This is a genomic window from Luteimonas sp. RC10, from assembly GCF_014192745.1.
Lineage (GTDB): Bacteria > Pseudomonadota > Gammaproteobacteria > Xanthomonadales > Xanthomonadaceae > Luteimonas.
This window is the reverse complement of record NZ_JACHYJ010000011.1, coordinates 1-56,081: the sequence shown is the minus strand read 5'-3', so window position 1 is coordinate 56,081 and position 56,081 is coordinate 1. Positions and strand designations below refer to the sequence as shown.

Sequence of the window (56,081 nt, the reverse complement as noted above, 5' to 3'; positions counted from 1 at the left end):
ACCGCTGGACGCTCGCAATCGCGCCGTACGTCGATCCTGACCTGCCGCCCGCCGCGCCGCTCGCGCAGGGCGGCCCGCAGGTGTACGAACTGACGCTGGCGATGGACTGGGGCGAGGCCGGCCCGCGCGAGCGCTTGCAGGTACGTACACTGCGGCTGCATACGTCCGACCCGGCCGGCACGGGGGTGCCATGAGCCGTCCGGTTCGCGGCTTCACGCTGATCGAAGTGCTGGTGGCGACCGCGTTGCTGGCCGCCGGCCTCGCGCTCGCGCTGACCACGCTGCGCGCGGCCACCGCGACCGTCGAACGCGGCGAGACGCTGGCACAGCGCAGCGAGCGCATGCGCGCAGTCGAAGGCTTCCTGCGCCGCCGGATCGCGTCGGCGTTGCCGATCGGCTTCGAGGTCGACGAGACCACCGGCGAGCCTGTGCGCTTTGTCGGCGAGTCGCAGCGGCTGCGCTTCGTCGCCGACCTGCCGGACTACCTGGGGCAGGGCGGGCCGCATCTGCATGACCTCGCGGTCGATGACGACGGCAAGCCGCAGCGCCTGACCGCGGCGTTCGCGATGGTGCTGGGTGGACGCACGATCGAAGAGGCCGCGCCGCGCCCGCCCGAACCGTTGATCGACGACCTGACCGCACTGCGCCTGCGCTATCGCGGGTTCGATGCGACCGGTGCGCTTGGCGAATGGGGCGAGCGCTGGGGGCCGGCGACCCTGCCGTTGCAGGTCGAGATCGCAATCGAGACCGAACGCGATGGCGCCTGGCCGCTGCTGGTCGTCACTTTGCCGCAGGGCAGCGGGCAACCTGCACAGGAAGCCTTGCCATGAGCCGAAGCCGGGGCGCGGCGCTGCTGTTGGTGCTGTGGCTGATCGTGCTGCTGTCGGCGCTGGTCGGCGCCTTCGCACTCACCGCACGCATCGAGAACCAGCAGGGGCGCGTGCTGGCACGCGGCACCGTGGGCGATGCCGCCGCGCGTGCCGGGCTCGAATACGCGCTGATGCGGCTCGCGTTGCCGGACCCGGCGCTGCGCTGGCAGCCCGACGGGCGACCCTACGCCTGGCAGTTCCACGACATGGCGGTGGAGATCCGGATCGTCGACGAGACCGGCAAGGTCGATCTCAACGTGGCCGGCAGCGACTTGCTGACTGCGCTGCTGCACGCGGTGGGCGCCGACCCTGACGTGGCAGCCCAGGTGGCTGGGGCGATCGTCGACTGGCGCGACGAGGACGACCTGGTGCAGCCGGTGGGCGGCGCCGAACGCGCCGAGTACGCGGCGCAGGGACGCGCCTATGGCGCCAAGAACGCGCCGTTCGAGACCGTGGCCGAGGTCCAGCAGGTGCTCGGGATGACGCCGGCGCTGTTCGAGGCGGTGGCGCCGCACCTGACCATCTACGGCCGTCTGCCGTCGCCCGATCCGCAATTCGCCGATGCGGTGGTGCTGCAGGCGATGGGCGTCGATGCCGATCCGATTCTGGCCGCGCGCGCGGCCACCGGTGCACTGCTTGCCGAGGCGGTGCTGGGCGGCGGCAGCGGCACGTATAGTATCGACAGCCGTGCGCGGCTCGAAGGGGGGCGGAGCGCGCGGTTGCGGGCAGTGGTCAGGACCGGCGCTGGCGCCGTACCGGGCACGGCATACAGCGTGCTGCGTTGGGAGGAGGGAGCTTCACCGCGATGATGTCCGCAACACCCGCATCACCGGGCGCGTCCGCGCTGCCGCGCCGCGGCTGGCGCCCGGACGGGCGAACCTGGGCCCGCGTCCGCAGCGCCTTGGCGTGGTGGCGCACCGCGCTCGCGGCCTGGTTGCCGCCGCGCGTGCGCGAACTGTTCGGACTGTCCGGCCGCCGCCTCCTGCTGCAGCCGCAGGGCGAGAGCCTGCGACTGGTCCTGCATGAAGCGCGCGACACGCGTGAGCTGGCGCAGGTGCCGCTTGCCGAACTGGCAGGGCGCGCTGGCGATCCGCTGGCGACATTGCTGGGCGATCGCCTGGCCGGAACGCCGCGCTGGCTGCTGCTGCCGGCCCAGGCAGGATTGCGCAGACGCATGCTGTTGCCCGAAGCCGCCGCCGATCGCCTGCACGACGTGCTGGGCTTCGAGATCGACCGGCAGACGCCGTTCGCCGCCGGTGACGTGCGGCATGGGCATCGTCTTCTGGGGCGTCGAGGCGACGGCCAACTCGAGGTCGAACTGGTGGTGGTGCCGCGGGCGACGATCGAAGCCGAGCTCGCGGCGCTCGGCAGCTTGGCGCCGACGCTCGCCGGCATCGACCTGGCCGAGGGCGACCGCCCGCTCGGGGTCGACCTGATCGACGCAGAACGCCGACGTCGACGCGAAGATCCTCAGCGCCGGCTGCAATGGCTGCTCGCTGCGATCGCCGTGCTGCTGACGGTGGCCGGCCTGTGGCAGATGCGCGAGAACCGCGCCGCCGCGGCCGATGCCTTGCAGGAGAAGGTCGAAGCCGAGGCGATCCGCGCGCGCGCTGCGTCCGCGCAGCGCCAGCAACTGGCCGACCTGCGCGAGGGCATGGCGTTTCTGCAGGCCCAGCGCGCTGCGCGGCCCACCACGGTCGCGGTCCTCGACGAACTGAGCCGGCGGCTGCCCGACAGCACCTCGCTGGAGAAGGCGGCGATCGAGGGCAACCGGATTCTGCTGATCGGCCTGAGCACCGAGGCCTCGGCGCTGGTCGGGCAACTGGAGGGGTCACCGCTGTGGCATTCACCGGCGCTCGCCGGGGCGTTGCAGAACGACCCGCGGACGCGCTCGGACCGCTTCACGCTGACCGCCGAACTCGCACCACCGCCCGCGCCCACCGCGCCGCCACCGCAGGAGGCCGCCCGTGCCGACGATGCCCGATAGTCCGGTGCCCGCGCGCGACCGCTGGCTGGCGCTGGGTCTGCTGCTGGGCGCGCTGCTGCTCGCTTACCTGGTGCTGCTGCACCCTTGGTGGACGCAGCCGATGCAGGACCTGGGCGCGCGCATCGACGCGCTGCAGGAGCGCGAACTGCGCATCCGCCGCGAACTCGAGCAGGCGCCGCAGGTCCGCGCCGAACTCGAGCGCGCGCGCGAGGCGATGGCCGCGGCGCCCGGCTTCATGCCGCAGTCGAGCGTGGAGCTGGCGACGGCGGCCCTGGTGCAGCGGCTCGAGAATGCGGTGCTCGAAGCCAGTCCCGGCAACCGCAGTTGCGCGATCAGCAACCGTTCGCCGTTGGCTGGCGGCCGCAACGACCGCTACCCGCGTGCGACCGTGCAGGTGCGGCTGCGCTGCGGCATGCCGGAGCTTGCCGCGGTGCTGCATTCGCTCGAAGCGGGCACGCCCCGGCTGTTCGTCGACAACCTCAACATTCTCAGCCAGCGGCACACGCTGGCCGCGGGCGCCGCCAGCGGCGGCGTCGACGTGAGCTTCGATCTGTCGGGCTATGTGTTGCCGGGTCCATCCGCACCTGCGGCGGCGCCCAGCGCGGAGGCGGCGACCGATGCGGGTTGATCGGCTCAATCCCCGGACCTGGCTGATCGGCGCCGTCGCGGCGTGGGCGCTGCTGTTCCTGGTGCTGACCTTGGCCGGGCTGGGCGGGCGCATCGGCCAGCGCGAGGACGAGGGCGACCCGTCGGCGGTGACCGCGCCGGCGATGCCGGATGTCGCGCCCCAGCCACCGCTGTCGCAGTACGGGGAGATCGCGGCGCGGCCGCTGTTCTCGGCCGATCGCAAACCGCATCCCTTCTTCATCGACCCGCAGGACGAAGGCGGCGAGGCCGCGCCGGGCTTCGACTTCGTGTTGACCAGCGTGCTGCTGACGCCCGATTTCGCGATGGCGATCCTGCAGCCCAGCGGGGGCGGCGAGTCGATCCGCCTGCGCATCGGCGAGGCGCCGCCGACCACGCCCGGCTGGGTGCTTGGCAGCGTGGACGCGCGCAGCGTCGTGTTCAACGGCCCCGAGGGTCCGCGCACGCTGGAACTGCGCGTGTTCGACGGCACCGGCGGCCAGCCGCCGACCCCGATGACGACGCCGGTCGCGCAGGACCGCGCTGTGCAGATGCCGCTGCGCCGGCCGCCGCCCGCGACCGATCCGCCGCCGCCCGACATTCCGCAGGCCGGCGATGCCGGGCGCGCCCAGGCCCGGAACGCTGCGCGCAACCGCGCACCATCAGGCGGTGCGCAGACGGCCGGCAACGACGTCGCCGCGACGGCGGAGGCGCAGGTCGAGGCGATCCGTCGCCGGATCGAGGAGCGGCGCGCGCGCCTGCGCCAGGAACAGCAACAACAGCAACAGCAGCCAGCTCGGCCGTCGCCCGCGCCGCAGCCGTCGCCCACCCCCGTCCAGGATCCGTAGACTCCAGTCGATGAAGCCTCTTTCGATGACTCCCGCCCTTCCGTCCAGGACGCTCGCGATCGGCATCTGCATCGCGCTGCTCGCCGGCTGCGCCACGGCGCCGCCGCCGACCGTTCGGCGCGATGCCGATCTGCGCCAAGGGGTGGAGGCCGATGCCACGGGCGTCGCCGACGGGCCACGCGTGCAGTCGCTGGTCGACGATGACGACCGCCCGCGTCCGCAGATCCGTCGCGGCAGCGGCACGGTGATCAATCGCGGCGCTGCGGCCGCGCCGCCGCCGACGCTCGGCAGTGGCACCACCGGGCAGGCGTCGTTCAATTTCGAGGGCGAATCGGTGCATGCGGTCGCCAAGGCGATCCTCGGCGACATGCTCGGCCAGAACTACGTCATCGCGCCGGAAGTGCAAGGCACGGTCACGTTGGCCACGCCCAAGCCGGTGAGCGCGGCGCAGGCGCTGAGCCTGCTGGAAATGGTGCTGGGCTGGAACAACGCCCGGATGATCTACAGCGACGGCCGCTACAACATCGTGCCGGCCGACACCGCGCTCGCCACCGGCACGGTCGCGCCGCGCACCGGCGGCACCGGGGCCGCGCGCGGCTTCGAAGTGCGCACGGTGCCGCTGCGCTACATCTCCGCGACCGAGATGGAAAAGGTGCTCGAGCCTTACGCGCGCCCGAACGCGATCGTCGGCGCCGACAACGCACGCAATGTCATCACGATCTCGGGCAGCCGCTCCGAACTCGACAACTACCTGCGCACGATCGAGATCTTCGACGTCGATTGGCTGTCGGGCATGTCGGTCGGCGTGTTCCCGCTGCAGTCGGGCAAGGCCACGCAGGTAGTCGCCGATCTAGAGAAGGTGTTCGGCCAGGACAGCGAATCGCCGGTCGCAGGCATGTTCCGCTTCATGCCCCTTGAAGGTGCGAACGCAGTGCTGGTGATCACGCCGCAGGCCGATTACCTGGGCGAGATCCAGCAGTGGCTCGAGCGCATCGACAACGCCGGCCAGGAGCCGCGGTTGTTCTCGCTCGAACTGAAATTCATCAAGGCGCGCGAGCTCGCGCAGCGACTGTCGGAAGTCTTCGGCGGCAGTGGTGGCAGCAGCGGTCAGGACAGCGCCTCGTTGATGCCGGGCCTGAGCGGCAACACGCTGCGCAGCGGTGGCGTGGATGGGAGCTCATCGGGCGGCCGTGGTGGGCTCGATTCAAGCGCCGGTGGCCTGGGCAGCAACTCAGGCATGGGCGGCGGCCGCGGCGGCATGCGTGGTGGCGGTGGCAGTGGCGGCGACATCGGCCAGATGCAGCTCGACGAGCGTCAGGACGGACCCAGCAGCGTGACCCTGGAGGTCGGCGGCGATCGCGTCGGCGTGTCTGCAGTCGACGAGACCAACACGCTGCTCGTGCGCACGACGCCGGCGGCGTGGCGATCGATCCGCGATGTCGTCGAACGGCTCGACGTGATGCCGGCGCAGGTGCATATCGAGGCGCAGGTGGTGGAGGTGACGCTGAGCGGTGATCTGCGCTACGGAGTCAATTGGTACATCGAGAATGCAGCCTCTTTGGCTGGCCTACCGAGCCTTTCGTTGCGCGACAATCCCGCCCTCCCACGCAAGTGGAGCACCCTGGGTGGAGCAATCGACATCCGTGGCGACAACCCTAATGTTTCGTGGACGTTGTTCAAGAATGACGCCGCCGCTGTCATCAGTGCGCTGGACGAAGTGACCGATGTCCAGATCCTGCAGTCACCGTCGGTGTTCGTACGCAACAACGCGATGGCGGAGTTCAACGTCGGTGCGAGCATTCCGATCTCCACGACCAGCGTCAATCCGATTCTCGGCGACAACAGCTATACCAACGTGCAGTACCTGGAGACCGGCACGATCCTGAAGGTCCGCCCTCGCGTGACCCGCGATGGCATGGTGTTCCTCGATATCGTGCAAGAAGTCAGTTCGCCCGGGCCGCAAAGCACCGCGGATGCACAGGGCAATGTGCGCATCGATACACGACGACTGAAGACCGAAGCCGCTGTGCAGGCCGGTGACACCGTCATGCTTGCCGGGCTGATTCGAGACGAGGTTGGTAAATCTTCGACCGGACTGCCGGGCCTGAGTCGTATTCCTGTCATCGGAGGACTCTTCGGGCAGCAGCGGTCTGGCACGAGCCGCAGCGAGGTCATCGTGCTGCTGACGCCGACGATCGTGCGCAATCCGCAGGAAGCGCGGGAGCTGACCGACGAGTACGGCCGCCGCTTCCGCGCGTTGCAGCCGCTGCAGCCGCGCAACTGACATGACGGGGGACGCGCGCCGATGACGGCGTTGCCGGTGGTGTTGCTGCCGGTCGGGCACGACGACGATGCGCTCGACGCCTGCCTGGCCGCGCTCGACGCCGGCACGCCTGCCGGCACGCAGGTGTGGCTGGCCGACGATGCGCGCATCGGGCCGCGCGGCGCGCAGATCGTGCAGCGCTGGCTGGCCAGCACCCCGTTGCAGGCCGACTACACCTGCCGTCAGCGCGGGGTCGGCGAGGTCGCGCACCTGGACGACGTGCTGCGCGCCTGCGGCGATGCCGATGTCGTCGTGCTCGCGCCCGATGCCGTGCCGCTGCCCGGCTGGCTGGTCGAGTTGGCTGCGTGCTTCGCGCGCGATGCCTCGATCGCGACCGCGACGCCCTGGTGCAATGCTGGCGAGGCCGCTTCATGGCCCCGCATCGGCGAGATCGCGCCGGTGCCGGACGATCCGCTGCGCCTCGCACGTGCCTGCCAGCAGTTGCCGCCGTTGCATCCCGAACTGCCGGCCGCGATCGACCACGCGGTGCTGCTGCGCGGCAACGCCCGGCGCAAGGCCGGCGGGCTGGATACCGCGAGTTACGGCTCCTGGTACGCCGCGCTGATCGACCTGTCGCTGCGCATGGCCGGTTTAGGCTGGCGCAACGCGCTGTGCGAGACGGCGTTCGTCGCACGCGGCGGCGAGGGCGGCCCGCGCGAGGGCGACATGGATGCGCTCGCGGCCCGCTGGCCCGCCTGGCATGCGCGGCTGGCGACCTATCTGATGAATGACCCGCTGCACGTCTGTCGCGCGCAGCTGCAGCGCCACTATGCGGCGCTCGAAAACGCACCGACCCAGCAGGGATTGTTCGCCGCGCACGATCTCGCTGTCATGGGCGATGGGCCTGCAGGCGATGACGTGACTTCAGCCCAACTTGCTGCGTCCGGAGATCCGGTCGACACGCCGTTGCCCGGTGACGCATCGGTCACGCAAACCGAGCACGGCGCCCCCTCACGATGACTGCATCGTCGCCCCTTGCGCCTGCGGCCGATGTGGTCGCGGTCGTCGTCACCCACCAGAGCGCGAGCACCATCGACGCCTGCCTGCGTCGTCTGCGCGAGGCCGATGGCGTGGCGCAGATCCGCGTCGTCGACAACGGCTCGATCGACGAGACCTTGGCGATCGTGCAGCGGCACGCCTCGCTCGATCCACGCGTGCACTTCATCGGCAACCCCGACAATCCCGGCTTCGCGGTCGCGTGCAACCAGGGCGCGCGCGATGCCGACGCGCCATGGATTGCCTTCGTCAATCCGGATTGCCTGGTCGAGGTGGACACGCTGACGCGGCTCCGCGCGCATGCGGACGCGCTCGATGGTGAGTGTCTGCTGGGCAGCGAACTGCTCGGCGAGGACGGCGTGGCCGATCCAGCCGCCCGGCGGCGGGATCCCGATTTCGTCGCGATGCTGCGAACCGCTTCTGCTCGCGATCTCTCGCTGCCGCGCGAGCCGCAGCCGCTGCAGCGCGTGGCCGCGGTGTCGGGCGCGCTGATGCTGCTGCCGCGCACGCTGTTCGACCGCATCGATGGCTTCGACACCGGCTACCGGCTGCATGCCGAAGATCTCGACCTGTGCCGTCGTGCCCGCGAGGCGGGCGCCACGGTCGCGGTGGCCAATGATGTCGCGGTGCTGCACGTGCGCGGCGTGTCCAGTCGCGCGCGGCCGCTGTTCGTCGAGTGGCACAAGCACCGGGGCCTGTGGCGCTACTTCCGCCGCTTCGAGGCGCCGCGCCGGCGTCTCGTGCAGCGGGTCGGCGTGTGGCTGGCGATCTGGCTGCGCTTCCCGCTGGCCGTGCTGCGCCGGCTGTAGCCGCTGGGTCGAAGCGTTCTGCCACAGGTGACCGGTGCAGGCGCTTTCGCCACGGCCCACGCGCTAGGCTAGCCGGGCTCTTTTCGCGGACCTCCCCATGCCGATCATCCAGTCCCTGCTCGACACCGACCTGTACAAGTTCACGATGATGCAGGCGGTGCTGCACCAGCACCCCGGTGCGCACGTCGAGTATCGGTTCAAGTGCAGGACGCCGGGCATCGACCTGGCGCGCTATCTGGACCAGATCGAGCAGGAGATCGACGCGCTGTGCGCGCTGCGCTTCACCGATGACGAACTGGCCTATGTGCGCGGGCTGCGCTTCATCAAGCCCGACTTCGCCGACTTCCTCGGGCTGTTCCGGCTCGACCGCAAGTACATCGAGTTGCGGCCGTCGGCATCGGTGCCGGGCGAGATCGAACTCGACATCCGTGGCCCCTGGCTGCACACGATCCTGTTCGAAGTGCCGCTGCTGGCGATCGTCAACGAGGTCTGGTTTCGCAACACCTCGGCGCCGGATTTCGCCGAGGGCGAGCGCCGGTTGCAGGCGAAGGCTGCGCTGTTGCGCGATACGCCCGGCTTCGACGATTGCAAGGTCGCCGACTACGGCACGCGGCGCCGCTACTCGCGGCAGTGGCACGGCCACATGCTGCCGTTGTTGCGCGACGCACTGGGTGCGCAGTTCGTCGGCACCAGCAACGTCGATTTCGCGCGCCGCTACGGCATGACGCCGCTGGGCACGATGGCGCACGAGTACCTGCAGGCGTTCCAGGCGCTCGGGCCGCGGCTGCGCGACTCGCAGGTCGCGGCGCTCGAGGCCTGGGCGCACGAGTATCGCGGCGACCTGGGCATCGCGCTGTCGGACGTGGTCGGTCTGGACGCGTTCCTGCGCGATTTCGACATGTACTTCTGCAAGCTTTTCGACGGCGTGCGCCACGATTCGGGCGACCCGTTCGTCTGGGGCGACCGCATGCTTGCGCATTTCCAGCACAACCGCGTCGATCCGGCGAGCAAGACCCTGGTCTTCAGTGACGGCCTGGATTTTGCCAAAGTGATGCGGCTCCACGACCACTTCCGCGGCCGCTGCCAGGTCGCGTTCGGGGTGGGCACGCACCTGACCAACGACCTCGGCCCGACGCCGCTGAACATCGTTATCAAGATGGTCCGCTGCAACGGCCAGCCGGTGGCCAAGCTCAGCGATTCGCCGGGCAAGAGCATGTGCGACGATCCCGGCTATCTGAGCTATCTGCGCCAGGTGTTCGGGGTGGCCAAGACGCTGGACTGACGGATCGCGCCGGTCGCATTGCCGGCCTGTCCGGATGCGATACTTCCGCGCACGCGACGCAGCGCAGGGGGATGCATGCAGCAAGCGAAGGAGGATCGGCAGCCGCAGATGCCACGATCCATGGACATGGGCGCGGTGTGTCCGCAATGCGGGAAGGTGGACGGGCAGCGCATCGACTGGCGCTTCATCGGCGACGCGCTGCGCCAGGACGTCTTCAGCCTCGAGCACGGCATCGTGCACACGCTGGTCTGGCTGCTGCTGCGGCCCGGCAGGGTGATTGGTGACTATCTGGCCGGCCGGCGCGCCGGGTACGCCAAGCCGCTGTGGCTGTTGGTGTCTACGGCCGCGCTGGTGGTGCTGCTCAACCGCCTGTTGCCGGGGACAGGCACGATGGCCGACTTCAATGCCGGCGCGCAGGCCGCCATCGGTGCCCAACCCGCCGCGCCCGACAACGCCGAACGGGCAGTGGCACTGCTGCGTGGGCTCGGCACGTGGGCGGCGGCGAATCTGAGCATCGTGACCCTGCTGCTGGTGCCGCTCGAAGCGGCCGCCTTGAAGCTGGCGTTCTGGCGTGCCGCGCGGCTGAACTATCCCGAGTGGCTGACGGTCACCGCATTCCTGACCGCACAGACATTCCTGCTTTGGTCGATCGGCATCGCGTTGCGTGGGGTGTTCCCGCACGCGGAACTGTGGGCGACGCGACTGGCGCTGGGCTGGTTCCTCTACAGCCTGATCCGCAGTTTCGACGGCCTGCCGTGGTGGAACGCGCTGTTGCGCGGTGCGGTCGGGCTTGCGCTGTATGTCGCCGGTGCGTCTGTGGCGGTCGGTCTTGTGGTCCTCGCTGTGGTCCTGGTCGTGTCGGCGGGCTGACGCCGCGCGATCAGCGGACGCTGCGGATCTGGTCGCGCAACTGACGCGCGCTCCGCGCCGCGGCCTCGGCGTAGTCGTCGCCGCTCGACGCGTAGAGGATCGCGCGCGAGGAGCTGACCATCAGCCCGGTGCCGTCGGCGGTCCTGGCGTGGGTCACGACCGCCTCGACATCGCCGCCCTGTGCGCCGACGCCGGGCACCAGGAACGGCAGGTCGCCGACGATCGCCCGGACCTCGCGCAATTGCGCCGGCCAGGTCGCGCCAACGACCAGGGCGCAGTTGCCATGCGCATTCCAGTCGCGCGCGATGGTCTCGGCGACGTGCTGATACAGCGGACGCGTGGCGCCGCCGTGCGCGACCGGCAGGTCCTGCAGGTCGGTGGCGCCCGGATTGGAGGTGCGGCACAGGATCACCACCCCCTTGTCTTCGCGATCGAGAAACGGCTGCACCGAGTCGCGCCCCAGATACGGATTCACCGTGACCGCATCGGCGGCGTAGCGCCCGAAGGCCTCGCCCACGTAATGCTGGGCGGTGCTGCCGATGTCGCCACGCTTGGCATCGAGGATCACCGGCACGTCCGGATGCTCGGCATGCAGATGCGCGATCAGCCGCTGCAGCGCGTCCTCGGCGCCGAGCGCGGCGAAGTGCGCGATCTGCGGTTTGAACGCGCAGGCGAACTCCGCCGTCGCATCGGCGATGTCGCGACAGAAGGCGAACACCGCGTCCGGATCGCTGGAGAACCGTGCGGGAAACTTCGTGGGTTCGGGGTCGAGCCCCACGCAGACCAGGGTCTCGGCGGTCTGCCAGCGCGCGCGCAGCGCCTGCATGAAGGAGCGGGGCATGGCGGTCCTCAGGTGACGATGATCGGGGCGTCGTGGGTGACCACGACCGTGTGCTCGAACTGCGCGCCGACGCCCTTCGGGCAGACCAGCGACCAGCCGTCGTCGAGCGCATCGGTGCGGGTGCTGTGCGTGGCCAGGAACGGCTCGACGGTGATCACCATGCCGGCGTGCAGTCGGCGGGTGTCGCGTCGGTCGTAGTAGCCCGGAATCGAGCCCGGTTCCTCGTGCAGCGCGCGTCCGACGCCGTGGCTCTGCAGGTCGCGGATGACCCGGAAGCCGCGACGCGCGGCGACCATCTCGATGGTCCGGCCGATACTGTTGATCAGTCCGCCCGCACGCAACTGGGCGATCGCCACATCGCGCGCCTCGCGGGCCGCATCGAGCAGACGTTGCTGGGCCGCACTGGCGGCGCCGACGACGAAGCTCGCCCCGGTGTCGGCGAAGAAGCCATCGAGCTCGGCCGAGACATCGATGTTGACCAGGTCGCCGTCGCACAGCGGCGTTTCGCTCGGGATGCCGTGTGCGACCACCCGATTGACGCTGATGCAGGTCGCCGCCGGAAAGCCGTAGGTCAGCACCGGCGCCGACTGCGCGCCGGCGGCGCGCAGCATCTGGGCGCCGACCGCATCGAGCGCGCGCGGCGTGACGCCCGCGATCGCCTGATCCCGCATCGTGGACAGGATGCCGGCGACCAACGCACCTGTGCGCCGCAGGCCTTCGAGCTCATCAGGCGTCTGGATCGTCATGGAAAACCGGGGTCAGAGTCGAATTTCATGGCAGTGTGCGCCGATGGGCGTGTGGGGACGGGGTCAGGGAAAAATCGATTCTGACCCCGGTTTTGGGAGTCGGGCGATGATCGCATCGGCCAGCGCCTGGGGCGACTGCCGGCTGTCGAGCGTCATGACCGGGCAGTGCAGGGTTTGCCGCCAGCGGTCGTGCATCGCCCGGCTGCGGATCTCCGGGCCGCCCGTCTCGTACTGGGCGGCCCAGTCCATGAAGGCGCGATGGTGGTCGACCATATCGCCGCCAGGTGCGATGCGGTCGCCGTAGCGGGTCCGTTCGCGGGCGAGGAGGCGATGCATGCGCTCGGTGTCGTCGAGCGAGAGGAAAACGGCCAATGTGCATCGCGCGACGAGACTGCTTCCCCAGCTCACCAGCGAACCGGTCAGGATCCATCCGTCATGACCGGCCAGACGTTGTTCGATCGCCGCGATGAGCTCGTCTGGCGTCGCCTTCTCGGTATAAGGCGGGTCGGTCGGCTTCCAGTAGACCTCGTCGACATCCACGTGCGGCAGCGCAAGGCGTGCGGCCAGTGCGGCGCCCAGCGTGGTGGTCCCGCTGCCGGACGCGCCGAAGATGTGGATGCGATGGGGCGGCGTCATGGCCGGATCGGGACCCGCGGTGCGCGGGTCCCCACAGGTCACTTCAGCGCCTTGAACCGCAGGCGCTTGGGACCGGCGTCGTCGCCGAGGCGGCGCTTCTTGTCTTCCTCGTACTCGCGGTAGTTGCCCTGGAAGAACTCGACGTGGCTGTCGCCCTCGAACGCGAGGATGTGCGTGGCGATGCGGTCGAGGAACCAGCGGTCGTGCGAGATCACGAACGTGTTGCCCGGGAACTCCAGCAGCGCGTCTTCCAGCGCGCGCAGCGTTTCGATGTCCAGGTCGTTCGACGGTTCGTCGAGCAGCAGCACGTTGCCACCCTGCAGCAGCGTCTTGGCCATGTGCAGACGGCCACGCTCACCACCCGACAGCGAGCCGACCAGCTTCTGCTGGTCCTGGCCCTTGAAGTTGAAGCGGCCGATGTAGGCGCGCGACTGGATCTCCACGCCGTTGATGTTGAGGATGTCCAGGCCGCCGGCGATTTCCTGGAAGACGTTGTGGTTGCCTTCGAGCTTGTCGCGGCTCTGGTCGACGTAGGACAGCTGCACCGTCGGCCCGACGATGATCTCGCCCGAGTCCGGCTTCTCCTGCCCGGTGATCATCTTGAACAACGTCGACTTGCCGGCGCCGTTGGGGCCGATGATGCCGACGATCGCGCCCGGCGGCACGATCATCGACAGGTTGTCGATCAGCAGCCGGTCGCCGAACTTCTTGCTGACGTTCTTGAACTCCATCACCGAGTTGCCCAGGCGCTCACCCGGCGGAATGAAGATCTCGTTGGTCTCGTTGCGCTTCTGGTAGTCCTGCGACTGCAGTTCTTCCAGGCGGGCCAGGCGCGCCTTGCCCTTGGAGCGGCCGCCCTTGGCGTTCTGCCGCGACCACTCGAGTTCCTTCTGGATCGCCTTCTGGCGTGCCTTTTCCTGGTTCTCTTCCTGCTTCAGGCGCTCGTCCTTCTGCGTCAACCAGTCGGTGTAGTTGCCCTTCCACGGAATGCCGCGGCCACGGTCGAGCTCGAGGATCCACTCGGCAGCGTTGTCGAGGAAGTAGCGATCGTGGGTGACCGCCACCACGGTGCCGGTGTAGCGGGCCAGGAACTGCTCCAGCCACTCCACCGACTCGGCGTCGAGATGGTTGGTCGGTTCGTCGAGCAGCAGCATGTCCGGCTTCTGCAGCAGCAGGCGGCACAGCGCCACGCGGCGCTTTTCGCCGCCCGAGAGATTGCCGATCTTCGCGTCCCACGGCGGCAGGCGCAGCGCATCGGCGGCGACGTCGAGCTGGTTCTCCAGCGTATGCGCGTCCCCGGCGGCCAGGATCGCCTCCAGGCGCTCCTGTTCCTTGGCGAGCGCGTCGAAATCGGCGCCTTCCTCGGCGTAGGCGGCGTAGACCGCCTCAAGCGCGGCCTGGGCCTGCAGCACCTCACCGACGCCTTCCTCGACCGCTTCGCGCACCGTCTGCTCGGGGTTCAGGCGCGGCTCCTGCTCCAGGTAGCCGACCTTGATGCCGGGCTGCGGGCGGGCCTCGCCCTCGAAGTCGGTGTCCACGCCGGCCATGATCTTGAGCACCGTCGATTTGCCGGCGCCGTTGAGGCCCAGCAGGCCGATCTTGGCGCCGGGATAGAACGACAGCGAGATGTCCTTGATGATCTGCCGCTTCGGCGGGACCACCTTGGACACGCGGTTCATGGTGTAGATGTATTGCGAGGACATGGGGGCTCCGGTTGCGCCTGCCCGCGCCGGGGCCCGGTCGGGCGGCGTCAGGCGGGAGAAGAATGCCCGCGATTATAGCCCGCATCCCAAGGGGCGCGTCCGCGGCGGCCAGCGTCGAGACCACCGTCGTGCCCGTGCGGGGAGCGGCTCCGATCTGAGAACTCGGTACGCGCTCGCACCCCGCCGGGCGTGCCCGACGACGGCGTGCAAGACGACTGCAGGGCCGGGGCCGGGCGGCGGGCCGGGCTGCGGCGCGCGCGGACGGCTACAATGGCCGGCCACGCCCGATCCCTGGAGTCCTCGATGTTCCCGCGCGACGCCCGTCTCGACAGCTTCGATCCCGAACTCGCCCAGGCCATCGCCGCGGAGGTCCGCCGGCAGGAGGATCACGTCGAGCTGATCGCATCGGAGAACTACTGCAGCGCGCTGGTCATGGCCGCCCAGGGCAGCCAGCTGACCAACAAGTACGCCGAGGGCTATCCGGGCAAGCGCTACTACGGCGGCTGCGAGTACGTCGACGTCGCCGAGCAGCTGGCGATCGATCGGCTCAAGCAGTTGTTCGATGCCGACTATGCCAACGTGCAGCCGCATTCGGGCTCGCAGGCCAACCAGGCGGTCTACTTCGCGCTGCTGCAGCCCGGCGACAAGATCCTGGGCATGAGCCTGGCGCACGGCGGCCATCTGACCCACGGCGCCAAGGTCAATGCCTCGGGCAAGCTGTTCGACGCGGTGCAGTACGGCGTCGACGATGCCGGGCTGATCGACTACGACGAGGTCGAGCGGCTCGCGCTCGAGCACAAGCCCAAGATGGTCGTCGCCGGGTTCTCGGCGTATTCGCAGAAGATCGACTGGGCGCGCTTCCGCGCGATCGCCGACAAGGTCGGCGCGCTGCTGTTCGTCGACATGGCCCATGTCGCGGGCCTGGTCGCAGCCGGGGTCTACCCGAGCCCGCTCCCGCATGCACATGTCGTGACCTCGACCACGCACAAGACGCTGCGCGGTCCGCGCGGCGGCATCATCGTCGCCAGCCGCGAAGGCGCCGGCGACGCGTTCGACGACATGACCAAGAAGCTGCAGTCGATCGTGTTCCCCGGCATCCAGGGCGGTCCGCTGATGCACGTGATCGCCGCCAAGGGGGTCGCGTTCAAGGAGGCGCTGGATCCGGCGTTCAAGACCTACCAGCAGCAGGTGGTGAAGAACGCGCAGGCGATGGCGAAGGTGATCATCGAGCGCGGCTACAAGATCGTCTCCGGCGGCACCGAGAACCACCTGATGCTCGTCGACATGATCGGCAAGGACGTCAGTGGCAAGGAGGCCGAAGAAGCCCTGGGCCGCGCCCACATCACGGTCAACAAGAACTCCGTGCCCAACGACCCGCGCAAGCCGTTCGTGACCTCGGGCCTGCGCCTGGGCACGCCGGCGGTGACCACGCGCGGCTACACCGAGGCCGACTGCACCGACCTGGCCCACTGGATCTGCGACGTGCTCGACGCACCGGCCGACGACACTGTCATCGCCGCGGTGCGCGAGAAGGTCGCCGCGCAGTGCGCCAAGTACCCGGTCTACGGCTGACATGAGCCTCACGCAAGCCATTGTTGGTGGCGCGTGGGGCGCATTGTTCGGCGGCCTGGTGTCGTTGTGGGTGACCCGCTTGAACAACAAGCATCAGCGGGTCGAGACATCGCGCGCATTCAAGCTTGCTCGGCTCGAGCGGATTGTCGAGCTGACCGACGCGATGACGCGCCACCTGAGCTTGCTTGAGGCGGGCAACACCGAACGGGCAAACATGATGCTGGAGAAGGCAAGCGCGCCCAAGCTCAGCTTTTACGTGTCGGCATTTTTGCCCGAAGCCACAGATGACTGCGAAGCGCTGACTAGAGCGATCAATGAGGGAGAGTTCCAGGCTGCGCGAGATGCGGCTTGGATGGTCGATAAAAAGGCTGCTGTCAGCGCCTCAGGGCTGGTCTAGCGCCATGCACTGCCCCTTCTGCCAGCACATCGACACCCGGGTGATCGATTCGCGTGCGTCCGAGGACGGCGCGACAATCCGTCGGCGTCGCGAGTGCGAGGCCTGCGGCGAGCGGTTCAGCACGCTCGAGACGATCGAGCTCAAGCTGCCGGCGATCATCAAGGGCGACGGCCGGCGCGAGCCGTTCGATGCGCGCAAGTTGCGCCTGAGCATGGATCGCGCGCTGCACAAGCGGCCCGTTTCGGAGGAGCAGATCGAGGCCACGGTGCGGGCGGTGGTGCACCAGTTGCGCATGACCGCCGAGCGCGAGGTGTCGTCGCGACGGGTCGGTGAATTCGTCATCGCCGAACTGCGCAAGCTCGACCATGTCGGCTTCGTGCGTTTCGCCTCGGTCTACCGGGCGTTCGAGGACGTGGCCGATTTCCGTGAGGAACTCGACCGGCTCGAACGCGACCTGCCGGCCGATGCGCAACTGCCGCTGCTCGGCGGAGAGACCCTCCCGCCCGGTCGCGGCGCGCGCAAGCGCTGACCGGCCGCGCGAGCGCGCGGTTGGCGGGATCCGAATTGCGCGCCGGCCGATGGCGAGTAGCGCAGGCGTGCGCTCAAGCACATGGCGCAAGTCCCCTGATCATCTGGAAATGCTGCGTATGACCGACTTCGATACCGACGACCACCGCCACATGGCGCACGCACTGGCGCTGGCCGAGCGTGGCGCCTGGACGGCACGGCCCAATCCGATGGTCGGCTGCGTGTTGGTGCAAGGCGGTGCGGTCGTCGGCGAAGGCTGGCATGCGCGCAAGGGGGGGGCGCACGCCGAGGTGGTCGCGCTGCAGGCCGCCGGTGAGCGGGCACGGGGGGCCACCGCCTATGTCACCCTCGAACCGTGCGCGCACGTCGGCAGCACCGGGCCCTGCGCCGATGCCTTGATCGAGGCCGGCGTGGCGCGCGTGGTCGCGGCGATGCGCGACCCGTTCCCGCAGGTCGACGGCGCCGGCTTCGCCCGGCTGCGCGCGGCCGGGATCGCGGTCCAGGCCGGCCTGCTGGAAGCGCAGGCGCGCGCGCTCAACGTGGGCTTTCTGTCGTGTGTCGAGCGCGGCCGCCCGTGGGTCCGGGTCAAGCTCGCCTGCAGCCTCGACGGGCGCACGGCAATGGCCGACGGCACGTCGAAGTGGATCAGCGGTCCGCAGTCGCGCGCCGACGTCATGCGCTGGCGTGCGCGCAGCGGCGCGATCCTGACCGGCAGCGGGACCGTGCTCGCCGACGACCCGGCGCTCACCGTGCGGCTCGAGGATGCGGCGCCGTTCTTGCCGCCGCTGCGCGTCGTGCTCGATGCCGGGCTCGCTTCGCTGTCGCGCCGACAGGTCCGCGACGCGGCCGCGCCCACGCTCTATCTGCACGCCGCCGATGCCGCGGTGCCCGCGGATCTTGGCTGCGAACACGCCGCGGTGCCGCAGCGCGACGGCCGGCTGGACCTGGCGGCGGCGCTGACGCTGCTGGCCGCCCGCGGCATCAACGAGGTCCAGGTCGAGGCCGGCGCAGTGCTCTCGGGCGCGTTGCTGCGGGCGGGCCTGGTCGACGAACTGCTGCTCTATGTCGCCCCGGTGCTGCTCGGCGAGCGCGCCCGGCCGCTGTTCGACGGCCTGGGCATCGATGCGATGGCGCAACGGCTGCAGTTGGAGACGGTCGAGGTCGCGCACGTTGGCGACGACCTCCGGCTGCGGCTGCGCCCGGCCACCGTCGGCTGAGCCCGCCGCCCCGATCCACGGCCCCCGAGTGTGGTGGCTGCCTGGGTGTGGCATCGGCCGGCGCGCTCACACAAACGCGTGAATCCAGACTCGGTGCAATGAAGCGTCCCGCCAAGCGGGGCGGGGTGACGGGCACGGCGCTGCTAGAATGCCCGCGCCGGCCCGTCCGGCATCCAATCGAATGTCTTCAGGGCGGGGTGGAAGTCCCCACCGGCGGTAGGCGCGGCGACGCGCGAGCCCGCGAGCGCTGCCGGCGACGTGCGAGATCATCGCATCGGCCCGGCAGGTCAGCAGACCCGGTCGAAGTCCGGGGCCGACGGTCATAGTCCGGATGCAAGAAGACGACGTCCTGCGTGGCCTGTGGCCGCGCGCGCTGTCGCGTCCCGAACCGTTCCCATTCGGCACACCGTGCGGGCGATCCGCACGGACGGAGGCAGCGACATGTTCACCGGATTGATCGAAGGCGTCGGACGCCTGGTTTCCAACGAGGCCCGCGGCGGCGACGCGCGGCTGCGCATCGCGGTCGGCACGCTGCCGTTCGCGGACGTGACGCTGGGCGAGAGCATCGCGGTCAACGGCGTCTGCCTCACGGTCGTCGCGCACGACGACGCGCACTTCGAGGCGGATGCCTCGACCGAGACGCTGGCACTGACCACGCTCGGTGCGCTGGCCGCGGGCCGCCCGCTGAACCTCGAACGCGCGATGCGCCCGACCGACCGGCTCGGCGGACATCTGGTCAGCGGGCATGTCGATGGCATCGGCCGCGTGGCCTCGGTGCACGACGACGCCCGCGCGCAGCGCTGGCGCTTTGAGGCGCCGGCGGCATTGCTGCGCTACGTCGCGCACAAGGGCTCGATCTGCGTCGACGGCGTCAGTCTGACGGTCAACGCGGTCGATGCCGACGGCTTCGAAGTGGCCCTGGTGCCGCACACCGTGGCGCACACCGCGTTCGGCGCCACCGCGGTGGGTGAGGCGGTCAATCTCGAAGTGGACCTGGTGGCGCGCTATGTCGAGCGCCTGCTCGCCAGTGGCGTGGTGCCGCCAGGAGCGCGCGCATGAACTTCGCGCCGATTCCCGAACTGCTCGAAGAGATCCGTGCCGGCCGGATGGTCGTCGTTGTCGACGACGAAGACCGCGAGAACGAGGGCGACCTCATCATGGCCGCCGAACTGGTCCGGCCGGCCGACATCAACTTCATGGTCACCCACGGCCGCGGTCTGGTCTGCCTGCCGCTGACCGCGGACCGCGCGGCCCAGTTGGGGCTGGCGCCGATGGTGCGGGCCAACACCGCGCAGTTCCAGACCAACTTCACGGTCAGCATCGAGGCTGCCGAGGGCGTGACCACCGGCATCTCGGCGCACGACCGCGCGCATACCATTCGCACCGCGGTCCGCCCGAATGCGCGGCCCGAGGACCTGCACCAGCCCGGCCACATCTTCCCGCTGATCGCCCAGCCCGGCGGCGTGCTGACGCGCGCCGGCCACACCGAGGCCGGCGTGGACCTGGCGATGCTGGCAGGACTGGAGCCGGCGGGCGTGCTGGTGGAGATCCTCAACCCGGACGGCAGCATGGCCCGCCGCCCTGAGCTGGAGGCGTTCGCACGCGAGCACGGGCTGAAGATGGGCTCGATCGCCGACCTGATCGCCTACCGCCTGAGCACCGAACGCACCGTCGAGCGCATCGACGAGCGCGACATCGACACCGAGTTCGGCCCGTTCCGGCTGGTGACCTACCGCGACCGGATCGCGCACGAACTGCATTTCGCGCTGGTCCGCGGTACGCCCGATGCGGCGACCCCGACGCTGGTCCGTGTCCAGGTCGAGAACCCGCTGGCCGATCTGCTGCACTGGCGCCGCGACGATTTCGGCGTCGCCGCCACCGACGCGCTGCGCGCGATCGCGGCCGAGGGCCAGGGTGTGATGGTCGTGCTGTCGGCGCCGCGCGATGCCGACGGCCTGCTGGCACGGCTGCGGCAGGAGCCGGTCGTGCGTCCGCCGGGCAAGGACAAGGATGTGGGGCAGTGGCGGCGCAACGGCGCTGGCGCGCAGATCCTCGCCGACCTGGGCCTGGGCCGGCTGCGCGTGCTGGGCACGCCGCGCCGGCAGATCGGCCTGGCCGGCTACGGGCTGGAGGTCGTGGAGACCGTTCCGGCATGACGCGCGCTAAACTGGCCGGCCTGAGCGAGACCCCATGCCCATGAGCCACATCGAAGGCGACCTGCGCGCCCCGGCCGGCGCGCGCTACGCGATCGTCGCCAGCCGCTGGAATCCCAAGATCACCGACGCGCTCGTCGCCGGCGCGCGCAAGGCGTTCGCCGACCACGGCGTCGCCGAGGCTGCGGTCGATGTGGTGCGCGTGCCCGGCGCCTGGGAGATTCCGCTGGCCTGCGCGCGCCTCGCCACGGCCGGCGGCCACGCCGCGCTGCTGGCGCTGGGCTGCGTGGTGCGCGGCGACACCCGGCACTACGAGCAGGTGGCCGACGGCTGCAGCGATGCGCTGATGCGCGTCGCGCTCGATGCCGGCGTGCCGGTCGCCAACGGCGTGCTCGCGGTCGAGGACTACGCCGATGCCGAGAAGCGGGCCGGCGGCAGCCACGGCAACAAGGGCGAGGAGGCGGCGCTGGTCGCCATCGAAATGAGCAACCTGCTGGACAAGATCGGATGACCCAGACCCGCAAACCCCATGGCGTCGACCCGGTGCTGCGCTCGCGCGCGCGCCGCCGCGCGCTGCAGGCCATCTACGCGATGCAGATGTCGGGCGCGCAGGCGCGCGAGATCGTCGCGCAGTTCGCGCACGAACAGGCCAAGGAAGTCGCCGATCTGGCGTACTTCGAGGATCTGGTGCACGGCGTGGGCAGCCGCTACCGCGAGCTCGACGCCGCGCTGGCGCCGTTCCTCGACCGCGAGATCGACGAGGTCGACCCGATCGAGCGCGCGATGCTGCGCATTGCCGCCTACGAGCTGCAGCACCGCGTCGACGTGCCCTATCGCGTGGTCATCGATGAGGCCCTGCGCACGGTCAAGCGCTTCGGTTCCGAGCACGGCCACACCTACGTCAACGGCGTACTCGACCGCGCCGCCGCGCAGTGGCGCGCGCCCGAGGTCGGGGCCTTGCGCGGCCGCTGAGCGTCATCGCGCCCGCGCACCGATGGCCGGCGAATTCGCGCTGATCGACCGCATCCGCGCCCGCGTGGTGCAGCGGGGCGATGTGGTGCTGGGCATCGGTGACGATGCCGCGCTGCTGGCGCCCGAACCGGGCGCGCAGCTCGTGGTCGCGATGGACACGCTCAATAGTGGCGTGCATTTTCCAGACGACACCGGCGCCGCCGACATCGGCTGGAAGGCGCTGGCGGTCAATCTGTCGGACCTGGCCGCGATGGGCGCACGCCCGGCCTGGTGCACCTTGTCGCTGTCGCTGCCGACCCCCGATGCCGCCTGGATCGATGCCTTCCTCGACGGCTTCGACGCGCTGGCGCGTCCGCATGCGGTCGCGCTGGTCGGCGGCGACACCACGCGCGGCCCGCTGTCGGTCTGCGTCACGGTGCACGGCCTTGTTGCGCCCGGCCAGGCGCTGCGGCGCGACAGCGCCCGGGTCGGCGACGACGTCTGGGTCAGCGGCACCCTGGGCGATGCGGCAGCCGCACTTGCGCAGTGGACGCAGGGCGGGGCGCGCAATGTCGAACTGCGTCGTCGGCTCGATCGCCCGGACCCGCGGCTTGCGCTGGGCGGGGCGCTGGCGGCACATGCGCATGCCGCGATCGATGTGTCCGACGGTCTGCTGGCCGACCTCGGCCATGTCTGCCGGGGAAGTGGGGTGGGCGCGCAGATCGATGTCGATGCGCTGCCGGCCTCCGAGGCGCTGCGGCGCGCGATCGCCGATCCCGAACAGCGGCGTGCGCTGCAGGCCGCGGGCGGCGACGATTACGAGCTGTGTTTCACCGCCCCCGCGCATGCGCGCGCGGCGATCGACGCGGTCGCATGCGCCAGCGGCACGCCGGTCACCCGGATCGGGCACATCGTGGCCGGCGACGGCGTCGTTGCGCACACCGGCGATGGGGTCGCCTGGACGCCGGCGCGTGCCGGCTGGGACCATTTCCCCGGCTGACTCAGCGCGCTGCGGTGTCGGGTACCGGGCGCGTGCGCACCTCCTCGGGCAGCAGGCTCAGCACTTCGTCGATGATGCCGGGCAGGGATTGCTCGCTGTAGCCGCGATGGGTGAAGGCCACGCGGCCTTCGCGATCGAGCATGAACATGTGCGGCAGCGTCCGCACGCCGTACAGATCACTGATGCGGCCGCGCGGGTCGGCAATCCAGGTCAGGTCGATGTCGCGGTTCTGGCGGACCACGTTGTTGAACTCGGCGCGCGGTTCCTTGTAGTTGACCGCGATGACCTCGAGCGCATCGCGGCCCACCACGCGCTGGAACTGCCCCAGCACCGGCAGTTCCTTGCGGCAGGGCGGACACCAGGAGGCCCAGAAGGTCACGATCACGACCTTGCCGCGCAGCGCGGCGAGATCGACGTCGCGGCCCGCGCGGTCCTTGCCGAGCAACGGTGGCGGCAGGCTGCCGACCGCCGGTGGCGTCGCGTCCTGGGCGGACGCGCTGCCCATCGCAGTGGTGAACAGCAGGCAGGCCAGCACGCAGCTGGCGATCGATCGCCTCATCCCTGAATCCCCTGTAGTGCCCCGTGCCGATCTTCGCATGCGGCACCACCGGATGCGCATCGGACCCTGATCTGGCATGGGTCCAGGCGATGGTCATGCGGCGGCAGATGCGCGCGTCGACAAACGCCGCGTGCACGTCGCCAGCAGACGCTCAATCGTCCGCGCGGAACGCGTCCTCGATCCAACGCAGCGTCGGCGCGGCGACATCGCCGCTGGTTTCGACGACATCGAAGCGACAGGGCAGGTCACGCAGCCGGGGCTGGCGCGACAGGAACAGCTGCGCCGCCAGCACGAGCCGGCGGCGCTTGCCGGCATCGATCGAGGCCGCGCCGCCGCCGAAGCGCAGGTTGCGACGATGTCGCACCTCGACGAACACGACCGTTGCAGTCGCACCGCGCGTATCGCGCATGACCAGGTCCAGTTCGCCGCCGCGATAGCCGACGTTGGCGGCCAGCAGGGTCAGTCCGGCCGCCTGCAGGTGGGCCAGTGCCGCCCGCTCGGCGGCCTGGCCGTCGCTGCGGCGATCGTTCAACCGCCGGCGTCCGCCTGCGCGACCACGCGACCGTCGCGCCAGGTCGCCCACGCCGGCTGGCGCACGACCTGGCCACCGGGGCCGATGCGCAGCATGCCGGTGGCGCCGCCGATCCCGGCCTCGGCATTGCGGCTCAGGTGTTCGAGGTAGCCGCTCAGCAGCCAGGCATCGAAGCCGAACGCGAACAGCCGCGCCGCGCCGCCGCGCGCGGTCGGCAGGTCGCGGGCGATCGTCGCCTGCGGCGGCAGCGAGCGCGCGCTGGCCCCGGTCGACCAGCTTTCGGTCGGGAACACGATGCCGTCCAGGATCTGGTCTTCTTCCGGCTTGCCGGTGCCTGCGGTGAGCTGCGAGGTGCCCAGGCGCAACCGACTGCCGAGCCCGGCAACCGACAGCTGCGGCGCGATCACGCGCGCCTGGTTGCCGCGGATCGCGAGGAACACCGCGTCCACGCCCGCACCGGCGGTCACCGCGTTGCGGAAGGCAGCGGTCTGGTCGACCGGCGTGTCGCCGACGACCGCGATCGTGCCGACGATGTTGCCGCCGGCCTGGGTCAGGCGTGCGCGCAGCGCGTCGACGCTGCGCCGCGCATTGTCGTCGCCATTGCTGAGCACCAGCACATTGCGCGCGTTGCGGTTCAGCAGGTACTGCGCGGCCGCATCGCCTTCGTCCTCCGGTGCCAGCGAGAACGCCGCCGAGTTCTCGGGCGGTGTGGTCGCGCCGCGGTTGAGCGCGAGCAGCGGCACCGCCGGCGCCGACTGCATGACCGCGTCGACCTCGTCGCGGCCCAGCGGCCCGACGATCTGGTCGGCGCCCTCGGCGACCGCGCGGGCATAGGCACCAGCGGCGCCGGCCGGGGTGCCGGCGGTGTCGTAGAAGGCCAGTTCCGGCCGCGTGCGACGCTCGCCGTAGTAGCCGGCCAGCAGGCCGTCGCGGACCGGGCCGGCCGCGGTTGCCAGCGCGCCGCTCATCGGCAGCAGCACCGCGAGCTTGCGCGGCGGGCGGTAGCCATCGGACTCGGCGGGCGGGCGGGCGTCGTCGAACTGCCAGCGTCCCGGCTCGGCGGGGGCGACGTCGCCCCCGCCGGGCCCGGCGGTGCCGGTGGTGCGCACGGTCGCGCACCCGGCGATCAGCGCCACCAGAGCCACGGCCACCATCGGGCGGGTGGCGCTGCCGGGACGGAGGACGCGCGGGGTCGCGTGCGCGGTCTGGGCCTGGGTTGCTGTCATGTCGCGGTTCCGCTGCGGGATAATGGCCGCATTCTAGCGTTCCGCTGTGGAGACGATGACTGCATCCGCCCGCCCCACGCCCGCGCCGGGCGTCCTGCACGTCGTCGCCACGCCGATCGGCAATCTCGGCGACCTGTCGCCCCGCGCGCAGCAGGTGCTGCGCGATGTCGATGCGATCTGCGCCGAGGACACCCGGCACACCCGCCAGCTGCTCGGTCATTTCGGCATCGAGCGGCCGCTGGTCGCGCTGCACGAGCACAACGAGGACGGGCTGGCGGCGCGTCTGGTGGAACGCCTGCGCGGTGGCGAGACGCTGGCGCTGGTCAGCGATGCCGGCACCCCGCTGGTCAGCGATCCGGGCTTTCGGCTGGTCGCGGCCGCGCGTGCGGCCGGCTTGCGGGTGTCGCCGGTGCCGGGGGCCAGCGCGCTGATCGCCGCGCTGAGCGTGGCCGGCCTGCCCAGCGACCGCTTCGTGTTCGAGGGCTTCCTGCCGGCGAAGGCCGGCGCGCGCCGCGAGCGGCTGCAGGCGCTCGCCGCCGAACCGCGCACCTTGCTGTTCTACGAATCCTCGCACCGGATCGACGCGATGCTCGCCGATGCCGTCGCGGCATTCGGTCCCGCGCGCCGCGCGGTCGTTGCGCGCGAGCTGACCAAGTTGTTCGAGACCGTGCTCGACGGCGACCTGGCGACCTTGCACGCGCGCGTCGTCGCCGATGCCGACCAGCGCAAGGGCGAATTCGTCGTGCTCGTCGAAGGCGCCCCTGCGTCCGAGGACGCGGCGCTGGCGGAGGGCCGGCGGCTCTACGCCGCGCTCGCGCGTCACCTGCCGCCGTCGACCGCCGCCAAGGTCGCTGCCGAGCTCAGCGGCGCGCCGCGCAAGGCGTTGTACGGGCAGGGAACTCTCGACGCCTGAGCGGGTCGAACGGCATCCATTGCAAGGATGCTGTTCGCATGTCTCGACCCCTACGCCGTCTGGCGACCGTCGTGTGCTGTCTCGTGCTGGCCGGTTGTGCCTTGCGCGTGCAGGAATCGCATCTTGTCCGGCCGATGCCGGCACCGCCCACCGACCTCGCCGCGCTGCGTGCCGAGTACCCTGCATACACCGCGACCGAGACGCGGATCGCAACGCCCGACGGCGCTTCGCTGTATCAACTGCGGTTGCAGCGGCCCGATGCCCGGGCGACGGTGCTGTACTTCGGCGGCAACGGCTATCGCATCGGTCTGTATGCCAAGTACGCGCTGCGGGTCTACGACGCCTTGCCGGTGGACCTGGTGCTGGTCGACCACCGCGGCTACGGCGGCAGCACCGGCACGCCGACGATCGCCGCGCTGCAGGCCGATGCCCTGCAGGTCTACGACGCGCTGCGCAGCGACACCGCGGCGTCGGGCCGGCCGCTGATCGTGCACGGGCAATCGTTGGGGAGCTTCCTCGCCGGCCATGTCGCCGATGCGCGCACGCTCGATGGGCTGGTGCTCGAAAGCTCGATGACCACGGCCGAGGACTGGGCCGCGGCGATGCGCGCGCGTTCTGGGTTCTGGACGCGGCTGACGGTACGCCGCTTCGACATCGCACCGGCGTTGCAGCAGGCCGGCAACCTCGAGGTCGCCAAGCGGCTGGACGAGCCGGTGCTGTTCGTTGTCGGCGAACGCGATGTCGTCACCGCACCGCGGTTTTCGCAGGCGCTGTTCGACGCGGTGCCGCTGCCGGCCCAGGACAAGCGCCTGGAAATCGTGCCCGAGCGCGGCCACAACGACGCGTCGTTCTCGCCGCAGTTCCGCGCCGCCATGCTGGCAATGCTGGACCGGGTCGAGCGCGACTGAGCTGGCATCGCCGGGTGCTGTGCAGGCGACAAGCTGCATGGACGCGCGGCGTTGATGGCGATCGCACTGGTCAAGGCTGCCACGCCCGGAGCGGCGTGCGACAATGCGCGCCGGCGGAGTCGGCCGGACAGTCGCGTCGTCGGCCTTCACTTCGGTGGAGATCGGCGCCGAGGAAAGTCCGGGCTCCACAGGGCACGGTGCCAGGTAACGCCTGGGCGGCGCGAGTCGACGGAAAGTGCAACAGAAAGATACCGCCAGCGGCCCGGTCGTCTCCGGACGGCCAGGTGCGGGCAAGGGTGAAATGGTGCGGTAAGAGCGCACCGCGAGCCTGGTAACAGGCCGGCACGGCAAACCCCACCGGGAGCAAGACCAAATAGGGACCTCATGACGCGGCCCGCGTCGGGTCCGGGTAGGTTGCTCGAGCGTATCGGTGACGATGCGCCTAGAGGAATGACTGTCCACGACAGAACCCGGCTTACAGGCCGGCTCCGCCCCCTTTTGAGACGCGGCTGATCTCCCCTGCAGCGCAGGGGAGGTCGGCGCGTGCTCTGGGCTGGACGGGCTGCGTTGGTCGAGATGCAACGCGCGCGTCAAGGTTGCGGTGTGATGGAACGCAGTGAGAGAGGAAGGCCCCGATCCTGCGAGCGTCCGCCCCCACCCCAGCCCTCCCCCGCAGGCGGGGGAGGGAGCGGAGCGGCACTGCTTGTTCCCGGTCGTTTCGCCGGCGCGCCGAGCGCTCCAGTCACCTCCCCCGCGCTGCGGGGAGGTCTGCGCCGTAGACGACGGGTAAGGGCTGAGCGCGTCGAGGCGGCCGCCCCCACCCCAGCCCTCCCCCGCAGGCGGGGGAGGGAGCAGAGCGGCACTGCTTGTTCCCGGTCGTTTCGCCGGCGCGCCGAGCGCTCCAGTCGCCTCCGCCGCGCCGCGAGTTCCGATCACCTCCTCCGCATGGCGGGGGAGGTCGCGCGCCTCGCGCGCGGGTGGGGGCGGGCCTTCGTCGGATGCGCAGGTGGCATTCCCGCGCGTCAACCCGTCGCACCGCTCAGTTCACCCTGCATCTGCTGCATTGCAACATGACGATTCCGTAAAGGCCGCGTGACGGTGCCGTTCAGGTCCAAAAGTGACGCATTCTCAAAATTTGAGACGAAACAGATGGTTGTGGATAAAGCTTGAACAAGTCTCTGAAGAGTGCCGCAAGTCATTGACCGGACAGGTGAAAAGCGCCGTACAAAGCTGTTGACAACCCGTAGACGCACTCCTAAGGTGGCGACACGTGGGGAAACCTGGGATTTCGTGGTTTTCCGGCGCACAAGCCCGCCTAAGACGGGCGCCACGAGGTAGGACGGACGTGTTCCAGGGCGAAACCGCCATCACCATCGACGACAAGGGCCGACTGGCGATTCCCACCGCCTATCGGGACGTCGTCGCGCGTGAGTGCGACAACCGCCTGGTACTGACCTACAACCCCTTCGACGCCGGCAGCCTCTATCTCTACCCGTACAAGGTGTGGGAAGGCGTCCGCGACAAGATCAACGCGTTGCCGCGCACCCGCTCCACCAACCGTACCCTCCAGCTCAAGCTGGTCGGCGCGGCGATGGTCGTCGAGCCCGACGGCAACGGCCGCATCAGCATCCCCGCCAGCCAACGCACGACCGTCGGCATCGAGCGCAAGGCGGTGCTGGTGGGCATGGGGGACAAATTCGAACTCTGGAGCGAGCAGGCGCACCAGGCCCAGATCCGGCAGACGCTCAGCGACGCGGACATGGACGGTGACGACCTGGTCGGACTGCAGTTGTGACGGGCGGTGGTGCGGATGCCACGTCCGGCCACCTCCCGGTGTTGTATGCGCAAGTCCTCGAGGGCCTGCGTGTACGTGAAGACGGGCGGTACCTGGACGGCACGTTCGGACGCGGCGGTCACGCCGGCGGCGTCCTCGAACGCCTTGGCCCCGGAGGTCGACTGCTGCTGATGGACAAGGATCCCGACGCGATCGCAGTGGCCCAGGCGCGCTTCGGCGCCGACGCGCGCGTGGCCATCCGCCGCGGCAGCTTTGCGGCGCTGTCGGATTGGGAGGCCGTGGCGCAGGCGCCGCTCGATGGCGTGCTGTTCGACCTGGGCGTGTCGTCACCGCAGCTCGATGTCGCCGATCGCGGCTTCAGCTTCGGCAAGGACGGCCCGCTGGACATGCGCATGGATCCCGACACGGGCGAAAGCGCCGCGCAGTGGCTGGCGCATGCCGCCGAGGCGGAGATCGCCGACGTGCTGTGGACCTATGGCGAGGAGCGCATGAGCCGGCGCATCGCGCGCGCGCTCGTCGCCCGGCGCGCGCAGGCGCCGTTCGAGCGCACCGCGGACCTGGCGGCGGTCATCGCCGCGAACGTGCCACGCGCCAAGCCCCAGCGCGGCCAGCGCGAGACCCATCCGGCGACGCGCTCGTTCCAGGCGATCCGGATTCACGTCAACCGCGAACTGGCCGATCTCGAAACGGGCCTGGATGCCGCGCTCGACGCGCTGGCGCCGGGCGGACGGCTGGCGGTGATCAGCTTCCATTCGCTCGAAGACCGCATCGTCAAGCGCTTCATCGCGCGTCACGCCAAGGCACCGGCCGGCAATCGCCGCCTGCCCGAAGCGCAGGCCTTCGTGCCGGCGCTGCGCATCGTCGCCGATGCCACCAAGGCCGACGCCGCCGAGTTGCACGACAACCCGCGCGCACGCAGCGCCGTGCTGCGCGTGGCCGAGAAGCTGCCGGCCGTGCACGGGGAGGCCGCATGAAGCTGCGTCACCTCGTCGTCGCCCTGCTGCTGGCCGCCAACGTGATCACCGCGATCGGCGTGGTGCACGCGCGCCACGACTACCGCCAGCTGTATATCCAGCTGACTCGCCTGGAGCGCGCGCGCGACGAGCTCAACGTCGATTTCGGCCGCCTGCAGCTCGAGCAGGCCACCTGGGCAATGAGCAACCGCGTCGACCAGGTCGCGCGCGAGCGCTTGGGCATGCGCTTCCCCGAGACCGCCGAAATCGTGGTGGTGCGGCCATGAAGCTCGGCAAGTTCATCAAGGCCGGCGACGGCCACGCCAAGAAGCCGCGCAAGCGCGCGCAGTTCGACCTGCGCCTGCGGCTGATGCTGGTCGGCGGTGCGCTGGGCCTGGGCGCCGTCGCGCTGGTCGGCCGCGCGGTCGACCTGCAACTGATCGACAACGCCTTCTATCAGCAGAAGGCCGACGCGCGCTTCCGCCGCGAAATCCCGATCCCGGCCTCGCGCGGCATGATCACCGACCGCAACGGCGAACCGCTGGCGATCTCCTCGCCGGTCGAGTCGCTGTGGATCAATCCGCAGGAACTGAGCAAGCATCCCGACCGCCTGCCCGAGCTGGCCGAGGCCACCGGCCTGCCGCTCGAGGAACTGTCGCGTGCGGTCTCGCAGCGGGCCGACAAGGAGTTCATGTATGTGCCGCGCCATCGCCGGATCAGTCCGTCGACCGCCAAGCGCGTGCTCGACCTCGGCATTCCGGGCGTGTTCTCTCAGCGCGAGTACCGCCGCTTCTACCCGCAGGGCGAGGCGGTCTCGCACGTGCTCGGCTTCACCAACATCGACGACCGCGGCCAGGAAGGCATCGAACTGGCGTTCGACGATTGGCTGACCGGCACGCCCGGCGCGCAGAACGTGATCCGTGACCGGCACGGCCGCATCGTCGAGCACGTGAACCTGGTCCGCGCCGCCGAGCCGGGCAAGGACCTGGTGCTGAGCATCGACCGGCGCATCCAGTTCCTGGCCCATCGCGAGCTGCGGCGCGCGATCGAGGAAACCGGCGCCAGCGCCGGTTCGATCGTGATCCTCGAAGTGGCGACCGGCGAGGTGCTGGCGATGGCCAACCTGCCGACCTACAACAACAACCGCGTGACCGGCGAAAACCGCGACGCCCACCGCAACCGCGCGGTGACCGACCTGCTCGAGCCCGGCTCGACGATGAAGCCGATCACGATCGCCGCGGCCCTGGAAAAGGGCGTCATCACCCCGACCAGCACCTTCAACACCAGCCCGGGCTGGATTCCCAACGGGCGCTTCAAGACCAGCGACTTCCGCAACTACGGCGTGCTCGACACCACCGGCATCATCACCAAGAGCTCAAACGTGGGCTCGGCGATGGTCGTGCACAAGCTCGACAGCCAGTACTTCTACGATTTCGTGCGCAGCTTCGGCTACGGCCGCAGCACCGGCAGCGGCTTCCCCGGCGAGGCCGCCGGCCTGTTCCCGGACCCTTCGCGCTGGAGCGGCACCAGCAAGCAGGGCATGTCCTACGGCTATGGCCTGTCGGTGACGCCGATGCAGATCGCGCATGCCTACGCCACGCTGGGCAACCACGGCCGCGCGCTGCCGCCGACCTTCGTCAAGGGCGGCGCCGGCGAGCCGCGCCAGGTGCTGTCGGCGAAGGTCGCTGACGAAGTGGTGCGGATGATGCAGACGGTCACCGAGCCCGGCGGCACCGGTACGCGTGCGGCGATCCTGGGCTATCACGTCGCCGGCAAGTCGGGCACCGCGCGCAAGGCCAGCGGCGGCGGTTACGCCCGCCGCTATCTCGCGTTCTTCGCCGGCCTGGTGCCGGTGGCCGACCCGCGCTTTGCGATGGTCGTGGTCATCGACGATCCCGATACCTCCAAGGGCGGCTCGACCTACGGCGGCGGCTACGTGTCCGCGCCGGTGTTCAAGCGGGTCATGGACGGCGCATTGCGGCTGATGGACGTGCCGCCCGACGACATCGAGACCTGGCTGGCCGCGCAGGCCGCCAACGAGGCCAAGCTGGCGCGCGAGCACGGGCGCACGCCGCCGGCCGCCGCGCAGACGCCGACGGGGACGCCGCGATGAGCCGCGCGATGCCGTTGTCCGACCTGCTGCCCGACGTCGCCACCGTGCCGGCCGATACCGTCATCACCGGCCTGGTGCAGGACAGCCGTGCGCTGCGGCCGGGCGATGCCTTCGTCGCGATCGGCGGCTTCGGCACGCACGGTCTGCATTTCGCCGCCCAGGCCAAGGCCGCAGGCGCCAGCGCGGTGCTGTTCGAGCCGCCGGTCCCGGCCGAGATCGAGACGCTGCCGGCCGATGCGATCGCCGTGGCCGGCCTGCGCGACCGCATGGGCACGATGGCCGACACTTTCCACGGTCAGCCCTCGCGGGCGATGACGATGGTCGGCGTCACCGGCACCAGCGGCAAGACCTCCACGGTGCAGCTGCTGGCGCAGGCGCTGGAGGCATCGGGCACACGCGCCGGCACCATCGGCACGCTCGGCGCCGGCTTGCACGGCGCGGTCGCCCCGACCGGCTTCACCACGCCGCTGGTGCTGCAGACCCATGCGTTGCTGGCGCAGTTGCGCGATGACGGTGCGCAGGCAGTGGCAATGGAAGTCAGCTCGCACGCGCTCGACCAGGGCCGCGTCGATGCGGTGCATTTCGATGTCGCGGTGTTCACCAACCTCACCCGCGACCACCTCGACTACCACGGCGACATGGCCGGCTACGGCGAGGCCAAGGCCAAGCTGTTCGTGCGCCCCGGCCTCAAGGCCGCGGTGATCAATGTCGACGATCCGTTCGGTGCCACGCTGCCGGCTCGGCTCGATACTGCCGTGCGCGCGATCCGCGTCAGCGCCGCCGGCGCGGCCGATGCCGACATCGCCGCGGCCGATGTCGCGCTCGATGCTGATGGCATCGCGTTCTCGCTGCGCATCGGTGGCGAACGGCTGGTGGTGCGCTCGTCGCTGCTGGGCCGCTTCAACGTCGACAACCTGCTGGCCGTCGCCGGCGTGCTCGCCGCGCTCGGCCAGGCGCCGGCGCAGATCGTGCGCGCGCTCGGCGTGTTGCAGCCCATCGCCGGCCGCATGAACCGCTTCGGCGGTGGCGACACGCAGCCGCTGGTGGTCGTCGACTATTCGCACAAGCCCGATCCACTGCAGCAGGCGCTGCAGTCGCTGCGCGGTCATCTGCGCGGCCGACTGACCTGCGTGTTCGGCTGCGGCGGCGAACGCGACACCGGCAAGCGCGCGCAGATGGCGGCGATCGCCGAGGCCCATGCCGACCGGGTGATCGTCACCGACGACAATCCGCGCCGCGAGAATGGCGATGCCATCGTCGCCGACATCCTCGCCGGTTTCGAACGCGCCGACACGGTCCGCGTGCAGCGCGACCGCGGCCGCGCGATCGCGCAGGCGATCGCCGAGGCCGAGCCCGGCGACATCGTGCTGATCGCCGGCAAGGGCCACGAGCCCTATCAGGAGATCGACGGCGTGCAGCATCCCTTCGACGACCGGCAGGTCGCGCAGGCAGCGCTGGCCGCGCGCGGGACGGAGAGCGCACGATGACGCCGCTGTCGCTCGCCCGGATCGCCGCGCTGGTCAACGGCCGTCTGCAGGGCGCCGACGACGACGTGCAGATCGAGGCGGTCGTCACCGACACCCGCCGGCTCGACGCCGCGGACGCGCGCGCACGCTTGTTCGTCGCGCTGCGCGGCGAGAACTTCGATGGCCACGCGCACGTCGCGCGCGCTGCCGAGCTGGGCGTGCGCGCCGCGCTCGTCGCCCGTCCGCTCGACCTGGCGCTGCCGCAGATCGTCGTTGCCGACCCGCAGGTCGCGCTCGGCGCGCTGGCCACGGCGGTCCAGCGTGTGCGGGTCGCGCAGGTCGTCGCGATCACCGGCAGCAACGGCAAGACCAGCGTCAAGCAGCTGACGGTCGAGATCCTGCGCCGGCATGCCGCGACCTGCTTCAACCCCGGCAACCTCAACAACGAGATCGGCCTGCCGCTGTCGATCCTCGATGCGCCCGAGGATGCCGTGTTCGCCGTCTACGAAATGGGCGCCGGGCAGCCGGGCGACATCGCTTACCTGACCGCGATCGCGCGCCCGCGCATTGCCCTGGTCAACAACGTCGCGCCCGCGCACCTGGAGCGCATGGGCAGCCTGCTGGGCATCGCCGACACCAAAGCCGCGGTCTACGACGCGCTGCCCGCCGACGGCACTGCGGTGATCAATGCCGACGACGCGTTTGCGCCGTACTTCGCCGAGCGTGCCCACGGGCGTCGCCTGCTGCGCTTCGGCATCGAGGCCACCGCCGACGTGGTCGCCCGCGCCATTCGTCCCGGCGAGGCCGGCACCCGCTTCCAACTGATCACGCCCGCCGGCGAGGCACCGGTCGCGCTGCCGCTGGTCGGCCGCCACAATGTGCGCAATGCGCTCGCCGCGGCCGCGATCGCGCTGGCTGCCGGCGTGCCGCTGGCGACGATCGTCGAGGGGCTGGAAGCGGCGCAGGCGGTGTCCGGCCGGTTGGCGCGCCATCGTCTGTCCAGCGGTGCGGCCCTGATCGACGACAGCTACAACGCCAATCCCGGCTCGCTGCACGCCGCGATCGACACCCTGGCGAGCACGCCGGGCACGCGCTGGCTGGTGCTGGGCGACATGCGCGAACTCGGCGCCGACGGCGCCGCGATGCATGCCCAGGCCGGGCTGCGCGCCAAGGCCGCCGGCATCGCTGCGCTCTACGCACTCGGCCCGTTGGCCGCGCACGCGGCCGACGCCTTCGGCGACGGCGCGCAGCGCTTCGACACCCACGCTGTCCTGGCCCAGGCGCTGGTCCGCGACCTGGGCGCGGCCAGCGCGACACACGACACGCGGTCTTCCACGGACGACCGACCGGCCATCACGATCCTGGTCAAGGGATCGCGAGGCAGCGCGATGGACCGGACGGTCGCCGCGCTGCTCGACGCGCAAGGAACCCACGATGCTGCTTGAACTCGCCCGCTGGCTGCAGGGGTTCGAGGACTTCTTCGGTCTGTTCGAATACCTCACCTTCCGCGGCATCCTGGCGGCGCTGACCTCGCTGTCGCTGTCGTTGTGGCTGGGCCCGGCGGTGATCCGCAAGCTGGCGCAGTACAAGGGCGGCCAGCCGATCCGCCAGGACGGTCCGCAGACGCACTTCTCCAAGGCCGGCACGCCGACGATGGGCGGTGCGATGATCCTGATCACCGTGCTGGCGGCGGTGCTGCTGTGGGGCGACCTGCGCAACAAGTACGTCTGGCTGGTGATGGCGGTGATGGTCGCGTTCGGCGCGATCGGCTGGTACGACGACTGGATCAAGATCGTGCACCGCGATCCCAATGGGCTGAAGTCCCGTTGGAAGTACCTGCTGCAGTCGGTGTTCGGTCTCGCCGCCGGCCTGTATCTGTATCTGTACGCGGACGTGCCGGCGGCGACCACGTTCTATCTGCCGCTGTTCAAGTCGATCGCGCTGCCGCTGGCCGGTATCAGCTTCGTGGCGATCGCCTACTTCTGGATCGTCGGCTTCTCCAACGCAGTCAATCTGACCGACGGCCTCGATGGGCTGGCGATCATGCCCACGGTGCTGGTCGCCTGCGGCCTGGGCGTGTTCGCCTACGCCTCGGGCAACGCGGTGTTCTCCAACTATCTGCAGATCCCGCAGGTGCCCGGCGCCGGCGAACTGGTGATCATCTGCGCGGCGATCGCCGGCGCGGGCCTGGGCTTTCTGTGGTTCAACACCTATCCGGCGATGGTGTTCATGGGCGACATCGGCGCGCTCGCGCTCGGCGCGGTGCTCGGCACGATGGCCGTGATCGTGCGCCAGGAACTGGTGCTGGTGATCATGGGCGGCATCTTCGTCATCGAGACGCTGTCGGTGATGATCCAGGTGGCCAGCTTCAAGCTGACCGGCAAGCGCGTGTTCCGCATGGCGCCGATCCACCATCACTTCGAGCTCAAGGGCTGGCCCGAGCCGCGGGTGATCGTCCGCTTCTGGATCATCTCGGTGATCCTGGTCCTCGTCGGTCTCGCCACGTTGAAGGTGCGCTGATGGCCCGCGTCCACGACACCGCACTCCACGACAGCGTCGGCGCCCGCCAAGCGACCCGGCTCGACGAGATCCACGGTCGGTTCGACCCGTGGCTGGTCGGGATCATGGTCGCGATCGCGACCCTGGGCGTGATCATGGTCGCGTCGAGCTCGATCGCCGTCGGCGAGGACATGGGGGTGGGGCGTTACTACTTCCTCAGCCGCCACTTCATGTTCATTGGCTTAGGCCTGGGCCTGGCGTTCGCGGTGATGCGTACCGAGCTCAAGACCATCGAGAAGTACGATCGCTTCGTGCTGCTGATGTGCGCGGGCCTGCTGCTGCTGGTGTTCGTGCCGGGGCTGGGGCGTTCGGTCAACGGCGCGCACCGCTGGATCAACCTGGGCATTTCCAACTTCCAGGTGGTCGAGGCGGTCAAGGTCATCTACATCGTCTGGCTGGCCAGCTACCTGGTGCGGTTCCGCGACGAGGTCAATGCCACCTGGGGCGCGATGCTCAAGCCGATCGGCGTGGCCGTGGTGCTGGTCGGCCTGCTGCTGCTGCAGCCCGACTTCGGCTCGTCGATGCTGCTGCTGGGCGTGACCGCCGGCATGCTCGTGCTCGGCGGCGGCCACCTCAAGCGCATGATGCTGCCGGTGCTGCTGCTGCTGCCGGCGGTGGTCGCGGTCGCGGTCATGGAGCCTTACCGGCTGCGCCGCATCACCTCGTTCATGAACCCCTGGGAAGACCAGCTGGGTGCGGGCTACCAGCTCAGCAATGCGCTGATGGCGGTCGGTCGCGGCGAGTTCTCCGGCGTCGGCCTGGGCGCATCGGTGCAGAAGCTCTCCTATCTGCCCGAGGCGCATACCGACTTCATCTTCTCGGTGTTGGCCGAGGAGCTGGGCTTTTTGGGCGTGTGCCTGGTCGTCGGCCTGTTCGTCGCACTGGTCGGCCGCGCGCTGTGGGTGGGGCTGAAGTGCGTGGAGATGCGCCGTCACTTCGCCGGCTACTGCGCGTTCGGTGTCGCGTTGATGATCGGCCTGCAGAGCCTGGTTTCGATCGGCGTGAACCTCGGCCTGCTGCCGACCAAGGGCCTGACGCTGCCGCTGGTGTCCTCGGGCGGCTCGAGCGTGATGATGACCTGCGTCGCGTTCGGCCTGCTGCTGCGCGTGTCCTACGAACTCGACCGCGCCCAGCGCCAGGTCGCCCGGCTGCGCGGCGATGCCGCCGCGCCGGCGCCGGCGCCGGCCGGCCCGATGCCCCCCACCCATCAACCGCCGCTGCCCGTGCCGCCGGCGACCGCCAAGCGTGGCACCAGCCGCCTGCAGCAGCGCGTCGAGCCGAGCTTCGGCGGCAGGAGCCACGCATGATCCGTCGCCTGCACCAGACCCGCGGCCTGTCGAAGGAAGACTTCGCGAAGGTCTTCTCGCGCGTGCATTTCGTCGGCATCGGCGGCACCGGCATGAGCGGCATCGCCGAGGTGCTGGTCACGCTCGGCTACAAGGTCTCGGGTTCGGACACCGCTGACAGCGCGGCGACCCGCCGGCTCGCCCGTCTGGGCGCGACCGTGCACCGCGGCCACGCGGCAGCCAACGTGCTGGGCACCGACTGTATCGTCGTGTCCAGCGCGATCCGCGCCGACAACCCGGAGCTGATGGAGGCGCGCGCCCAGCGCATCCCGATCGTGCCGCGCGCCGAAATGCTCGCCGAGTTGATGCGCTTCCGCCGCGGCATCGCGGTCGCCGGCACCCATGGCAAGACCACCACGACTTCGCTGACCGCCAGCGTGCTCGCCGAGGGCGGCCTGGACCCGACCTTCGTCGTCGGCGGGCAGTTGCTCGCCGCCGGCGCCAATGCCCGGCTGGGCAGCGGCGACTGGCTGGTTGCCGAGGCCGACGAGAGCGACGGCAGCTTCCTGCGGCTCAACCCGCTGGTCGCGATCGTCACCAATATCGATGCCGACCACCTGGAGAACTACGGCGGCGATTTCGCCCGCGTCCAGGAGGCCTTCACCGAGTTTCTGCACCGGCTGCCGTTCTACGGACTGTCGGTGCTGTGCATCGACGATCCCGAAGTCGCCCGGCTCGCGCAGAGCGTGCCGCGGCACATGATGACCTACGGCCTGTCGGACGAGGCGGACGTGCGCGCCGAGAACATCCGCCAGGACGGCGCGGCGATGCAGTTCACGCTGTGCCTGCCTGAGAACGTGCGCGTCGAAGCCCGGCTGGCCTTGCCCGGCCGCCACAACGTGCTCAACGCACTGGCCGCCGCTGCGGTGGGCTGGCAGCTCGGCGTCGCGCCCGAGGCGATCGTCGCCGCACTGGGTCGCTTCGAGGGCATCGGCCGCCGCTTCAATCTGCTCGGCGAAGTGGTCACGCCGACCGGCGCCCGGGTGCAACTGGTCGACGACTATGGCCACCATCCGCGCGAACTGGCCGCGGTGTTTGCCGCCGCACGCGGTGGCTGGGGCGATCGCCGGCTGGTGGTCGCATTCCAGCCGCACCGCTACAGCCGCACCCGCGCGCTGTTCGACGATTTCGCCGGCGTGTTGTCGGATGTCGACGCGCTGGTGCTGACCGAGGTCTATCCGGCCGGCGAGGCGCCGATCGCCGGCGCCGACGCCAAGACACTGGCGCGTGCGATCCGTGCACGCGGCCGCATCGAGCCGGTGGTCGTCAACGCCGCGGACGACCTGATCGACGTGCTGCCCGACGTGCTGCGCGACGGCGACCTGTTGCTGATGATGGGCGCCGGCGACATCGGCGCGACCGTGCAGCGGCTGGCCCAGGGCGGCTTTGCGGAGGTGACCGCATGAGCGCGATCGTGCCCGCGCCGCGCATCACCGATCCGGCCGCGTTCGGCCGGGTCGCCGTGCTGCTCGGCGGTCCTGGTTCGGAGCGCGAGGTCTCGCTACAGTCCGGACAGGGCGTGCTCGACGCGCTGCGCTCGCGCGGTGTCGACGCGCACGCGGTCGATGGCGTGCCCGCGCTTGCCGAGGCGATCGTTGCCGGCCGCTTCGACCGCGTCTTCAACATCCTGCATGGCGGCGATGGCGAGAACGGCGTGGTGCAGGGCCTGCTCGACGCCTTCGGCGTGCCTTACACCGGCTCGCGCGTGCTCGGCTCGGCGCTGACCATGGACAAGATCCGCACCAAGCAGGTGTGGCTGAGCCTGGGCCTGCCGACGCCGCGCTATCGCCGCATCGCAGCCGGTGAGGACGTGCACGCCGCGGCGCGCGAGCTCGGTCTGCCGGTCATCGTCAAGCCGTCGAAGGAAGGCTCGAGCGTCGGCGTCAGCCGGGTCTTCGCCGATGCCGACCTCGATGCCGCGGTCGCCCTGGCTGCGCGCTACCCCGGCGAGCTGCTGATGGAGCAGATGATCGAGGGCGACGAGCTCACGGTCGGCATTCTCGATGCCGGCGAGGGCCCGCGCGCGCTGCCGTCGATCCGCATCGTGCCCAAGGGTGCGTGGTACGACTACGAGGCCAAGTACGTCTCCGACGACACCCGCTATCTGTGCCCGGGCCAGGACGGCGACGACGAGGTGCGGCTCGGCGCGCTGGCGGTGGAGGCGTTCGTCGCCGCCGGCTGCAGCGGCTGGGGCCGCGTCGACGTGATGCGCGATCGCGCCACCGGCGCGCTGCATCTGCTGGAAGTGAACACCGCACCGGGCATGACCAGCCATTCGCTGGTGCCCAAGGCCGCCGCGCAGCTGGGCCTGGACTATGCCGCGCTGTGCTGGTGCGTGCTCGAATCGACGCTGTTGCCGGAGGCGGCCGCGCGATGAACCAGGCGCTCGCCACCACGACGCGGATCCTGGCCTGGCTGCTGGCGCTGGCGCTGGTGGCGTTGCCCGTCGTCGCCGTGATGCAGGGCTGGATCGGCGCCGAGCGCTGGCCGCTGCGCGTGCTGCGGATCAACGACGGCCTCGAGCAGGTCGATGTCGCCCGCGTGCGCGAGACGGTGCTGCCGCACGCACAGCGCGGCTTCTTCGCGGTGGATCTGGCGCAGGCACGGCGCGATGTCGCGCGCCTGCCCTGGGTCGCCGGGGTCGAGGTGCGCAAGCACTGGCCCGATGTGCTGGAAGTACGTATCGGCGAGCATGTCCCGTTCGCACGCTGGGGCGAGGATCGGCTGCTGTCGACCCGCGGCCGGCTGTTCTCGGCCGAAGGCGTCGAGGTGCCGGGCGCGATGCCGCGCTTCGATGGTCCCGACGCGCGCGCCAACGAGGTCGTCGCGCTCTACAACGAGGCACGCGAGCTGTTCCGGCCTTCGGGCCAGCAGATCGAAGGCGTCGTGCTCGACGCGCGCGGCAGTTGGCTGATCCACCTGTCCAGCGGCACCGAGGTGCTGGTCGGCAGCCAGGACGCGGTGCCGCGTCTGGCGCGCTTCGCCCGGATGCTGCCGCGCTTGGTCGCCAACCGCGCCGAGCCGCTGGCACGCGCCGACCTGCGCTACACCAACGGCTTCGCCCTGGTCTGGGGGACGCCGAGCGCCGACTCCGGGGCCGCGGGCAACGCGCCGGCAGCCGCCTCCGGCGGATCTCCGGCATTGGCGCTACGCGCGGCAGGCATGCCCGCGCATCACGACTCACGACTCACGACTCACGGCCTCTCATGAACCGCAAAGGCGACAAGACCCTCATCGTCGGACTGGACATCGGCACCTCGAAAGTGGTGGCGCTGGTCGGCGAGTATTCGCCCGGCAACCCGATCGAGGTGATCGGGATCGGTAGCCACGAGTCGCGCGGGCTCAAGCGCGGCGTGGTCGTGGACATCGAGTCGACGGTGCAGTCGATCCAGCGCGCGGTCGAAGAAGCCGAGCTGATGGCCGGCTGCGAGATCCGCTCGGTCTACGCCTCGATCTCCGGCAACCACGTGCAGTGCCGCAACTCGCCGGGCATCGTGCCGATCCGCGACAACGAAGTGACCTGGTCGGATCTCGATCGCGTGCTCGACGCGGCCAAGGCCGTCGCGATTCCGGCCGACCAGAAGATTCTGCATGCGATCCCGCGCGAGTACGTGCTCGACGACTCGCAGGAAGGCATCCGCAATCCGGTCGGCATGACCGGCGTGCGCCTGGAGGTGCATGCGCACCTGGTAGTGTGCGCGCAGTCGGCCGCGGCCAACATCAGCAAGTGCGTGCAGCGCTGCGGCCTGCAGATCGACGACCTGATCCTGTCGTCGCTGGCGTCCAGCACCGCAGTGCTGACCTCCGATGAGCGCGAGCTGGGCGTGGTGCTGGTGGACATGGGTGCGGGCACCACCGACCTGGCGGTGTTCGTGCAGGGCGCGATCTGCCACACCGCATCGCTGCCGATCGCCGGCGACAAGGTCACCGAGGACATCGCGCACATGCTGCGCACGCCGACCCCGGAAGCCGAGCAGATCAAGGTCCGTTACGCCTGCGCGCTGGCGCAGCTGGCGACCAGCGAAGAATCGATCCAGGTACCCAGCGTCGGCGACCGGCCGCCGCGGCGGCTGCCGCGCCAGTCGCTGGCGCAAGCGGTGCAGGCGCGCTACGAGGAGATCTTCGAGATGGTGCAGGCCGAACTGCGCCGCTCGGGCTTCGAGCAGCATGTGCGCGCCGGCATGGTGCTCACCGGTGGCGCGGCGAAGATGGAAGGCGTCGTCGAACTGGCCGAGGAAATGCTGCAGATGCCGGTGCGCGTGGGGATTCCCCAGCACGTCACCGGCCTGGGTGAGGTCGTCGGCAATCCGGTGCACGCCAGCGGCGTGGGACTGCTGCTGATGGGCAGCCAGATCGAGCACCCCCGACGCCCGGTGATCTCCGCCGGGCGCGCGGGCGGGCTGCTGAAGAAACTCAAGACGTGGTTCAACGGCGAGTTCTGACGAACCCGTCACGCGCTGCGTCTTGCGCAATGGGCGTTTCAAAAAGCGACAAAGAAGGGCAGAGGGCAGGGCGGCGACGAAGACAGCGGTAAGCGGTAACCAGCACATTCGACAACAACATAAATACCGGATGGCGGTGTGAGACACGGGATTCGGCAGTTTCGAATCGCGCATCGCGCATCACCAATCACGGCTCCAAACCGAGGACAACGGACATGGCACATTTCGAATTGGTCGAGAAGATGGCTCCAAACGCGGTGATCAAGGTCATCGGCGTGGGCGGTGGCGGCGGCAACGCGGTCGCGCACATGGTCAACAACAGCGTCGATGGCGTGGAATTCATCACCGCCAATACCGACGCGCAGGCAATCAAGAATTGCGGCGCCAAGCTGCAGCTGCAGCTCGGCAGCAGCGTCACCAAGGGCCTGGGCGCAGGCGCCAACCCCGAAGTCGGTCGCCAGGCCGCACTCGAGGACCGCGAGATCATCATGGACGCGCTGCAGGGCGCCGACATGGTGTTCATCACCGCCGGCATGGGCGGCGGCACCGGTACCGGTGCGGCGCCGGTCGTGGCCCAGCTCGCCAAGGAAATGGGCATCCTGACGGTGGCCGTGGTCACCAAGCCGTTCCCGTTCGAGGGCCGCCGGCGCATGCAGGTCGCGCTCAAGGGCATCGAGGAGATGTCGGCGCACTGCGACTCGCTGATCACCATCCCCAATGAAAAACTGATCACCGTGCTCGGCCGCAACGCCACGATGATCCAGGCATTCCGGGCCGCCAACGACGTGCTGCTGGGCGCGGTGCAGGGCATCGCCGACCTGATCGTGCGTCCGGGCCTGATCAACGTCGACTTCGCCGACGTGCGCACCGTCATGGCCGAAATGGGCCTGGCGATGATGGGCACGGGCCTGGCCCGTGGCGACGATCGCGCGCAGGCCGCCGCCGAGGCCGCGATCCAGAACCCGCTGCTCGACGACGTCAACCTGGCCGGCGCCAACGGCATCCTGGTCAACATCACCGCCGGCGCCGACTTCACGATGGCCGAGTTCGACGAGGTCGGCCGCACGGTCGAGAACTTCGCCAGCGAGGACGCGACCATCGTCATCGGCACCGTCCTCGACCCGGACATGCAGGACGAAGTCCGCGTGACCGTGGTCGCCACCGGCCTCAACCGGGCGCCGGCACGTGGCACCGGGCACGACAGCGCCGGTCGCGGCAAGCCGCAGGTGCAGTTGATCAGCAACAACCAGCGTGGCGTCCGCGACGGCACCACCGGCCTGTTGATCGACGACGGCGACGCCGTGGCCCCGTACAGCCCGGGGCACAGCATCGCGGCCTCGCTGCGCGGCAACGGCGGTGCGGCGGCGTCGACCGCGTCGCGCTCGGCCGGGCAGGGCGCCGCACGCAGCGATACGGGCGATGCGCCGAAGGTCGCCGATTTCGGCAGCGACAGCAGCTACCTGGACATTCCGGCGTTCCTGCGTCGGCAGGCCGACTGAGCCGGCCGATGGCGTCGTCGACCGACACCGCGCAGGCCGGCCCGGCCTGTCGGGGTCGAGCCGACTGACGCCGGTTTCTGTGCCCGCATCGCACTTGCCCGGTGCGGCGGCGCGCAGTGTGTTGTCCTCGCAAGCATCGGCGCGCTGTTGTCCGCAGCGCGCCGTTTTGGCCCGCCGGGTACGCCCGGCGGGCCGGTTTGTTGTCCGTTGTTTCCGCCGGCGCATCGCGTCGGCCTGCATGCCGGATTCCGGTCCCGGATGCATCTTGACCGCCTCGAATCGCTTCGTTCAGGTTCAGCGGTCTCCGTGATAATCTGCCTTGGTTGCCTGCCGCGTCCGCGGCTGGCGCTTCTTTCCCCCGGACTTTCGATGCCCCGCCAACGCACCATCAAGAACGTGATCCGCGCAACGGGCGTCGGCCTGCACAGCGGCGAGAAAGTGTTCCTGACCCTGCGCCCGGCCGCCCCGGATACCGGCATCGTCTTCCGGCGTGTCGATCTCGACCCCGTGGTCGACATTCCCGCCCAGGGCGGGCTCGTCACCGAGACCACGCTGTGTACCGGCCTGAGCCTGGGCACGGCCCACGTGCAGACGGTCGAACACCTGATGTCCGCACTCGCCGGGCTCGGCGTGGACAATCTGTACGTCGAGCTGTCCGCGGCCGAGGTGCCGATCATGGACGGCTCGTCGGGGCCGTTCGTGTTCCTGCTGCAGTCGGCAGGCGTGGTCGAGCAGGCCGCGCCCAAGCGTTTCATCCGGATCCTGGCGCCGATCGAAGTGCGCGAGGGCGACAAGATCGCGCGATTCGAGCCTTATGACGGCTTCCGCCTGGATTTCACCATCGCCTTCGACCACCCGGCCATCCCGCTGGCGCAGTCGCGGGCCGAGGTGGAGTTCTCGACCGAGGCCTACATCCGCGAGGTCAGCCGCGCCCGCACCTTCGGGTTCATGCGCGACCTGGAGTACATGCGCGAGCGCAACCTGGGGCTGGGCGGTTCGATGGACAACGCCATCGTGCTCGACGAGTTCCGCGTGCTCAACGACGATGGCCTGCGCTATGCCAACGAGTTCGTGCGCCACAAGATCCTCGACGCGGTCGGCGACCTCTATCTGGCCGGCCATCCGATCCTGGGCCTGTTCAAGGGCTACAAGTCCGGGCATGCGCTGAACAACAAGCTCGTGCGCGCGCTGCTCGAGACCCGCTCGGCCTGGGAAATCGTCAGTTTTGCCGAGGACGATGCGGCCCCGGTGGCCTACGGCGCCCCGGTCGCTGCCTGAATCGCCCGGTCGCATGCTGCGACCCGATATCGACCGCCCGCTTCGGGCGATGGTCCGAGTACGTCCCAACGCGAGGACCGACCTGCAGCACCGTCGGCACGCGCGGATCGCGATTCCGATCGTCAGCGTTCAGGTCGGGCGCTTTGACTAACGAAATTTTAACCTTGGCTTTCTGAAAAGTTAGCTTCTGGTTAACGCCCCAGATGGCGATGCCCGGTAGCATGCCCCCTCTCCTTCACCTGGCCTTGATGCCGATGAAGGGGGCAGGCGGGACCCACAGACTTCACACCTCCTCATCCTTGCCGCCTTCCGGCGGTCGGAGCGAGGCCAGAACCGACCGCAGCGTGTCGCGTGCGACCGCCGACGGCGGGGTGGCCAGCGCACCGCGGACCTCCGGGGGTGCGGGTCGCAGGGGTTGGGTCGACGTCCTGACGACGATGTCGTCGACATCCAGTCCGATGGAGCGGGCAGCGTCGAGCAGCGTATCGGCCGACAGGCGCAGCCTGGCGTGCCAGATGGGCGAATCGACGAGGAACACCAGCCTGCGGCGATCGACATTGGCCAGCCGCGCATGCGGCGCCAGTGCCGGCGGCAGCAGGGGAACGAGGCGGCGATCCAACGCGTCGAGCCATATGGCCCGGCGGATCGGATCGGCCGACGTGCCATCCAGGGCCGCGTCCAGCGCGGCGGTCGGGGCTCCGATGCGGGATGGCTTGGATCTGGACCGGAAATCAGACATTGGCACCATGACCGTCAAAACCTTGTTGAATGATATGCGCGGCGTTGCCGCACAGGTGGCCCGCAGGGCCCGCATCCTGGCCCGTCGCCGGCCGGTCTCGATGGCGATCGTGGTCGCCGCGACCGGCATGTGCGCCGCCGGGGCGATGAACTCGGCCGAGATCGCCCGCCTGCACGGCGTGGCCGCTGCGCACGAGCGCAGCCTGGATGAGACCCGCCGCGAGGCACAGCGCGAGGTCAATGCGCTCGCCGCCCGACTCAGCGAACTGCAGGCCCAGGCCAACCGCCTCAACGCGCTTGGCGACCGGCTTGCCCGCGGCGCCGGCATGGAGGACGGCGAGTTCGACTTCGACCGGACCGTGGGCGTCGGCGGTCCCGAGCCGGCCCAGGACATGCCGGCCGGCAAGCTGCTCGGTGGCCTGGAGGCGCTCGAAGGCGACCTGAGCCATTCCGGCCAGCAGCTCTCGGTGCTCGAAGCCCTGTTGCTCGACCGCAAGCTCCAGCGCGACGCGCTGCCGTCGCGCTCGCCGGTGGGCCGCAGCTTCGTGACCTCGTCCTACGGCTACCGGGCCGACCCCTTCGGTCGCGGCGGCCAGTTCCACAAGGGCATCGACTTCGACGCGCGCACCGGCGATCCGGTGATGACCGTCGCCGATGGCGTGGTCAGCTACTCGGGCGTGCGCCGCGGCTACGGCAACGTCGTCGAGGTCGACCACGGCAACGGCTACGTCACCCGCTACGCCCACAACTCGCGCAACGTGGTGAAAGTCGGCGATCTGGTGCGCATCGGCGACGAGATCGCCAAGGCCGGCTCGACCGGCCGTTCGACTGGCGCTCATGTGCATTTCGAAGTCTGGGAGAACGGGCAGGTGCAGAACCCGCGCAAGTTCCTCGGCGCCATGGGCGTGAGCCGGCAGTAACCGGTTGGGGCCCGCCCCCACCCAACCCTCCCCCGCAGGCGGGGGAGGGCTAAAGCGCGGCACAGTCGCTCCGGGCCGGGCGCCTGCGAGGTTGCAGAACGCCTCACCTCCCCCACTTGCGGGGGAGGACTGATGCGCGGCGTAGCCGCCGGGCCGGGGCTCGCAAGGTCGCAGGACGGCCGCACCTCCCCCGCTTGCGGGGGAGGTCGACGCCGTAGGCGTCGGGTGGGGGCATGGGCTTGGGCGGTCAAGGCGGAAGGCTGCGACATCGCCCTGCGGCCGCCCCCACCCAACCCTCCCCCGCAGGCGGGGGAGGGCTAAAGCGCAGCACAGCCGCTCCGGCGCTCGCGAAGTCGCAAGACGCCGCACCTCCCCGCTTGCGGAGAAAGGCTGACGTGCGGCGCAGCCGCCGGGCCGGGGCTCGCAAGGTCGCAGGACGGCCGCACCTCCCCCGCGTGCGGGGGAGGTCGACGCCGTAGGCGTCGGGTGGGGGCATGAGCTTTGGCGGTCAAGGCGGAAGGCCGCGACATTGCCCTGCGGCCGCCCCCACCCAACCCTCCCCCGCAGGCGGGGGAGGGCTAAAGCGCGGGCACAGCCGCTCAGGCGCTCGTCGACGCGCAAGCCGGTGGCTTGCAAACGCGCCTCCTCGTTCCGGCCCTGCGCGGCACAGCCGCTCCGGCGCTCGTCGACGCGCAAGCCAGTGGCTTGCAAACGCGCCTCCTCGCCCCGAGCTACAATGCGCGTTGCCATCAAAGGGCGCCTGGCGCCCTTTTCTGTTTGCGGCTTCTGGGGAATCCGCCTCGGTCCCGCGCTCCGATTCCAGACTTCGGTACTCCAATGCTCAATCGCTTGCTCACCAGTGTCTTCGGCAGTCGCAACGACCGCTTCGTCAAACAGCTCGAGAAGATCGTCGTCAAGATCAACGCGCTTGAGCCGCAGATGGAGGCGCTGTCCGACGACGCCCTGCAGGCCAAGACCCCGGAGTTCAAGCAGCGCATCGCCAACGGCGAGACGCTCGACAAGCTGCTGCCTGAGGCCTTCGCGGTCTGTCGCGAGGCCAGCAAGCGCGTGCTGGGCATGCGTCCCTACGACGTCCAGCTGATCGGCGGCATGGTCCTGCACATGGGCAAGATCGCCGAGATGCGCACCGGCGAAGGCAAGACCCTGGTCGGCACGCTGCCGACCTACCTCAACGCACTCGAGGGCAAGGGCGTCCACGTCGTCACCGTCAACGACTACCTGGCCCGCCGCGACGCGGCGCAGATGGGCAAGCTCTACAACTGGTTGGGTCTGTCGGTCGGCGTCATCTGGCCGGGCATGCCGCACGGCGAGGCCAAGCGCGAGGCCTACCGCGCCGACATCACCTACGGCACCAACAACGAGTTCGGCTTCGATTACCTGCGCGACAACATGGCGCTGTCGAAGGCCGACCGCTACCAGCGCACGCTCAACTACGCGATCATCGACGAAGTCGACTCGATCCTGATCGACGAGGCGCGCACGCCGCTGATCATCTCCGGCCCGGCCGACGATTCCCCCGAGCTCTACATCAAGGTCAACCGGATCGTCCCGTCGCTGATCCGCCAGGAGGCCGAGGACGGCGAGGGCGATTTCTGGGTCGACGAGAAGGCCAAGCAGGTCCACCTCTCGGAGGAGGGCCAGGAGCACGCCGAAGCGCTGCTGCGCGGTGCTGGCATTCTCGGCGAAGACGAAAGCCTCTACGCGCCGCAGAACATCCACGTCGTGCACCACCTCAATGCGGGCCTGCGTGCGCACGCGATCTATCAGCGCGACGATCACTACATCGTCCGCGACGGCGAGGTCATCATCGTCGACGAATTCACCGGCCGTACGCTGCCGGGCCGTCGCTGGTCCGACGGCCTGCACCAGGCGGTCGAGGCGAAGGAAGGCGTGCCGGTCCAGCGCGAGAACCAGACGCTGGCCAGCATCACCTTCCAGAACCTGTTCCGCATGTACGGCAAGCTCTCGGGCATGACCGGCACGGCCGATACCGAGGCCTTCGAGTTCGAGAGCATCTACGGCCTGGAGGTCGTGGTGATCCCGACCCATCGGCCGATGATCCGCAAGGACGCGCCGGATGCGGTGTTCCTCAATCGCGCCGGCAAGTACCGCGCCGTGGCGCGCGAGATCCAGGCCGCGCACGAACGCGGCCAGCCGGTGCTGGTCGGCACGACCTCGATCGAGGTCTCCGAACTGCTCAGCGAGCACCTGCGCAAGGAAGGCATCGCGCACGAAGTGCTCAACGCCAAGCAGCACGAGCGCGAAGCGCAGATCGTCGCCCAGGCCGGTCGTCCGGGCGCGGTGACCATCGCCACCAACATGGCCGGCCGCGGCACCGACATCGTGCTCGGCGGCTCGCTCGAGACCGAGCTCGCGGTGCTCGAGGCCGAATCCGGCGTGCCGGTCGACGACGCCACCAAGGCACGCCTGCGCGCGGAGTGGCAGCAACGCCACGACGCGGTCGTGGCTGCCGGCGGCCTGCACATCATCGGCACCGAGCGCCACGAATCGCGGCGTATCGACAACCAGCTGCGCGGCCGCTCCGGTCGCCAGGGCGACCCGGGTTCCTCGCGCTTCTACCTGTCGCTCGAAGACAATCTGATGCGCATCTTCGCCGCCGACTGGGTGCAGAAGGTCATGGCGCGGATGGGCCTGCAGGAAGACGACATCATCGAAAGCCCGCTGGTGACCCGTCAGATCGCCAACGCGCAGCGCAAGGTCGAGGCCCACAACTTCGACATCCGCAAGAACCTGCTCGACTTCGACGACGTCAACAACGACCAGCGCAAGGTGATCTACGGCCAGCGCGACGAACTGCTCGACGCCGAGAGCGTCAAGGAGAACGTCGACGGCATCCGCGCCGACGTCGTTGCCGGCATCGTCGGCCGCTACGTGCCACCGCAGTCGATCGACGAGCAGTGGGACCTGCCGGGCCTGGAGGCCGAGATCGAGCGCGAGTTCGGCCTGCGCCTGGAGCTGGTGTCGCTGGCCAAGGCCCGCGACGAGCTCGACGCCGAGCAGATCGCCGAGCATGTGCAGCAGTCGGTCGATGCACTGTTCGCCGACAAGGAAGCGCAGCTGGGCGGCGAGACCATGCGCATGCTTGAGAAGCACATCATGCTCAACGTGCTCGACCAGGGCTGGAAGGAGCATCTGGCGCGCATGGACTACCTGCGCCAGGGCATCCACCTGCGCGGTTACGCGCAGAAGCAGCCCAAGCAGGAGTACAAGCGCGAAGCGTTCGAGCTGTTCTCCGAGATGCTCGACAAGGTCAAGCACGAGGTCGTGACGATGCTCGCGCGCGTGCGTGTGCGCAGCGAGGACGAGATCGCCGCGCTCGAGGCCGAGGAACGCCGCCAGGTCGAGGCCAAGCTCAACCAGGCCCAGTTCCAGCATGCCGATGCCGGCGGCTACGGCGCCGACGAGGAAGCCGAGGACGTGCGCGCCGCCCAGGCCGAGGCGGCCGGGCCGCAGGCCCAGATCGTCCGCGACGGCGCCAAGGTCGGCCGCAACGATCCCTGCCCCTGCGGCAGCGGCAAGAAGTACAAGCACTGCCACGGTCAGCTGAGCTGACCTGTCCGGCCCCGCCATCGCGCGGGGCCGGTGCCAGCGCCCGCCGGACGCGCACTCGGCAGATTGGCGCGTCGCGTCGCCGGGCCCTGGGCTCGGCTGCCGCGTGGGGCAGGGCAGGCGATCGCGGTGGATCCGTCGCAGATTTCGATGTGCCAGCGGTCCATGCCGGGCGTCGAGGCTGACATGCCCCGGCGAGACCAGCCGCCTCGACCGCTTGGCAAGCCGCCGTCGCCTGCCTAATCTCGACCCCCTGTCCGCCAAATCCAGAGGCATGAGCGAGCGCGTCGTCGAAGTCGTTGCTGGGGTGATCACCGACAAGCGCGGCCGCATCCTGCTGTCCCGGCGCACGCCGGGTCGCGACATGCCGGGCTTGTGGGAGTTTCCCGGCGGCAAATGCGAGCCGGGCGAGACCCCGGAAGCGGCGCTGGCGCGCGAACTTGACGAAGAGCTCGGCATCCAGGTCGTCGTCGGCGCGCCGCTGATGGTGGTGCCCCAGCGCTACCCCAGCAAACGCCTGCGGCTCGACGTCCGCCATGTCGCCCACTGGCACGGCAGCCCCAAGGGCCGCGAAGGCCAGGCCTTGACCTGGGTCGCGCCAGACAAGCTCGGTCGCTACTCGATGCCGCCCGCCGACCTGCCTGTCGTGGCCGCGCTGCAGGCCCCCGATCGCTACCTCGTCACCCCGCCGCCCGGCGACGACGATGCCGCCTGGCTACGCTGCCTCGACGACGCCTTGCGCAACGGCATCCGCCGGGTGCAACTGCGCCTGCCGGGCATCGATCCGGACCGGCAGGGCCGCCTGCTCACCGAGGCCGCCACACGCTGCCGCCGGCGCGGCGCCGGACTGCTGTTCAACGGCCCGCCGACGCTGGCCCAGGCTGCAGGCGTCGGCCTGCATCTCAAGGCCGCTGCGTTGCGCGACCACGCGACACGCCCGATCGTCCCCGACCTGCCGCTCGCCGCCTCCTGCCACGACGCCGACGACCTCGCCCACGCCGCCCGCCTGGGCTGCGACTTCGTCGTGCTGGGCCCCGTCTCGGAGACTGCCACTCACCCCGGCCAGTCCGGCATCGGCTGGCCGGCCTTCGCCAGCCTGCGCGAACACAGCGCCCTGCCGATCTACGCCATCGGCGGCATGACCCCCGCCGATATCCAAACCGCCCGACGCCACGGCGCACAAGGCATCGCCGCCATCCGCAGCCTCTGGCCCGGGATCGCCTGAGAAGCGGCCCCATCCCAACCTTCCACCCGTGAAGGGCGCAATGCCCCGTAGAACGGGGGAAGGAGCAAAGCAGTGTCTCCGCGCGCGGGGTTGGCCGTGCGCTGTGTGCTGGAGTCGCCTCCCCTGCTTGCGGGGGAGGCCGGCGCCCTGGCGCCGGGTGGGGGCGGGGCTTGCCGCGGAAAGCGCCCCCATCCCAGCCTTCCACCCGTGAAGGGCGCAATGCCCCGTAGAACGGGGGAAGGAGCAAAGCAGTGTCTCCGCGCGCGGGGTTGGCCGCGCGCTGTGTGCTGGAGTCGCCTCCCCCGCCTGCGGGGGAGGCCGGTGCCGACGGCGCCGGGTGGGGCGGGGATTGTCGCGGGAAAGGCGCCCCCATCCCAACCTTCCCCCGCGTGCGGGGGAAGGAGCAAAGCAGTGTCCGCGTGTGCGGGGTTTGCCTGCGCGCCGCGTGTCGGGTCGCCTCCCCCGCGTGCGGGGGAGGCCGGCGCCTTTGGCGCCGGGTGGGGGCGGGGCTTGTCGCGGGAAAGCGGCCCCCATCCCAACCTTCCCCCGCACGCGGGGGAAGGAGTAGAGCAGTATCCGCGCGCGGGATTTGGCCGCACGCTGCGTGCTGGATTCGCCTCCCCCGCGTGCGGGGGAGGTCGGTGCCGAAGGCACCGGGTGGGGGCAGAGGGTTGCGGTGGCCCTGCAGCGTGCAGCGCCACCAGGCGTCGTCGATCAGCCCGCCGCCAATCCCCCGGCGCGCGCCGCAGCGAGGGCGCGGTAGCGGGTGTCGAGCTCGCCGATGCGGGCGTCCAGGTCGGCCAGGCTGCCGTCGTTGACGATGACGTCGTCGGCGATCGCCAGGCGCGCCTCGCGGGTCGCCTGGGCGGCGATCATCTCCTGGGCCAGCGTTTCGTCGATGCCGTCGCGGCGGAGCAGGCGGGCCAATTGGACCGCCACCGGCACGTCGATCACCAGCACGCGATCGAGCCACGGGTAGTGGGCGCGTCCACCTTCGGCGAGCAGTGGGATCGCTGCGATCACATACGGACCGGTGGCCGCCTCGCAAGCGGTCTGCAGGGCGAGCCGGATGCGCGGATGGAGGATCGCCTCTAGGCGCTTACGGGCGTCGGGGTCGGCGAAGATCCGTCGCCGCATCGCAGGGCGATCCAGGCTGCCGTCGGCGGCCAGGGCGTCGGGGCCGAAGGCCGCGACGACCTCTGCTAGGCCTTCGCTGCCGCGTGCGACCGCCGCATGCGCGGCGAGGTCGGCGTCGGCGACGACGATGCCGCGCGCCTCGAACGCCGCCGTGGCCGCGGACTTGCCCGAGGCGATGCCGCCGGTGAGACCGATGACCAACGCGCCCATCGTGGCGGTGCGCTACTGCAGCCCGGACACGCGCAGGTAGAACGCGGTCAGGTCGTGACCCCACATGAAGGTCACCCAGCCGGCGACCGCCAGGTACGGCCCGAACGGGATCGGCGTGGCCCGGTCACGCCCGCGCACCGCGAGAATGATCGAGCCGACGATTGCGCCGGTCACCGCCGACAGCAGGATGATCGGCAGCAGCCCAGCCAGCCCGCACCAGGCGCCGAGCGCAGCCAAGAGCTTGAAGTCGCCGTGGCCCATGCCCTCCTTGCCGGTCGCCTGCTTGAACAGCCACCACACTGACCACAGGCTGGCGTAGCCGACCACCGCGCCCAGCAGCGCGGGCTTGGCCGGCATGTACAGGTTGTCGAGGCTGGCGATGAGCCCCAGCCACATCAATGGCAGGGTCAGCGAATCGGGGAGCAACTGGGTGCGCGCATCGATGCCCGACAGCGCGATCAGGAATCCGGTCAGCACCAGCGCGCCGAAGCCCTGCCAGCCAAAGCCGAACCGCCACACGCAGGCCGCGAACAGCAGCATCGTCAGCAGCTCGATCGCCGGGTACTGCACCGAGATCGGCGCCTTGCAGCTGCGGCAGCGCCCGCGCAGCGCCAGCCAGCTGACCACCGGGATGTTCTCGTACCACGACAGCTGGTGCCCGCAATGCGGGCAATGCGAACGCTCGACGACGATGCCTGGTGGCGGTGGATCGTAGAGGTCGGGTTCGCCGAGGATCTCGCGGCTGTCGCGCTTCCACTGCCATTCCAGGCGCCTGGGCAGACGCAGGATCACCACGTTGAGGAAGCTGCCCACCAGCAGGCCGAGGCCGGCGGCGAGGGGATAGCCCAGGGCCGGGTTGTGATCGAGAAAAGCCATGCGTCAGCCGGTCGCCGCCATCGCGAGTTTGAAGATCGGCAGGTACATCGCAATCACGATCGCGCCGACCAGGGTGCCGATGATGACCATCACGAACGGCTCGATCAGGCTCGAGATCGCATCGACGGCATTGTTGACCTCTTCTTCGTAGAACTCGGCCACCTTGAACAGCATCGTGTCCAGGGCACCCGCCTCCTCGCCGATCGCGGTCATCTGCACCACCATGTGCGGAAACAGGGCCGTCTGCCGCATCGCCATGTTGAGCTGGTAGCCCACGGCCACGTCGTCGCGCATGCGCAGCACCGCGTGCTCGTAGACCGAGCTGCCGGTCGCGCCGGCCACCGAGTCCAGCGCCTCCACCAGCGGCACGCCGGCCTTGAAGGTCACGCCCAGCGTGCGCGCGAAGCGCGCGATCGACGAGTTGTGCAGCACGCGGCCGACGACCGGCAGGCGCAGCAGCGTGCGGTCCACGCCGTGTTGCAGTGCCGGAGAGCGCTTGAACGCGAACATGAAGCCGAAGGCGGATGCGAACACCACGATCGCGATCAGCCACCACCACTTCACCATCATCGCCGAGATGCCGAACACCAGCTCGGTGAACGCCGGCAGGTCGGTGCCGAAGCTCTCGAAGGTCTCGCGGAAGGTCGGCACGACGAACACCATCAGGATCGCGCAGACCAGGATCGCCACGCCGATGATCGCGACTGGGTAGAACAGCGCCTTCTTGATCTTGCCCTTGATTGACTCGATGCTCTCCTTGTACGAGGCGATCGTGTCGAGCACAGTTTCCAGCGCACCGGCCGATTCGCCCGCGCGCACCAGGTTGCGGTAGAGCTCGTCGAACTGCACCGGATACTTGCTCAGCGCCTCGAAGATCGACGCGCCGCCCTCGATGTCGACGCGGATGCCGTCAACCATCTGCTTCATGCGCGGGTTCTTCTGGCCGTTGCCGATGATCTCCAGCGCCTGCACCACCGGCACGCCGGACTTCATCATCGTCGCGGTCTGGCGGCTGAAGATCGCGATGTCGCGCGCCGAGATCGCCTTGCCGGCGCCGCCGAACAGCGGCTGGCGCTTGGGCTGCACCAGCGTCGGCTGGATGCCCTGGCGGCGCAGTTCGGCGCGCAACAGATTGGCGCTCTTGGACTGCTGCTCGCCCTTCATCTTGATGCCGCGCTTGTCCGTGCCCTCCCAGGCGAACAGGCGCAGCGTCACCCCGGCTTGCGCCGGCGTCGCGTTCGAAGCGCGGACAGTCTTGCGGGCCGCGGTACGTGAGGTCGACATGGAACGTTCCCCAGGGGTCGGCGTGTCCCTCGCCGGACGGATGGCCGCATGGTAGCGAAAACCGGCCCCTGGCGCTCGACGTCAAGGGGGCCGCGGACGGGTCAGTCCTTGGTGACGCGGTTGATCTCGGCCAGGCTGGTCAGGCCCTGGCGGGCTTTCTCCAGGGCCGACTGGCGCAGGTCCTTCACCCCGGCACGCTGCGCGGCTTCTGCGATCTGCATCGCATTGCCACCTTGCAGCACGATGGTCTGGATCTGTTCGCTCATCGGCATCACCTGGTACACGCCCACGCGCCCGCGATAGCCATTGGTGCACTCGTCGCAGCCGACCGGCTCGTAGATCTCGATGCCGGCGCGGACCTGCTCTTCGGTGAAGCCCTCGGCGAGCAGGGCATGATCGGGCAGCGCGACGCGCTGCTTGCAGCGCGGGCACAGCCGGCGCGCCAGGCGCTGGGCGATCACCAGCGTCACCGAGCTGACGATGTTGTACGGCGCGATGCCCATGTTCATCAGGCGCGCGATCGTCTGCGGCGCGTCGTTGGTGTGCAGCGTCGAGAGCACCATGTGACCGGTCTGCGCGGCCTTGATGCCGATCTCCGCCGTTTCCAGGTCGCGGATCTCGCCGACCATGATCACGTCCGGGTCCTGACGCAGGAACGCGCGCAGCGCCGCGGCGAACGTCATGCCCCGGCGCTCGTTCTGCTGCACCTGGTTCACGCCCGGCAGGCGGATCTCGACCGGGTCCTCGACCGTGGAGATGTTGCGGGTCTCGTCGTTGAGGATGCCGAGCGCCGTGTACAGCGACACCGTCTTGCCCGAGCCCGTGGGGCCGGTGACCAGCACCATGCCGTAGGGCTTGTGGATCGCATCCAGGAACAGCGTCTGCTGGTCCGGCTCGTAGCCCAGCTTGTCGATGCCCAGCTTCGCGGCGCTGGCATCGAGAATACGCAGCACCACCTTTTCGCCGAACAGCGTCGGCAGCGTGCTGACGCGGAAGTCGATCTGCCGCGTCTTGGACAGATTCAACTTGATGCGCCCGTCCTGCGGTGCGCGCTTCTCGGCGATGTCGAGCTGCGCCATCACCTTCAGACGCGCGGCGATGCGCTGGTTGAGCTTGACCGGGACCTTGGCCGCGAGCTTGAGCATGCCGTCCACGCGCAGCCGCACGCGGTAGTCGGTCTCGTAAGGCTCGAAATGGATGTCCGAGGCGCCGCGTTTGATCGCATCGACCAGCACCTTGTTGACGAACCGCACGATCGGCGCATCGTCCTTGCCGTCGACGACGTTCTCGATCCGGCCGCCGTCCTCGTCGCCGCCCACGTCCAGGCTCTCGAGGCCCTCGGCATCGTCGAGCGCACCGGCCAGCGAATCGGAGCTCGACAGCCACTGTTCCAGCGTGCGGCGGATGCTGTCCTCGTCGACCAGGATCGGCTCGACCGTGAGGTTGGTCTGGAACTTGATGTCGTCCAGCGCCAGGGTATTGGTCGGATCGGCGGTCCCCACGAACAGGCGCGGACCGCGCTGGAACAGCGGCAGCACCGCATGCTTGTTGAGCAGTTCCTCGCTGACCAGCTTGACCGCGCTCGCCTGCGGCGCCATCGCCGCCGGGTCGAACAGCGGCATGCCGAACTCCACCGACAAGGCCGCTGCCATCTGCGCCGCGCTGACCAACTTGTGCTCGCGCAGGTAGCCTGCGACATTGCGTCGCGCCGCCGTCGCCTTGTCCAGTGCCTCACGCGCGGCCGCTTCGTCCAGCGCACCGTCCATGACCAGGCGGCGGGCGATGCCAGTGATGCCGACGAGATTGGGGCCGGGTTGGACGCTCATCTGATTGCTCTGCGGTGGACCGCGGGCACTCTACTGCAACCGGCGTCGCGGCGGCGCATCGTGCCCGCCAAGCTGCACGATCGAGCGCGCCCTGGGGCGCCCGCTTTGCTTGCCTGCTCGCAACACCGAGAACCGGGGTCAGAGTGCAATTTCGCCTCGCGAAATTGCACTCTGACCCTGAGGTATCCCCACGTTTCTAGCTCAACAGCATCTGTTGCAGCACGTGCCCAGGCAGTACATGTAGGCGGGCCAGCCATTGGCTGATGGGTTCCATCGGCCAGCGTCTGAGCAAGGCCTCCCGCCCAAGACGTAGGGTCGAGTAGAGCCTGCGGCT

51 protein-coding genes, 1 other RNA gene, 1 pseudogene and 1 riboswitch (1 of these 54 running past the window's edge) are annotated in these 56,081 nt (G+C 69.8%); of the genes and pseudogenes, 40 read left to right on the top strand and 13 right to left on the bottom strand.

The features are described 5' to 3' along the window. The 11 genes from FHW73_RS16880 to FHW73_RS16830 all read left to right on the top strand — a co-directional run. Positions 1 to 194, top strand: partial view of a prepilin-type N-terminal cleavage/methylation domain-containing protein gene (locus FHW73_RS16880; protein ID WP_183427931.1) — the final stretch only. It extends 247 nt beyond the left edge of the window; the window shows 194 of its 441 coding nt (coding positions 248–441); its start codon lies off the left edge, out of view; its stop codon occupies positions 192 to 194. Further along, a complete protein-coding gene (locus FHW73_RS16875) occupies positions 191 to 829 on the top strand; it encodes a prepilin-type N-terminal cleavage/methylation domain-containing protein (RefSeq protein WP_183427930.1) in 639 nt (212 codons plus the stop codon). Before FHW73_RS16880 ends, FHW73_RS16875 begins: the two co-directional genes overlap by 4 nt. Then, entirely contained in the window at positions 826 to 1,677 is an 852-nt protein-coding gene (locus FHW73_RS16870; protein ID WP_183427929.1) for a type II secretion system protein GspK, read from the top strand. Before FHW73_RS16875 ends, FHW73_RS16870 begins: the two co-directional genes overlap by 4 nt. After that, a complete protein-coding gene (locus FHW73_RS16865; protein WP_255493079.1) occupies positions 1,674 to 2,855 on the top strand; it encodes a PilN domain-containing protein in 1,182 nt (393 codons plus the stop codon). Before FHW73_RS16870 ends, FHW73_RS16865 begins: the two co-directional genes overlap by 4 nt. Beyond that, positions 2,845 to 3,483: a type II secretion system protein GspM gene (gene gspM, locus FHW73_RS16860; protein WP_183427928.1), complete on the top strand. Its 639-nt coding sequence runs from the start codon at positions 2,845 to 2,847 to the stop codon at positions 3,481 to 3,483. The genes FHW73_RS16865 and gspM overlap by 11 nt, the downstream gene beginning before the upstream one ends. Then, positions 3,473 to 4,327: a general secretion pathway protein GspN gene (locus FHW73_RS16855; protein WP_183427927.1), complete on the top strand. Its 855-nt coding sequence runs from the start codon at positions 3,473 to 3,475 to the stop codon at positions 4,325 to 4,327. Before gspM ends, FHW73_RS16855 begins: the two co-directional genes overlap by 11 nt. A gap of 25 nt (positions 4,328 to 4,352) precedes the next feature. Then, positions 4,353 to 6,611, top strand: coding sequence for a type II secretion system secretin GspD (gene gspD / locus FHW73_RS16850; protein WP_183427926.1), 2,259 nt, complete (start codon positions 4,353 to 4,355; stop codon positions 6,609 to 6,611). 21 nt (positions 6,612 to 6,632) lie between these two features. After that, a complete protein-coding gene (locus FHW73_RS16845) occupies positions 6,633 to 7,610 on the top strand; it encodes a glycosyltransferase (protein WP_255493076.1) in 978 nt (325 codons plus the stop codon). Further along, a complete protein-coding gene (locus tag FHW73_RS16840; protein WP_183427925.1) occupies positions 7,607 to 8,455 on the top strand; it encodes a glycosyltransferase family 2 protein in 849 nt (282 codons plus the stop codon). The genes FHW73_RS16845 and FHW73_RS16840 overlap by 4 nt, the downstream gene beginning before the upstream one ends. Positions 8,456 to 8,552: 97 nt before the next feature. Beyond that, the gene (gene pncB / locus FHW73_RS16835) at positions 8,553 to 9,737 is read left to right on the top strand and encodes a nicotinate phosphoribosyltransferase (protein WP_183427924.1); all 1,185 of its coding nucleotides are present in this window, start codon (positions 8,553 to 8,555) and stop codon (positions 9,735 to 9,737) included. Between the two features lie 108 nt (positions 9,738 to 9,845). Beyond that, positions 9,846 to 10,607: a DUF3667 domain-containing protein gene (locus FHW73_RS16830; protein WP_183427923.1), complete on the top strand. Its 762-nt coding sequence runs from the start codon at positions 9,846 to 9,848 to the stop codon at positions 10,605 to 10,607. Between the two features lie 10 nt (positions 10,608 to 10,617). Here the strand turns inward: FHW73_RS16830 and pyrF are convergent, their stop codons facing one another. The 4 genes from pyrF to ettA all read right to left on the bottom strand — a co-directional run bounded on the left by pyrF (position 10,618) and on the right by ettA (position 14,533). Beyond that, positions 10,618 to 11,448: an orotidine-5'-phosphate decarboxylase gene (pyrF, locus tag FHW73_RS16825; protein WP_183427922.1), complete on the bottom strand. Its 831-nt coding sequence runs from the start codon at positions 11,446 to 11,448 to the stop codon at positions 10,618 to 10,620. A gap of 8 nt (positions 11,449 to 11,456) precedes the next feature. Continuing rightward, positions 11,457 to 12,194, bottom strand: coding sequence for a type I methionyl aminopeptidase (gene map, locus FHW73_RS16820; protein WP_183427921.1), 738 nt, complete (start codon positions 12,192 to 12,194; stop codon positions 11,457 to 11,459). A gap of 63 nt (positions 12,195 to 12,257) precedes the next feature. Then, the gene (locus FHW73_RS16815; RefSeq protein WP_183427920.1) at positions 12,258 to 12,830 is read right to left on the bottom strand and encodes an AAA family ATPase; all 573 of its coding nucleotides are present in this window, start codon (positions 12,828 to 12,830) and stop codon (positions 12,258 to 12,260) included. Between the two features lie 38 nt (positions 12,831 to 12,868). Continuing rightward, positions 12,869 to 14,533 (bottom strand): energy-dependent translational throttle protein EttA, encoded by a 1,665-nt coding sequence (gene ettA, locus FHW73_RS16810; protein ID WP_183427919.1) that lies wholly within the window; start codon positions 14,531 to 14,533, stop codon positions 12,869 to 12,871. A 303-nt stretch (positions 14,534 to 14,836) separates the two neighbouring features. Here ettA and glyA point away from each other — a divergent pair, with 303 nt between their 5' ends. From glyA to thiL, 9 genes are all read left to right on the top strand, one after another. Then, positions 14,837 to 16,105, top strand: a complete 1,269-nt coding sequence (gene glyA / locus FHW73_RS16805; protein WP_183427918.1) for a serine hydroxymethyltransferase — start codon at positions 14,837 to 14,839, stop codon at positions 16,103 to 16,105. Between the two features lies 1 nt (position 16,106). Continuing rightward, a complete protein-coding gene (locus tag FHW73_RS16800) occupies positions 16,107 to 16,502 on the top strand; it encodes a hypothetical protein (RefSeq protein WP_183427917.1) in 396 nt (131 codons plus the stop codon). Between the two features lie 4 nt (positions 16,503 to 16,506). Continuing rightward, complete coding sequence (gene nrdR, locus FHW73_RS16795; RefSeq protein ID WP_183427916.1) at positions 16,507 to 17,031, top strand: transcriptional regulator NrdR; 525 nt, start codon at positions 16,507 to 16,509, stop codon at positions 17,029 to 17,031. A 118-nt stretch (positions 17,032 to 17,149) separates the two neighbouring features. After that, positions 17,150 to 18,247 carry a bifunctional diaminohydroxyphosphoribosylaminopyrimidine deaminase/5-amino-6-(5-phosphoribosylamino)uracil reductase RibD gene (gene ribD / locus FHW73_RS16790; protein WP_183427915.1) on the top strand — a complete coding sequence of 366 codons (1,098 nt, stop codon included), beginning with the start codon at positions 17,150 to 17,152 and terminating at the stop codon, positions 18,245 to 18,247. A gap of 179 nt (positions 18,248 to 18,426) precedes the next feature. Continuing rightward, a riboswitch (FMN riboswitch) is annotated at positions 18,427 to 18,594 on the top strand. A gap of 94 nt (positions 18,595 to 18,688) precedes the next feature. After that, positions 18,689 to 19,306, top strand: coding sequence for a riboflavin synthase (locus FHW73_RS16785; protein ID WP_183427914.1), 618 nt, complete (start codon positions 18,689 to 18,691; stop codon positions 19,304 to 19,306). Continuing rightward, positions 19,303 to 20,403: a 3,4-dihydroxy-2-butanone-4-phosphate synthase gene (ribB, locus tag FHW73_RS16780; RefSeq protein WP_183427913.1), complete on the top strand. Its 1,101-nt coding sequence runs from the start codon at positions 19,303 to 19,305 to the stop codon at positions 20,401 to 20,403. The genes FHW73_RS16785 and ribB overlap by 4 nt, the downstream gene beginning before the upstream one ends. 40 nt (positions 20,404 to 20,443) lie before the next feature. Then, positions 20,444 to 20,911 (top strand): 6,7-dimethyl-8-ribityllumazine synthase, encoded by a 468-nt coding sequence (gene ribH / locus FHW73_RS16775; RefSeq protein WP_183427912.1) that lies wholly within the window; start codon positions 20,444 to 20,446, stop codon positions 20,909 to 20,911. Then, the gene (gene nusB, locus FHW73_RS16770) at positions 20,908 to 21,372 is read left to right on the top strand and encodes a transcription antitermination factor NusB (protein WP_183427911.1); all 465 of its coding nucleotides are present in this window, start codon (positions 20,908 to 20,910) and stop codon (positions 21,370 to 21,372) included. The genes ribH and nusB overlap by 4 nt, the downstream gene beginning before the upstream one ends. A 22-nt stretch (positions 21,373 to 21,394) precedes the next feature. Further along, positions 21,395 to 22,351: a thiamine-phosphate kinase gene (gene thiL / locus FHW73_RS16765; protein ID WP_183427910.1), complete on the top strand. Its 957-nt coding sequence runs from the start codon at positions 21,395 to 21,397 to the stop codon at positions 22,349 to 22,351. A 1-nt stretch (position 22,352) separates the two neighbouring features. Here the strand turns inward: thiL and FHW73_RS16760 are convergent, their stop codons facing one another. The 3 genes from FHW73_RS16760 to FHW73_RS16750 all read right to left on the bottom strand — a co-directional run bounded on the left by FHW73_RS16760 (position 22,353) and on the right by FHW73_RS16750 (position 24,668). Then, the gene (locus tag FHW73_RS16760; RefSeq protein ID WP_183427909.1) at positions 22,353 to 22,910 is read right to left on the bottom strand and encodes a TlpA disulfide reductase family protein; all 558 of its coding nucleotides are present in this window, start codon (positions 22,908 to 22,910) and stop codon (positions 22,353 to 22,355) included. Positions 22,911 to 23,061: 151 nt separating this feature from the next. Next, a complete protein-coding gene (locus FHW73_RS16755; protein ID WP_221187618.1) occupies positions 23,062 to 23,442 on the bottom strand; it encodes a YraN family protein in 381 nt (126 codons plus the stop codon). Then, the gene (locus FHW73_RS16750) at positions 23,439 to 24,668 is read right to left on the bottom strand and encodes a penicillin-binding protein activator (RefSeq protein WP_183427907.1); all 1,230 of its coding nucleotides are present in this window, start codon (positions 24,666 to 24,668) and stop codon (positions 23,439 to 23,441) included. Before FHW73_RS16750 ends, FHW73_RS16755 begins: the two co-directional genes overlap by 4 nt. A gap of 55 nt (positions 24,669 to 24,723) precedes the next feature. Here FHW73_RS16750 and rsmI point away from each other — a divergent pair, with 55 nt between their 5' ends. The 17 genes from rsmI (at position 24,724) to lpxC (ending at position 43,940) form a co-directional block, all read left to right on the top strand. Further along, positions 24,724 to 25,581: a 16S rRNA (cytidine(1402)-2'-O)-methyltransferase gene (gene rsmI, locus FHW73_RS16745; RefSeq protein ID WP_183427906.1), complete on the top strand. Its 858-nt coding sequence runs from the start codon at positions 24,724 to 24,726 to the stop codon at positions 25,579 to 25,581. Positions 25,582 to 25,619: 38 nt separating this feature from the next. Continuing rightward, complete coding sequence (locus FHW73_RS16740; protein WP_183427905.1) at positions 25,620 to 26,489, top strand: alpha/beta hydrolase; 870 nt, start codon at positions 25,620 to 25,622, stop codon at positions 26,487 to 26,489. Between the two features lie 115 nt (positions 26,490 to 26,604). After that, an RNA gene (gene rnpB, locus FHW73_RS16735) (RNase P RNA component class A) lies at positions 26,605 to 26,983 on the top strand. An 851-nt stretch (positions 26,984 to 27,834) separates the two neighbouring features. Beyond that, positions 27,835 to 28,284 (top strand): division/cell wall cluster transcriptional repressor MraZ, encoded by a 450-nt coding sequence (locus tag FHW73_RS16730; protein ID WP_183427904.1) that lies wholly within the window; start codon positions 27,835 to 27,837, stop codon positions 28,282 to 28,284. Beyond that, entirely contained in the window at positions 28,281 to 29,258 is a 978-nt protein-coding gene (gene rsmH, locus FHW73_RS16725; RefSeq protein WP_183427903.1) for a 16S rRNA (cytosine(1402)-N(4))-methyltransferase RsmH, read from the top strand. The genes FHW73_RS16730 and rsmH overlap by 4 nt, the downstream gene beginning before the upstream one ends. Before the next feature lie 2 nt (positions 29,259 to 29,260). After that, positions 29,261 to 29,524, top strand: a complete 264-nt coding sequence (gene ftsL, locus FHW73_RS16720; RefSeq protein WP_183427949.1) for a cell division protein FtsL — start codon at positions 29,261 to 29,263, stop codon at positions 29,522 to 29,524. Continuing rightward, a complete protein-coding gene (locus FHW73_RS16715) occupies positions 29,521 to 31,350 on the top strand; it encodes a penicillin-binding protein 2 (RefSeq protein WP_183427902.1) in 1,830 nt (609 codons plus the stop codon). Before ftsL ends, FHW73_RS16715 begins: the two co-directional genes overlap by 4 nt. After that, positions 31,347 to 32,837: a UDP-N-acetylmuramoyl-L-alanyl-D-glutamate--2,6-diaminopimelate ligase gene (locus tag FHW73_RS16710; protein ID WP_183427901.1), complete on the top strand. Its 1,491-nt coding sequence runs from the start codon at positions 31,347 to 31,349 to the stop codon at positions 32,835 to 32,837. Before FHW73_RS16715 ends, FHW73_RS16710 begins: the two co-directional genes overlap by 4 nt. Beyond that, positions 32,834 to 34,261, top strand: a complete 1,428-nt coding sequence (murF, locus tag FHW73_RS16705; RefSeq protein WP_183427900.1) for a UDP-N-acetylmuramoyl-tripeptide--D-alanyl-D-alanine ligase — start codon at positions 32,834 to 32,836, stop codon at positions 34,259 to 34,261. Before FHW73_RS16710 ends, murF begins: the two co-directional genes overlap by 4 nt. Next, the gene (gene mraY, locus FHW73_RS16700; protein WP_183427899.1) at positions 34,251 to 35,336 is read left to right on the top strand and encodes a phospho-N-acetylmuramoyl-pentapeptide-transferase; all 1,086 of its coding nucleotides are present in this window, start codon (positions 34,251 to 34,253) and stop codon (positions 35,334 to 35,336) included. The genes murF and mraY overlap by 11 nt, the downstream gene beginning before the upstream one ends. Continuing rightward, positions 35,336 to 36,682: a putative lipid II flippase FtsW gene (gene ftsW, locus FHW73_RS16695; RefSeq protein WP_183427898.1), complete on the top strand. Its 1,347-nt coding sequence runs from the start codon at positions 35,336 to 35,338 to the stop codon at positions 36,680 to 36,682. The genes mraY and ftsW overlap by 1 nt, the downstream gene beginning before the upstream one ends. After that, positions 36,679 to 38,127 carry a UDP-N-acetylmuramate--L-alanine ligase gene (gene murC, locus FHW73_RS16690; protein ID WP_183427897.1) on the top strand — a complete coding sequence of 483 codons (1,449 nt, stop codon included), beginning with the start codon at positions 36,679 to 36,681 and terminating at the stop codon, positions 38,125 to 38,127. Before ftsW ends, murC begins: the two co-directional genes overlap by 4 nt. Then, positions 38,124 to 39,098 (top strand): D-alanine--D-alanine ligase, encoded by a 975-nt coding sequence (locus FHW73_RS16685; protein WP_183427896.1) that lies wholly within the window; start codon positions 38,124 to 38,126, stop codon positions 39,096 to 39,098. Before murC ends, FHW73_RS16685 begins: the two co-directional genes overlap by 4 nt. Continuing rightward, complete coding sequence (locus FHW73_RS16680) at positions 39,095 to 39,931, top strand: cell division protein FtsQ/DivIB (protein WP_183427895.1); 837 nt, start codon at positions 39,095 to 39,097, stop codon at positions 39,929 to 39,931. Before FHW73_RS16685 ends, FHW73_RS16680 begins: the two co-directional genes overlap by 4 nt. Continuing rightward, complete coding sequence (ftsA, locus tag FHW73_RS16675; protein ID WP_183427894.1) at positions 39,928 to 41,163, top strand: cell division protein FtsA; 1,236 nt, start codon at positions 39,928 to 39,930, stop codon at positions 41,161 to 41,163. Before FHW73_RS16680 ends, ftsA begins: the two co-directional genes overlap by 4 nt. Positions 41,164 to 41,378: 215 nt before the next feature. Continuing rightward, the gene (gene ftsZ, locus FHW73_RS16670; protein WP_183427893.1) at positions 41,379 to 42,662 is read left to right on the top strand and encodes a cell division protein FtsZ; all 1,284 of its coding nucleotides are present in this window, start codon (positions 41,379 to 41,381) and stop codon (positions 42,660 to 42,662) included. Positions 42,663 to 43,031: 369 nt separating this feature from the next. Beyond that, complete coding sequence (gene lpxC / locus FHW73_RS16665; protein WP_183427892.1) at positions 43,032 to 43,940, top strand: UDP-3-O-acyl-N-acetylglucosamine deacetylase; 909 nt, start codon at positions 43,032 to 43,034, stop codon at positions 43,938 to 43,940. A gap of 283 nt (positions 43,941 to 44,223) precedes the next feature. On the opposite strand, the gene FHW73_RS16660 is transcribed toward lpxC, so the two are convergent. Then, a complete protein-coding gene (locus FHW73_RS16660; RefSeq protein WP_183427891.1) occupies positions 44,224 to 44,679 on the bottom strand; it encodes a DUF721 domain-containing protein in 456 nt (151 codons plus the stop codon). Positions 44,680 to 44,806: 127 nt separating this feature from the next. Here FHW73_RS16660 and FHW73_RS16655 point away from each other — a divergent pair, with 127 nt between their 5' ends. From FHW73_RS16655 to FHW73_RS16645, 3 genes are all read left to right on the top strand, one after another. Continuing rightward, a complete protein-coding gene (locus FHW73_RS16655; protein ID WP_345776208.1) occupies positions 44,807 to 45,598 on the top strand; it encodes a M23 family metallopeptidase in 792 nt (263 codons plus the stop codon). Positions 45,599 to 46,435: 837 nt separating this feature from the next. Further along, positions 46,436 to 49,192 carry a preprotein translocase subunit SecA gene (gene secA, locus FHW73_RS16650; RefSeq protein ID WP_183427889.1) on the top strand — a complete coding sequence of 919 codons (2,757 nt, stop codon included), beginning with the start codon at positions 46,436 to 46,438 and terminating at the stop codon, positions 49,190 to 49,192. A 271-nt stretch (positions 49,193 to 49,463) separates the two neighbouring features. Further along, positions 49,464 to 50,414, top strand: coding sequence for a Nudix family hydrolase (locus FHW73_RS16645; protein ID WP_183427888.1), 951 nt, complete (start codon positions 49,464 to 49,466; stop codon positions 50,412 to 50,414). 714 nt (positions 50,415 to 51,128) lie between these two features. Here the strand turns inward: FHW73_RS16645 and coaE are convergent. The 5 genes and pseudogenes from coaE to FHW73_RS16620 all read right to left on the bottom strand — a co-directional run. Further along, entirely contained in the window at positions 51,129 to 51,761 is a 633-nt protein-coding gene (coaE, locus tag FHW73_RS16640) for a dephospho-CoA kinase (RefSeq protein ID WP_183427887.1), read from the bottom strand. A gap of 12 nt (positions 51,762 to 51,773) precedes the next feature. Continuing rightward, entirely contained in the window at positions 51,774 to 52,637 is an 864-nt protein-coding gene (locus FHW73_RS16635) for an A24 family peptidase (protein ID WP_183427886.1), read from the bottom strand. 3 nt (positions 52,638 to 52,640) lie between these two features. Beyond that, complete coding sequence (locus tag FHW73_RS16630; RefSeq protein WP_345776207.1) at positions 52,641 to 53,801, bottom strand: type II secretion system F family protein; 1,161 nt, start codon at positions 53,799 to 53,801, stop codon at positions 52,641 to 52,643. A 221-nt stretch (positions 53,802 to 54,022) separates the two neighbouring features. Beyond that, positions 54,023 to 55,747: a type IV-A pilus assembly ATPase PilB gene (gene pilB, locus FHW73_RS16625; protein WP_183427884.1), complete on the bottom strand. Its 1,725-nt coding sequence runs from the start codon at positions 55,745 to 55,747 to the stop codon at positions 54,023 to 54,025. Between the two features lie 196 nt (positions 55,748 to 55,943). Further along, a pseudogene (locus tag FHW73_RS16620) lies at positions 55,944 to 56,081 on the bottom strand (IS4 family transposase); the annotation flags it as partial.

Bases quoted from the DNA above. Each gene is read 5' to 3' on its own strand.
- FHW73_RS16785 (WP_183427914.1), top strand. From the start codon at position 18,689: ATGTTCACCGGATTGATCGAAGGCGTCGGACGCCTGGTTTCCAACGAG.
- FHW73_RS16840 (WP_183427925.1), top strand. From the start codon at position 7,607: ATGACTGCATCGTCGCCCCTTGCGCCTGCGGCCGATGTGGTCGCGGTC.
- thiL (WP_183427910.1), top strand. From the start codon at position 21,395: ATGGCCGGCGAATTCGCGCTGATCGACCGCATCCGCGCCCGCGTGGTG.
- ftsW (WP_183427898.1), top strand. From the start codon at position 35,336: ATGGCCCGCGTCCACGACACCGCACTCCACGACAGCGTCGGCGCCCGC.
- ettA (WP_183427919.1), bottom strand. From the start codon at position 14,533: ATGTCCTCGCAATACATCTACACCATGAACCGCGTGTCCAAGGTGGTC.
- pilB (WP_183427884.1), bottom strand. From the start codon at position 55,747: ATGAGCGTCCAACCCGGCCCCAATCTCGTCGGCATCACTGGCATCGCC.
- FHW73_RS16845 (WP_255493076.1), top strand. From the start codon at position 6,633: ATGACGGCGTTGCCGGTGGTGTTGCTGCCGGTCGGGCACGACGACGAT.
- nrdR (WP_183427916.1), top strand. From the start codon at position 16,507: ATGCACTGCCCCTTCTGCCAGCACATCGACACCCGGGTGATCGATTCG.
- FHW73_RS16635 (WP_183427886.1), bottom strand. From the start codon at position 52,637: ATGGCTTTTCTCGATCACAACCCGGCCCTGGGCTATCCCCTCGCCGCC.
- FHW73_RS16645 (WP_183427888.1), top strand. From the start codon at position 49,464: ATGAGCGAGCGCGTCGTCGAAGTCGTTGCTGGGGTGATCACCGACAAG.
- secA (WP_183427889.1), top strand. From the start codon at position 46,436: ATGCTCAATCGCTTGCTCACCAGTGTCTTCGGCAGTCGCAACGACCGC.
- FHW73_RS16660 (WP_183427891.1), bottom strand. From the start codon at position 44,679: ATGTCTGATTTCCGGTCCAGATCCAAGCCATCCCGCATCGGAGCCCCG.
- rsmI (WP_183427906.1), top strand. From the start codon at position 24,724: ATGACTGCATCCGCCCGCCCCACGCCCGCGCCGGGCGTCCTGCACGTC.
- FHW73_RS16710 (WP_183427901.1), top strand. From the start codon at position 31,347: ATGAGCCGCGCGATGCCGTTGTCCGACCTGCTGCCCGACGTCGCCACC.
- FHW73_RS16715 (WP_183427902.1), top strand. From the start codon at position 29,521: ATGAAGCTCGGCAAGTTCATCAAGGCCGGCGACGGCCACGCCAAGAAG.
- FHW73_RS16875 (WP_183427930.1), top strand. From the start codon at position 191: ATGAGCCGTCCGGTTCGCGGCTTCACGCTGATCGAAGTGCTGGTGGCG.
- ribD (WP_183427915.1), top strand. From the start codon at position 17,150: ATGACCGACTTCGATACCGACGACCACCGCCACATGGCGCACGCACTG.
- FHW73_RS16760 (WP_183427909.1), bottom strand. From the start codon at position 22,910: ATGAGGCGATCGATCGCCAGCTGCGTGCTGGCCTGCCTGCTGTTCACC.
- murF (WP_183427900.1), top strand. From the start codon at position 32,834: ATGACGCCGCTGTCGCTCGCCCGGATCGCCGCGCTGGTCAACGGCCGT.
- ftsA (WP_183427894.1), top strand. From the start codon at position 39,928: ATGAACCGCAAAGGCGACAAGACCCTCATCGTCGGACTGGACATCGGC.
- FHW73_RS16800 (WP_183427917.1), top strand. From the start codon at position 16,107: ATGAGCCTCACGCAAGCCATTGTTGGTGGCGCGTGGGGCGCATTGTTC.
- FHW73_RS16680 (WP_183427895.1), top strand. From the start codon at position 39,095: ATGAACCAGGCGCTCGCCACCACGACGCGGATCCTGGCCTGGCTGCTG.
- gspD (WP_183427926.1), top strand. From the start codon at position 4,353: ATGACTCCCGCCCTTCCGTCCAGGACGCTCGCGATCGGCATCTGCATC.
- FHW73_RS16865 (WP_255493079.1), top strand. From the start codon at position 1,674: ATGATGTCCGCAACACCCGCATCACCGGGCGCGTCCGCGCTGCCGCGC.
- ftsZ (WP_183427893.1), top strand. From the start codon at position 41,379: ATGGCACATTTCGAATTGGTCGAGAAGATGGCTCCAAACGCGGTGATC.
- FHW73_RS16655 (WP_345776208.1), top strand. From the start codon at position 44,807: ATGTGCGCCGCCGGGGCGATGAACTCGGCCGAGATCGCCCGCCTGCAC.
- pncB (WP_183427924.1), top strand. From the start codon at position 8,553: ATGCCGATCATCCAGTCCCTGCTCGACACCGACCTGTACAAGTTCACG.
- glyA (WP_183427918.1), top strand. From the start codon at position 14,837: ATGTTCCCGCGCGACGCCCGTCTCGACAGCTTCGATCCCGAACTCGCC.
- FHW73_RS16870 (WP_183427929.1), top strand. From the start codon at position 826: ATGAGCCGAAGCCGGGGCGCGGCGCTGCTGTTGGTGCTGTGGCTGATC.
- ribB (WP_183427913.1), top strand. From the start codon at position 19,303: ATGAACTTCGCGCCGATTCCCGAACTGCTCGAAGAGATCCGTGCCGGC.
- FHW73_RS16750 (WP_183427907.1), bottom strand. From the start codon at position 24,668: ATGACAGCAACCCAGGCCCAGACCGCGCACGCGACCCCGCGCGTCCTC.
- FHW73_RS16685 (WP_183427896.1), top strand. From the start codon at position 38,124: ATGAGCGCGATCGTGCCCGCGCCGCGCATCACCGATCCGGCCGCGTTC.
- FHW73_RS16830 (WP_183427923.1), top strand. From the start codon at position 9,846: ATGCCACGATCCATGGACATGGGCGCGGTGTGTCCGCAATGCGGGAAG.
- murC (WP_183427897.1), top strand. From the start codon at position 36,679: ATGATCCGTCGCCTGCACCAGACCCGCGGCCTGTCGAAGGAAGACTTC.
- gspM (WP_183427928.1), top strand. From the start codon at position 2,845: ATGCCCGATAGTCCGGTGCCCGCGCGCGACCGCTGGCTGGCGCTGGGT.
- lpxC (WP_183427892.1), top strand. From the start codon at position 43,032: ATGCCCCGCCAACGCACCATCAAGAACGTGATCCGCGCAACGGGCGTC.
- FHW73_RS16855 (WP_183427927.1), top strand. From the start codon at position 3,473: ATGCGGGTTGATCGGCTCAATCCCCGGACCTGGCTGATCGGCGCCGTC.
- ribH (WP_183427912.1), top strand. From the start codon at position 20,444: ATGAGCCACATCGAAGGCGACCTGCGCGCCCCGGCCGGCGCGCGCTAC.
- coaE (WP_183427887.1), bottom strand. From the start codon at position 51,761: ATGGGCGCGTTGGTCATCGGTCTCACCGGCGGCATCGCCTCGGGCAAG.
- FHW73_RS16630 (WP_345776207.1), bottom strand. From the start codon at position 53,801: ATGAAGGGCGAGCAGCAGTCCAAGAGCGCCAATCTGTTGCGCGCCGAA.
- map (WP_183427921.1), bottom strand. From the start codon at position 12,194: ATGACGATCCAGACGCCTGATGAGCTCGAAGGCCTGCGGCGCACAGGT.
- FHW73_RS16815 (WP_183427920.1), bottom strand. From the start codon at position 12,830: ATGACGCCGCCCCATCGCATCCACATCTTCGGCGCGTCCGGCAGCGGG.
- nusB (WP_183427911.1), top strand. From the start codon at position 20,908: ATGACCCAGACCCGCAAACCCCATGGCGTCGACCCGGTGCTGCGCTCG.
- mraY (WP_183427899.1), top strand. From the start codon at position 34,251: ATGCTGCTTGAACTCGCCCGCTGGCTGCAGGGGTTCGAGGACTTCTTC.
- pyrF (WP_183427922.1), bottom strand. From the start codon at position 11,448: ATGCCCCGCTCCTTCATGCAGGCGCTGCGCGCGCGCTGGCAGACCGCC.
- FHW73_RS16740 (WP_183427905.1), top strand. From the start codon at position 25,620: ATGTCTCGACCCCTACGCCGTCTGGCGACCGTCGTGTGCTGTCTCGTG.